Raw genomic sequence first — 56,922 nt, 5'->3', positions numbered from 1 at the left:
AAGTTGAGCGCGCCGGACACCCGGTCGTATCCGTCGTCGTCCGGCTCGTCGGTGAAGCAGCCGCCGGTATTGGCCGCGCCCGAGCGGCAGGAATCGAAGCCGTGGGTCTGGTAACCGCTCACGCTGATATTGTAGTGGCTGCGGGCATCGCTTCCCGACAGCCCGGCCTGGGCCTGGTAGCTGTCGTAGCTGCCCGCGCCGATGCTGGCATAGGGGCGCGTGCCGCGCGTGCCACTGCCGTCACGGGTGAAGATCTGGATCACACCGCCGATCGCTTCCGAGCCGTACAGCGACGAGCGCGGCCCGCGCACGATCTCGATACGTTCGATCTGGTCGACCGGCAGATCCTGGATCGCCGGCTGGCCGGTGGTCGCCGAGCCGTACTCCACCCCGTCGACCAGCACCAGTACATGATCGGATTCGGTGCCGCGCATGAAGATCGATTCGGCCTTGCCCGGCCCGCCGCTGTTGGTCACCGTGATGCCCGGCGAGCGCCGCAGCAGATCGGAGACCGAGCGCGCCTGCAGGCGCTCGATCTCGGCGCGGTCGATGACGGTGGTCGCGGCCAAGCTGCGCGAGGGTGCTTCGGACGTGCGGTTGGCAGTGACCTGGATGCCGGCCAGGCTGTTGGCGGGGACCGGTTGCGCGGCATGGCCGCTCAGGCCGACGCCGATCAGACCGGCGCCGACAAGAAAACGCGAATTCATGATGTGACCTATCTCGATGGACGCGCTCACCCGCGCGCCGGACATGACGGTCCGCATCGAGAGGGACCCATCGAGTGGACAGAGCACACCCGCGGTGTGCCCGAATCTGGACATGCCCCGGCCGATTCCCCCTGCCAGTCGATCAACGCCCGCCGCGATGCCAGACCTGCGTACTACGGGCCGGTCTCCGGACTTGCAAGCGGGCCGTTCAGGGCCTGTCCCGTGCGCCTTCCCGGACACCGTCCAGTGGCTCGTGCACGCGACTCGCGCTCGCCTACCGTTGCGGGGGCAGTGCCGGCCTTGTCGATCACTCGACGCACCGGCTTCCCGTTTAATCCGACAGCCCGCGCATGCGCACGCCGACCGTCGGCCACCTGTAGCGCGTTTAAGCCTAGGCGCGCGCCGAGACCCCGTCAACTGCCGCTACCGCCCGGCACGACAGGCGACACGGCCGCGACGCCGGCCGTGACAGGGCGGATGGCGAACACGCTCGGCGCGGGCGTTTTCTGCCTATCCGGATAAGCGGATATACTGGTGCGCTGAATTCGAAGGTGATGCCGATGACCGATCTGACCGACGCGCTCGACGACCGTATTCTCGTGCTCGATGGCGCCATGGGCACGATGATCCAGAATCACGACCCGGATGAGGCCGAGTATCGCGGCGAACGCTTCGCCGACTGGGATTCCGATCTCAAGGGCAACAACGACCTGTTGACGCTGTCCAACCCGGACCTGATCCGCGAGATCACCGCCCAGTACGCCGAGGCCGGCTCCGACATCCTCACCACGAACACGTTCTCGGCCACCAGCATCGCGCAGGCCGATTACGGCATGGAAGATCTGGCCGACGAGATGAATCGGGCCGCAGCCCGGCTGGCCCGCGACGTCGCCGAGCAGTACGCCAGCGCCGACAAACCGCGCTTCGTCGCCGGCGTGATCGGGCCGACCAACCGAACGGCCTCGATCTCGCCGGACGTCAACGACCCCGGCAAGCGCAACACCAGCTTCACGGAGCTGGCCGCGGCCTACGGCGCCTCGGCCGCGGCCCTGCTGGACGGCGGCGTGGATATCATCCTGCTGGAGACGATCTTCGACACGCTCAACGCCAAGGCCGGCATCTATGCCGTACGCAAGCTCATGCGCGAACGCGGCGTGGATATTCCGCTGATGATCTCGGGCACGATCACCGACGCCTCCGGGCGTACGCTCTCCGGCCAGACCACCGAAGCGTTCTACAACTCGGTGGCCCATGCCCGGCCACTGACCGTGGGTCTGAACTGTGCGCTGGGCCCGGATCTGCTGCGCGAATACGTCGCCGAGATGTCGCGGATCGCGCCCTGCTATACCCACGCCTATCCCAACGCCGGGCTGCCCAACGAATTCGGCGAGTACGATCTGACCCCGGACGAGATGGCCGACCATATCGGCGAATGGGCCCAGGCCGGCCTGCTCAACATGGCCGGCGGCTGCTGCGGGTCCACGCCGGAACATATCGGCGCCATCGCCCAAGCCGTGGCCGGCAAGACGCCGCGCCGCCGCCCCGATATCCAACGCGCGATGCGCCTGTCGGGCCTGGAACCGTTCACCGCGTCGGCATGAACCTATCGCCCATCGTCGGTGGGTCGGGCGCATGCCGCACGCCGATACCGGAACGCCCGATCTGAGCAACGGCCATCGGACGACCGGGTTCGAGCCCGATCGGCGTATCGACGGCCTGATACGGTCGCACACGACCGCGCCGCTTTTTCTTGATATCTGCGAAATCCGCGTCACCCGCGGATCACATCTGACATGAGCTCTACCGCGAACTTCATCAACATCGGCGAACGGACCAACGTGACGGGCAGTGCCCGCTTCCGGCGCCTGATCAAGGACGAAAACTACGACGCCGCGCTGGACGTGGCGCGTGACCAGGTCGACAACGGGGCCCAGATCATCGATGTCAACATGGACGAGGGCATGCTCGACTCGGGCGCTGCCATGCGCCAGTTCCTCAACCTGATCGCCGGTGAGCCGGATATCGCCCGCGTGCCGGTGATGGTCGACTCCTCCAAATGGGAAGTCATCGAGATCGGCCTGCAGTGCATCCAGGGCAAGGGGATGGTCAATTCCATCTCGCTCAAGGAAGGCGAGGACAAGTTTCTGGAGCAGGCCCAGGCCTGTCTCGATTACGGGGCCGCCGTGGTGGTGATGGCCTTCGACGAGGACGGCCAGGCCGACACCGAAGACCGCAAGGTCGAGATCGCCGAACGCGCCTACACGCTGCTGCGCGAGCGCCTCGACTTCCCGGCCGAGGATATCGTCTTCGATCTGAATATCTTCGCCATCGCCACCGGGATCGAAGAACACAACAACTACGCGGTGGATTTCATCAACGCCACCCGACGCGTGCGTGAATCCTGCCCCGGCTGTCATGTGTCGGGCGGACTGTCGAACGTGTCGTTCTCGTTCCGCGGCAACGAAGGCGTACGCCGGGCGATGCATTCGGTATTTCTCTATCACGCGGTGCCGGCCGGGCTGGACATGGCGATCGTTAACGCCGGCCAGCTGGAGGTCTACGACCAGATCGATGCCCAGCTGCGCGAAGCGGTCGAGGACGTCATCCTCAACCGTCGCGACGATGCCACCGAACGCCTGCTGGACATGGCCGAGCAATACCGCGGCGACGGCAAGGCCAAGGAATCCAAGCAGGACCTGGCCTGGCGCGAGTTCGAGGTCAACAAGCGCCTGGAGCACGCGCTGGTCAAGGGCATCGACAGCTACGTCACCGAGGACACCGAAGCCGCACGCCAGGCCGCCGACAAGCCGCTGGAGGTGATCGAAGGCCCGCTCATGGACGGCATGAACGTCGTCGGCGATCTGTTCGGCGCCGGCAAGATGTTCCTGCCGCAGGTGGTCAAGTCCGCACGCGTGATGAAAAAGGCGGTGGCCTATCTGCTGCCCTATATCGAGGAAGAGAAGGCCGAGGCCGACCGCGGCGGCAACAACGGCACCATCATCATGGCGACGGTCAAGGGCGACGTACACGATATCGGCAAGAACATCGTCGGCGTGGTCCTGCAGTGCAACAACTTCGAGGTGATCGATCTCGGCGTGATGGTGCCCCTGGCCAAGATTCTGGACGCCGCCGACGAGCACGATGCCGATGTGATCGGCCTGTCCGGGCTGATCACGCCGTCGCTGGACGAGATGGTCAACGTGGCCGCCGAGATGCAGCGCCGCGGCATGACCACCCCGCTACTGATCGGCGGCGCAACCACCTCCAGGGCGCATACGGCGGTCAAGATCGATCCCGCGTACGACGGCCCGGTGATGTGGGTCAAGGATGCCAGCCGCTCCGTACCGGTGGCCGCCCGGATGACCGGCAAGGACACCCGTGCCGCGTTGCAGAAGGAACTCAAGGACGAATACGAGCAGGTGCGCCAGCGGCATGCGTCCAAGCGCAAGGAGACGTTCCTCACCCTCGAGGCCGCCCGCGACAACCGGGTCCGGCTCGACTGGGACAGCTACCAGCCGCCGCGCCCGGCGCTGCCTGAAGCCACCGACTACACCCGGCGTCAGCCGGTGCCTCACGCAGCCGGCGCCGAGGCCGACGCATCGACGGCCGAACCGCAGTCAGGCCTGTATGTGTTCGAGGATTTCCCGATCGCCGAGCTGATACCCACGATCGACTGGACCCCGTTCTTCCAATCCTGGGAGATGCGCGGCCGCTACCCGGATATTCTCAACGACCCGGTCAAGGGTCCGGAAGCGAAGAAGCTGTTCAACGACGCCCAGGCCATGCTGGAGACCATCGTCGAGGAGAAATGGCTGACCGCACGCGGCGTCGCCGGGTTGTTCCCAGCGGTCACGATCGGCGACGATATCCACGTGCTGACCGACGATCGCAGCGAAACAGTCGAGGTCATCCATAACCTGCGCCAGCAGAGCGAGCACAGAAAAGGCGTGCCCAACCGCTCGCTGGCCGATTTCATCGCGCCCGAACAGGCCGGCAAGCCGGACTGGGTGGGCGGTTTCGCAGTGACCACCGGGCTAGGCGCCAAGGAACGCGTCGAGGCCTTCAAGGCCGATCACGACGACTACAACGCGATCCTGGTGGAAGCCCTGGCCGACCGGCTGGCCGAATCCTTTGCCGAATGGCTGCATCGTCACGTGCGTCGCCAGCTCTGGGCCCATTCGCCGGAGGAGTCGCTCGACAACGCCGCACTCATCGGCGAGAAGTATCACGGCATCCGGCCGGCGCCCGGCTATCCCGCCTGTCCCGAACATACCGGCAAGGACACGCTCTGGTCGCTGCTCGATGTGACGGCCAAGACCGGCATCGAGTTGACCGAATCCCGTGCCATGTGGCCGGGCGCTGCGGTTTCGGGCTGGTATTTCAGCCACCCCGAGTCGCGCTATTTCGTCGTCGGCCGGATCGCCCGCGACCAGGTCGCCGACTATGCCCGTCGCAAGGGCTGGGATATGGCCACCGCCGAGAAATGGATCGGCCCGAATCTCGGCTACGAACCCGAGCGCTGAGTCCGCGCCAGCGCGCGGCGACACGGCTCAGCCGGTCGGCGGCCGAGCCCGGGCCAGATTGGCCGGGTCGTAGTCGCGACACAGGACCCGGCGCCTGTTCACCGAGGCATGGATATCGGCATCCGCTGCGATACGCCGCACGTGCCGGCCGAGCAGGCGCCATAGCCCTCGATAGGATTGGTGCAGAGCGCCCGCCGGATCGCCGGCCGGGCCCGTTCGACTCTCGGGGTTCAGCCGCAGCCCGGCGGCCACCGCCTGTTCGAGCATCCAGTCCAGCGTAATACGCGCCAGCCCACGATCGACATAGCCGCCACCCACGTCCGCATGGACACCGGCGAACCAGACCTGGCGCACGCACTGTTCCGACCCCAGCGCGGATTCGTCCCAGCGTGTCGGGGCAAAACAACGTCGCTGTTCGTCGACTGCCAGCGCCTGAGCCGCGCGCGCCACGCCCGGACTCAACCGGTTGTGCTTGAAACGTCGCAGCCGCAGCAGCAGGCCGAGCGCGCCCACGGTCTCCCAGACCCCGACGAAATGCGGCGCACAGCGGCCGACCGGCGCACGGCAGCCGGCCCGAACGGGCGGCGCATCGGCGAGATAGGCCGCCACCTGTTCGGGTACGCGATCGCCATCGCGCCGATCGAGCACCCCGTACTGATCGACCAGCGAGGCCAGCGAGCGTGCAGTGAACGCGCCGCGACTGAAGCCGAAGATAAACAGCCGATCGCCCGGTGCGTAGCAATCGACGACATAGCGGTAGGCGTTGTCCAGATTCTGCTTGAGGCCATATCCGAAGGCCGCGCCCAGCAACTTGCCCAGCGTACGTCCGACATTCACCGAAAATATGTTGGCCCCGAAGGTGCCCACGCCGGGCTCGTAGCGTTTGCGCTGCTCGCTGCTGTCGGCCGCAAGCCGGTGGAACAGATGCGCGACGTTGGTCTCGACGCCGCCGAACTGGCTGTTGGTGCCGTCACAACAGATGACGATGTTCTTGCCCAAGCGATCTCCCGTGGCCGCTGCCGGCCATCCACCGGCGGCGAGCACCATGCCAAGCCCTTGCCGAGCCGGCCATCCGGAGTTCTCGCGAGCCGCGGTCTCAGGCCCCGGCCACGGTCCAGGCACTCGAACGGGTACGCCAGACCACGGCGACCATACGGGTGACGAGAAACATGGTCAGCCCGATCCAGATGCCGGCCAAGCCCCAGCCGAACGCCCACGACAACCAGATCAGCGGCAGGAACGCACCCAGCGCACAGGCGAGTGTGGTCGTGCGCAGATACGCGGTATCGCCGGCGCCGAGCAGTACGCCGTCGAGTGCGAATACCACGCCGGCCACGGGTTGCTGGACGACGAAGAACCACCAGGCCGCCGGGATCTGGGCCAGTACCGCGGGGTCGCTGGTGAACACGCGCGGCAGCACGCCGGCCAGCAGGGCGAACAGCACGCACAGCACCAGCCCGAGCGCCAGCGAATAGCGCATGATCCGCCAGGCCACGCGACGTGCGCGTTCGAGCCGCGCCGCGCCCAGTTCGGCGCCGATCAGCGCCTGCGCGGCGATGGCCAGCGAATCGAGGATCAGCGACAGGAACACCCATAGCTGGTAGACGATCTGGTGCGCCCCCACGGCGGCCGCCGACGATCGGGCCGCAACCGCGGCCGCGGACAGAAAACAGATCTGAAACGACAGACTGCGCAGGATCAGATCCCGACCGAGCACCATCTGTGCACGCATCACCGACACATCCGGCGCACGGAGCGCGCCGTCGGCCAGCAGAGCCCGCAGGAACAGCACGGCCGCTGTGTACTGGGCCAGCACGTTGGCGATCGCCGAGCCCTCGAGACCCAGCCCCATGGGATAGACCAGCACCGGGCACAGGACTGCCGACAACAGATTGGCCGCCAGCACGTAGTGAAAGGGTCGGACCGTATCCTGGACGCCGCGCATCCAGCCGTTGCCGGCCAGGGTGATCAGGATCGCCGGCGCGCCCAGCAGCGCGATTCGCAGCCAGCGGGCTGCAGCGTCGGCAGCGGCGGTGTCGCCGGCCAGCAACCGGGCGATCGAATCGGCGAACACTTCGCCGCCGACCAGCACCACCAGCCCCACCACGATCGCAAGCCAGGTCGCCTGCATGCCCTCGCCCAGCGCTTCGGCGCGCCGGCCCGCGCCAAACAACCGGGCCGTGCGGGCGGTTGTGCCATACGACAGAAACGTCAGCTGGCTGGTCAGCACCGACAGCACCGTGCCGCCAAGCGCCAGCCCGGCCAGCGGCAGCGCACCGAGATGGCCGACGACCGCGGTATCGACCAGCACATACAGCGGCTCGGCCGCGAGCACACCGAGCGCCGGCAGCGCCAACGCGAGAATCCGCCGCGCGGTAACCTCGGTTTCAGTGTCGTTGTCGGCCGTCGCGCTCACAGCGTCCACGCTCTCGTCCTGTTGGTCGTCGCCGCATCCGGCCGGGCACGCCAGGCATCGAGCGCGGTGGCGTCACCGTGGCGACGCCAGCCCTGATACCGCGGCGGCCGGAAAAGGCCGCGAAGTGTGCCACAGTAACCGCATCATCCGCCGTGTCGAACGCATGTCAGCCCTGTTCGCCCGTTACGTTCGTGTTTCGCTGATCTCCAAGATCAGCATGGCGCTCGTGCTCGGCGTCGTCGCCGGCCTGTGGCTGCCCGAGGCGATCGCCGACGGACTGGCGCCGATCGGCGATGTGGTGCTGCGCCTGCTGCGGTTTCTGATCCTGCCCATCGTGGTCACGACCGTCATCGTGGGCATCAATCAGAGCGGCCTGGCGCGTCTGGGACGCACTGGCGCGCTGCTGGCGCTCTATTATCTCGCCACGACCGCCATCGCCATGATCGTGGGCCTGAGCGTGGCCCAGCTCTTCCAGCCCGGCCGTGGGCTGTCCCCGGACAGTGCCGGCCCGGTAGAGGTGCCATCGCACCCCGGGGCCGCGGACGTACTGACCTCCATCGTGCCCGACAACATCGTGGCGGCCTTCGCCCAGCTCGACATGCTGGCGGTTCTGTTCACCGCCATTGTCTTCGGCGTTGCGATCGCGTTCACGCGCGCCGCGGAAAACGACCCGTCCGGGCCGGGCGAAACACTCTACCGGGCGGTCGCCGGGCTGGAAAGCGCCACCCTGCGCATCATGGGCTGGGTGCTCGAAATCCTGCCGCTGGGCATTCTGGCCATCGTCGCGCACACGGTCGCCGAACAGGGCGGCGAAGCCTTGACCTCGCTGGCCTCCATGGTCGGGGTACTCTATCTTGGCCTGGCCGGGCAGCTGGTCTTCTATACCGTGCTGCTGCTGGCCGCCGGACTCGCGCCGCTGCGGTTTTACTCGGCTGCACGCAGTGCGATGGCCACGGCATTCGCCACCCAGAGCAGCAGCGGCACGCTGCCGGTCACGCTGGCCGCGGCCGAGCGCATGGGGGTCCGGCGGTCCATACGGGGCGTGGCGCTGCCGTTGGGCGCGACCGTGAACATGGACGGCGCCGCCGTGCGTATTGCGGTATCAGCGGTGTTCGCGGCCAACGTGGTCGGCCTGTCGCTCGGCTGGAGCCAGGCCGCCGAGATCGTGCTCGTCGGCACGCTGATCTCGGTGGGCACGGCCGGCGTGCCCGGTGCCGGTATCGTGATGATCGCGACCGTGTTCGAACAGGTGGGCCTGCCGATCGAAACCGTCGCGCTGCTGGCCTCGATCGACGCGCTGGTCGGCATGGGCGCAACCGCGCTCAACGTGACCGGCGATCTGGTCGGCGCCCGGCTTGTCGAACGATTGACCCCCGAGCCGCCGCGCTGACCGACCCGCCGGCGGCACGGTCGCGGGACTTGAATCCGCCCCGGTCGCGGCCATTTCATGGGACATACCCCGGGAGCGAGTGGCGCCATGGCTTCAGATCAACTGCAACGATTCCTGTTCGACGATACGGCCGTGCGCGGCGAGATCGCCCAGCTGGACCGGACCTATCAGGACGTGCTCTCGCGCCAGTCCTACCCGCCGGCCATCGAACGGCTGCTGGGCGAACTGCTGGCCGCGTGCGCGCTGCTGACCGCGACCATCAAGCTCGACGGCATTGTCAGTATCGAACTGCGGGGCACCGGCGCGCTGCGATTGCTGATGGCCGAATCCAACCCCGGCCGGGGTGAACATGCCCAGCGGCTGCGCGGCATCGCGCGCTTCGACGAGGACAGCCTGGCCGGGCTCGACCACGATTCCCTGACCGCGCTGACGGGTGAAGGCCGTGTGGTGATTACCCTGGATCCGGCCGAAGGCCAGCGCTATCAGGGCATCGTCGAGCTCGACAAACCGACCATCGCCGGCTGTCTGGAGCAATACTTCGAGCGCTCCGAACAGTTGCCGACACGGCTATGGCTGGCCGCTGGCGCCGAACGGGCTTCCGGCCTGCTACTGCAGAAACTGCCCGGCGAAAGCGACGCCGCCGATCCCGACGCCTGGGACCGGATCAATCACCTGGCCGATACCATCACCGCCGCCGAACTGACCGAGCTCGATGCGCCGACTGTGCTGCACCGACTCTTTCACGAAGAGCAGGCGCGTGTGTTCGAGCCGGCGCCGGTGGTGTTCTCCTGCACCTGTACCCGCGAGCGCTTCGGCGCGGCGCTGCATCAGCTGGGCGCGGCCGAACTGCGCGACATCGTCGCCGAGCAGGGTCAGATCGAGACCCAGTGTCATTTCTGCAACACGCAGTATGTCTTCAGTGCCGCCGACGTGGAGAAGCTCATCGACGACCCGGATGCGCCGCCGGCGACCATGCACTGACCGGCCCTCGGGCACCGGTCGCGCGGCTCAGTATTCGCGTGCGTTGTCCAGCCCGCCTTCATACACCGCCCGGCCGCCGGCCGCCTCGATCAGCGCCTCGGCCAAGGGCCGTGTGCTGTCGTCGTTGGTGGTATACGGCACGTCGAAGACCTGATGGCCGGTTCCGTCGGGCGCGGGGAACCGGGACGCGCTGACCAGATTGAAGGCACGAACGAACCGCGTACCTTCGAACAGGCCGGCCGAGTAAAGCGCTTCGCCCATCGCCTCGGCTTTTTCGGCCACCTCGCCGTCGCGATGGACGAACGCGTTGTCGACATCGATGAGCACTTTGCCGCGCATGGCCCGACCGTGCGCCCGGGCCAGGCCCGGCTCGGCGGCATAGGGCACTGCCAGGGTGATCACGCCTGCCTGTTCGACGGCTTCGGCCACGCTGGCTGCCTTCGCGCCGTGCCCGGTACGCTCGAGCACGGCGTCGAGTTCGTCCGGATGACGTGTCGCATAGATCACCGGGTAACCGTCGGCCGCCCAGAGCCGGCCGAGCGCCTGGCCCATACTGCCGGCACCGACGATCGCGATCGTCGGCTTGTCCGTGGCCGCCGTCGGCTCGACCGCGCTCGCCGAGCCGACGGCCAGCACGAGCAAAGCGGCAAACACCTGGGCGATCACCCCCCGGTGAACGAATGATCGCCCAGGACATTTGAGATCGCGCATGGTCGGTGCCGGCTGACGTGCTGAACCGAACATAGCACGTGGGTGTGCAGGCGCCGCTGCGAGCCGGGCCGGATTCAGCCCTGCATCTGGCTCTGCAGCCAGGCGAGCACGGTGCGGCGGCGTGTCTCCACGGCCTGCGGGTCGGCGACATAGACCGACAACCCGGTGGGCAGATCCAGACGCTGGCGCAACGGCCGCACCAGCTGTCCGGTGGCCAGCAGATGGGTCAGTCCGCGCTGCCAGCCAAGCCCGATCCCCTGGCCGAGCACCGCGGCCTGAAGCACGACCGAATAGTTGTCGAAGGTGGCCCCGGCGGGCGCGCTGACCCCCGCACCTACTGCCGCCAGCCAGTCGTCCCAGCTCAACCAGCCGTCCTGAGGATCGTCACGACAGTGCAGCAACGGATAATCGCCCAGATCGGCGGCGGTCAACGTGCCCTGTCCAGCGACCGTGGGGCTGCAGACCGGAAACACCGCATCGGGCACCGAGAACATCGCCTGAAAGACGCCGGCCGGGCGGGCGGTGCTCTGCAGTGCGATATCGAACACCGCATCGGTATGCGCCAGCGGCTGGGTGGAGGCGTTCACCCGCAGTCGGATCTCCGGATACTCGGCATGAAACGCGGGCAGCCTCGGAATCAGCCAGTGCATGGCGACATGGATTTCGGCCAGCAGCACGATATCGTCGCTCGCGCGCGCCGCGCGCAGACGTTCGGCCGCCGTGGCGATCGATTCCAGCCCGCCGCTGACCGCGCGTGCCAGCCGCCAGCCGGCGTCGGTGAGTGCGACCGCTCGGTGGCCGCGAACGAACAGCGACACCCCCAGATCGGTTTCCAGTGCGCGGATCTGGCGGCTGACCGCCGCCTGGGTCAGATGCAGCTCCGCGGCGGCGCGGGTGAAGCTTTCGTGACGGGCGGCGGCTTCGAAGGGCAGCAGGCTGGCCAGCGGTGGCAGGGCTCGGCGAAGACGGCTCATGGCTTTACATTACCTGAGATTATGCGAAACGACGCAGTCATCGTGTGACCGGGACCGCCGCTCGGTCGATCATGCACGACGATGACAAGCTCCGAGGACCTTCGCATGGCGGTCATGATCGCAACACGCCGACCATTGCTCGGTGGCGTCGGTTATATCGTGCTGGCGGCGTTTGCGCTGGCCCTGGGCGACGGCCTGATCAAGATCGTGGGCGCGCATCTCAGCGTATGGCAACTGGTGTTCCTGCGCTCGCTGATCGCCCTGCCCGTACTCGTACTGCTGATCGCGCCGAAGCGGGCCGTCGATATCCTGCCCAAGCGCTGGTCATGGGTTGCGCTCCGCAGTCTGTTGCTGATGGCAATGTGGCTGGCGGTCTATATTGCGCTGACCGGTCTGCCCATGCCGACGGTATCGGCAGCCCTGTATACCGCGCCGCTATGGATCGTGCTGGCCTCGGCACTGGTGCCGGGCAGACGCCTGGCACGCGCCCAGATCGGCGCGGTGGGTCTGGGTTTCGTCGGCACGCTCCTGCTACTCGGCCCGGGCATGTCCGGGACCTGGCAACTGCTGGCTCTGCCTCTGGCTGGGGCGCTCTGTTACGCCCTGGCGGCATGGATCACGGCAACGCGCTGCGAGGCCGAATCACCGCTGGTACTGTCGCTTGGGCTGAATACGGCGTTCCTGCTCGCCGGGATAGCCGGCCTGACCGTGTTCTCGCTCTGGCCTGCCCACGCCGCCGGCGCCAGTGCGGAATTCGTACTGGCGGCCTGGCGACCCGTGGCTGCGGCCGACTGGCCCCGGATGGGGTCGATCGTCGCCGGACTGGCCGCGCTCATGATCGTGGCCAATACGGCCATGGCACGCGCCTATCAGATCGGCCCGGCCCCGGTCGTCGCCGCGGGAGACTACAGTTATCTGGCTTTTTCCGGGCTCTGGAGCCTGCTGCTGTTCGGCACGCCGCCGTCATTCACCGGCGTGCTGGGCATCGCCCTGATCGTAGCCGGCGGGCTGTGGGCCGCGCGATCACCGGTACACGGCTGAATCAGGCGCTGCCGGGCGCGTACTGCAGCGCAACATATACGAGAACGATCGCCACCAGCAGCCCGACGCCTACGCGTTTGGAGTGGTTCTGCCACAGGTCGAGCGCACGTTGACCGAACAGCACCACAAGCAGCGCCAGGCCGAAATAGCGCACGCCACGGGCAATGCCGGAGGCCAGCACGAACAACACGAGCGGATAACCGGCGACGCCGGCCACGAGCATTGCGATCTGGAACGGCACCGGCGTCACGCCGATCGACACGATCGCCCAGAAGCCATGCGCGTCGAACTGAGCAGAGAAATGTTGATACGGCGCCTGCCAGTTGAAGGCCTCGATCAGCCACTGGCCGAGCGAATTGAACAAGAGCGCTCCGAATCCGTAGCCGACCAGCGCGCCCAGCAGACAGCCTGCGGTGGTGCTGGCGGCAATCAGCCACACCCGGCGACGATTGGCGAGCATATAGGGCACCAGCACCAACTCGATTGGAATCGGCACGATCAATGTCTCGGCGAACGACGCCACACCGATCAGCCAGAGACCGTGGCGAGAGTCGTTGAGACGGCGGGTCCACTCATTGACGCGATGCATGCCGGAAAATCCCGAAGATAAAGCCCTCGGAGGGCGGGGCCGTCAGTGTACGGTGCCCCGTGGCCGCTGACTCGCGCGAGTTCATCGGCCATTCGCATCGCGGACCGCTTGCGCCACCACCTGCAAGGCCTGCGGCATCCGGCCCATGCCGGGATGCGCGCGGCCGCAGCCGATGGCGCCTACCGTGGGCGGGCCGGCAGGCGATTTCGAACCCGAATGCGTGGCGAGCGACCGCGCGCGTCCGCTGCACCCAGCCGAACCCCGACGCCCGGCAGGAACCGAACCGACGACAAATAATCGAGCCAGTTCATAGGGCTGGCGCGCCAGCCATACCGTCGGCCCCGATCGGGATTGTGCCGATAACCCCGGCCCCCGGATCTGCGCCGGACCCTGTGCTGTCCGCGCAACTGGGCAGACCCCTGCCATTGATGGTTATATGACGGAGAAATCCGTCGCGTTCGGCGACGGTGTGTCGGTTACGCGCCGGCGCCTGGCTCGAACCCATTCGATCGCTCATGCACCACGCCGTCCGTCAGCCCACCATTTTCTATCCCGCCATGCTGATGCTCCTGGCGGCTCTCTGGCACCCCGCGGATGCCGGGGCGCGCGAACCGCGCGGCTGGCAGACCATGGAGGTCACCGCCACGTCGTTCACGCTGGCCGAAGACGAGACCAAGCGAGGCAATGTGGGGTTGACGGCCTTCGGCGACCTGCTGGAGCCAACCTCGAAAGCCATTGCCGTGTCGCGCGATTTGCTGCGCAAGGGCTTGAGTTACGGCACCAAGATTCGTGTCGAGGGGCTGCCGGGCGTCTATACCGTGCGCGACAAGATGCACCGGCGCTGGCGCGACAAGATCGATATCCTGTTCGCGCGCAAGAAACGCGCTCTCGAATGGGGGCGACAGACCGTCACCATTCGCTACCTGCCTACGCGTTAGATCCGGCCAGGCGCACCTGCCATGGCCGAATACGCCCGCCCGGTCAGTCCCGGGCGCCCATGCGGCCGAGCGTCCAGATCACCCCAGTCTGCAACAGTGCGCCGGCGGCAAGCAGAAGCCATGGCGAATCCACGCCCATCGAGGCGAGATAAAGCAGTGCACTGACCGCCGCGGGCACCATGGCATAGGGAATTTGCGTACGGACGTGGGCGATATGGTCCGAGCCGGCGAAGATCGACGACATCACCGTGGTGTCCGAGATCGGCGAGCAGTGATCGCCGAAGATCGAGCCCGAAAAGATGGCACCAATAGCCATGTGCACCAGGCCCAGATCGCCCACGTTGTAGGCCAGCGGCACAGCCACCGGGGTGAGAATGGCCATGGCGCCCCAGGAGCTGCCCGTGGCAAACGAGATCACCATGCCGATCGCGAAGATCAGCATCGGCAACAGGCCGGGCGAAAGCCAGTCTCGGGTCGCGGCGATGACGTGATCGCCCGTGTCCAGCGCGCCGGTGACCGTACCGATGGTCCACGCCAGTACCATGATCACGAGTGCGGGCAGCATGGTGCGAAAACCGGCCAGCAGGGTCTGTTCGCAATCTTCCAGGGTATGGCGCTGGGCCAGCGACAGGCCCATGGCGGTCACCACCATGGCAAACGCCGCCCAGCTCAGGGCCACGCTGACATCGGTATCGGCGAGCGCGTCCATCAACGGTTTACCCTCGGCGCCGCCGCCGGTATACCAGAGCGCCCAGCAGGCCACGCCGAGCAGTACGATCAGCGGCAGGATGAAATGCCACAACCGGCCGCGCTCGGTATCGGGTTCGCCGAGATCGTCCTCGACGCTGGATAACGGCGTATCGCCGGGCGCAACCAGGTCGCCGGTCTGTCGCGCACGTTTCTCGGCCGTGCGCATGGGCCCGAAGTCGCCGCACATGATGATCGTCGGCACCGCAAGCAGACACAGCAGGGCATAGAAATTCCAAGGAATCGACTGCAGAAACGCCAGATACGGCTTTTCCGTGGTCAGACTCAGGGTCGTGAAGGCGGCCGCGATCAGCGACACCTGGTAACCGATCCAGTCCGAGACCGGGCCGAGCGTGGCCATGGGGGCGGACGTCGAATCCAGCAGATAGGCGAGTTTCTCTCGCGATACGCGATGGCGCGCGGTCAGATCGCGCGTGGCGTTGCCCACGATCACCGAATTGACGTAATCGTTGAAGAAGATGATCAACCCCAGCAGCCAGGTCAGCAGCTGCGAGCTGCGTCCGCTGGCCACGCGCGCGGCCAGCCAGCGCGAAACCGCATGCGAGCCGCCAGTGCGATACATGAACGCAGCCCCGGCACCCAGCAGCGATACCAGCACCAGAAATCGAGCGTTCCACTCGTCGGTCATTACGTCGGCGAACCAGTCGAAGGTCTGACCGACCGCGGAGATCGGGTCGCCGGCGACGAACCAGGCACCGATCCAGATGCTGGCGAACAACGACAGGTTCACCCGGCGTGTCGCCAGGGCCAGTACCACGGCCGCCAGCGGCGGCGTCAGGGAAATGATCAGATCCATCGCACGATACGCCGCATTTCGATGCCGGCGCCCCCAAGCTCAATTGATAGGGCGAGGCTAATACGCTCGGTTGGACGATCGAAAGCCGCTGCCATGAGGCCGCGCCGTGCAGACGCCGTCGCAGCGCGGCTCGTGGCGATTTCGTCGGCGCGGGGCGATGCGTGGTGCCTGCATCGATTTGCGCAGATTGATGCGCCGGCCGAGGACTGACACGCGCGCTCAACGGGCCCCGCAAACGAAAACGGCACCGCCTTGAAGGCGATGCCGTGAAGTTTTCAGCCAACCGCGTCGCGGCTTGTGGATGCCCGATTGCGGTTTTGTATCCGCCCGGCTTTACAGCGAGGACTGTCTGCGGCGAATGCCGATGCCTGCGAGCAGCAGCGCCACGCCGAAGCCCATCATGGCCAGTTCGCTCGGCTCGGGTACCGCGGTCAACGAACCGCTGTTGATCAGGTCTGCCTGATTGACCGTACCGCTGAAAGCGCCGGTCGCCGTGTCGAACGTGGTCGTGCCCAGTGCGATCTGGGTGCTGGCGAAGATGAACGACGTGGCCGGATCGATACCGAAGTAGGCCAGCAGATCGGGGTTCTTCGTATCCGTGCCGAAGCCGTTGATGTTGATCGTCGCCGGCGGCGTGTTCGGATTGACGATGTTCTGCTTGGTCGCCGTCGGCTGACCACTGAACGTGCCGCTCAACAGCACGCCGTCGACGATCACCGTGCCCATCGAATCCACGGCCTGGCCGCTCAGCGTAAACGAACCACCGTCGCCGAACGTGTAGCTCATGTTGCTACCCGCAGGCTCGGAGAGGTTGCTGCCGGTCGTGAAGTTCAAAAGACAGCTACTGCAGACCAGCGAGCTCTCGTTAGGCGCCGTGCCCCCGTCGAACTGGATGCTGCTGAAGCCGACGTTGGTGCCGATCAGCGCACCGCCGGCACCGTCGTAGCTCACCGTGCCGCCCGTGCGGGGGCCGGTATCGTCGAAGGTCAGTGTCACCGCGGCGAATGCGGTACTGGTCAGCCCGGAAAGCGCCAGAACGGCACCGCCCAATAATGCCTGTTTGAGTTTCATGATCTTATTACCTGTAAAAGTCATCCCATACGCACACAATCCTTCCATTCACATCAGCCGAACGCGCTTTCCCAGCAAACGTTCTCGTCTATCCGGGAAGCAAGGAGCGGGCCATACATGAGCCGGCAAGGCTTTGCAAGCCTTCGGCAGGGCTGAGGCCGCGGGAACCGACACCGCGGGCGCATATGTGTAAGGTTTTCCGGCAAGACGGTCACCCATCGACGTGATGACCGGCCATGCCGCAGGCACGCTCTGTCGGCCGGAAAGCCAATACTCGTGCGGCTTCAAGCGCTTGCTGGAAGCCGACGTCTCACGCGATCGGTTGCCATCAGGGCGTCGTCGACGATTGTGTAAGCTTAGCCGACAGATGCAGCGCCCATGGACCGCTTGTGCCAGCGAGGGGGTCAGGGTCGCGCAGCCGCGGGGCGTCTCTGGCGCGTGAACAGCCTCTGCATCTCTTCCAGCACGTCCGCGCGTGCAGAGTGGCCGGCCGGCCATGCGGCACGATGAATCGGCCGGCCGAACGCGACCTGTACACGTACGTCGGCCGGCTGTCGCCGTAGCATCTGCAGCGTGGCGGCCAGCCAGGCGCGCCCGGCCGGGCGCCGCCGCAGACGGGTCAGCGGATGGGCCCGTGCGGACGGCGACACCACCCCGCTGACCGCGACCGGGACGATCGTCAACCCCGGCACCCGGCGGGCGAAGGTGTCGATACTCGCCGACCAATGCGACAAGGCCGCGTCTGCCTGGCTTCCGCAGGCCGGATCGGGTTCGATACAGCCACCGGGGTAGCACAACAACGACCCGCCGCCGCGCAGATGGCGGACTGCCTGTCGCACCACGGCCGTACGCGCGGCCGGCCGATCGTGGAGCAGCAGCAGATGCCGCGCCAGCCCCGGCAGCGCGGTCAATAGCGGCCGTGGCGCCGCGATGACCTTCAGATCATTGCGCGGCAGTTGCGCGAACAGTGCGACGGCATCGGCCAGCCCGGGGTGATTGGACACCAGCAGCAACGGGCCGTTGACCGGCAACCGATGGCGGCCGCTCACCTGCACCTGGGCGGCCAGCTCGCCGACCGCGTATGCGCCGGCACGCCTCAGACCGTCCAGCGCGGCCAGCCGATCACAGGCTTGGAGCAGCGCAGCCACGCGCTGGACGGGCTCGCGCAGCCATACGCCAAGCAGACGCCGGCGAAGGCCAAACCCGGCCCCGGCCCAGCCGAAGGCTTCGACCGCCTCGGCCAGACAGGCAGTGAGGATCTCATCGGCACCCGCGCGCTGTTCGAGTGCAATCGCCTGCGCCCGGTGCCCGTGTGCGTCGGCTGTTTCTCGGGTGTTCGGGTGCCACGGCTCGGCACGGCACTCGCCACGGTCTGGCTCCATCATTCATGGATCCAGCGGTGGCCCGGCATCATGGCCGGGATCTGCGGACCGGCCATTGATCGGCACGAACACGGCAGTGGCGGCCCGCCGGACTCACGTCGGTGGCGGTTCGGCACGGTCGAGCAGGGCATCGTCGATACGGCTGGCGCGCTGAAAGGCGTCACGAGCAGAGAGCCGGTCCGCATAGGCGGTGAAGGCCGGCTGATCGACGAGGGTGCCGGTTCGAAGCCCCCATATCACCTGCGAGCCCGCATAGACGTCGACAGCCGTGAACCGGTCGCCTGCGAGATACGACTGGCCGTTCAGCGCATCGGCGAGCACCTCCGTCGTCAGTTCGTGGGTGCCGTAGCCGAGCATGCGCGATTGCTCCTCCGAGGGCGTAAAGCCTAATGCGTGATGGGTCATGGCCTGTTCCAGCGGCCCGGCGGCAAAGAAGAGCCAGCGATAGTAGGCCGCGCGTTCGCCGGCGGAGGGCGCGAGCTCTGCCTGCGGAAAGACATCGGCCAGATACGCGCAGATCGCCGCACTTTCGGTCACCACCCGCTGACCGTGACGGATGGCTGGCACCTTGCCCATCGGGTTGATCGCCCGGTAGGGCGCGGCTTTCATCGAACCCGCATAGTCGAGCGGTTCGGTAGCGTATTCGACGCCGGTCTCCTCGAGCATCCAGCGCACGATCCGCCCGCGCGACATGGGATTGGTATAGAACGTCAGTTCGGCCATGACCTTCGTCCGCTGAACCATCAATACACCGGTTATGAGCCTGCACGGGCACGCCGTCAACCAGCCGGGCGGGCGGCTAGGGCAAGGGCCGCCGCGCGGCGCCGACGACGGCATGGCTGTCCGTGCGCTGGGCAAAGGCAACCACCGCCAGGTCTTTCCGAGCCACGCCCGGCGGCAGGTTCACGGACGCGTTGAACTGCGGCACAGCGCCGTCGACGCCCGCCCCGGGCTGCGCTCGCACGAGCGCATGCACGAGTCCATCCTCATGAAGCGTGCGGCCGGCGTTCTCGCCCGCGCCGATGACCGACACCACGTCGTTCTGGATCAGCGCCACCCAGATTTCGGCGGCGTTATCGGAAGGCGCGTGCGTAAAGCCCACATCGACGCTCAGACGCTCGCTGCCGTTTGCCACGAGTTCGATCGACACGGGCCGGTCGGCCTGGCCGGCCATAGCCTGGATCTCCTCGCGCACGGCGTCTTTCCAACTACCCACGGTCGAGCGCCGGCCGTCGATGATCAGCTGCGGGGTATAGACCTTGCCCTGGAAATTGTCCCAGCCATACATCTGCTGTCGCTCGGTATAGCGGGCACGGGCGTACCGGTCGATCCAGCCGTAGGGGTTCCAGTAGTCGACATGCTCGGACAGCAGTATCAGTTCGATGCCCGGCGGCGGCGCGCGCTGTAGCTCGCGCATGAAGTCGTTGGCCGCCGGGCACTGCGCACAACTGTTGGACGTGAACAGTTCGAGCACCACCGGCTGGCGCGTATCGGCTATCGCCGGCGTGGCGACAACGCCGAGTACCCAGAGTATCAAGCCCCATCCGCGGCTCGCGTTCATCGTACGCAGTCCGTGCCCATGGCACCGTGCTCAGGCGGCCACGAGCGGCCGCCCGGCGGGGGTTCGAGCGCGTCGAGCAACTGGGCGTCGGACACGGCCCGGCGCGGCCATGGCCAGTCGTTCGGCGTGAGCGGGACCAGCCCGTGGGCGATACGGGCCCGCTCGCACTGCGGACTCGGTCGCCCGTTCTCCCAGGCGGCGGAGACGTCGCGACAGACGCTGGGCCGGCGTTCATAGATCGTGCAGCGTGCTCGTCGGCCGATGTTCGCATCCAGCGCCGTGCAGCGACCGGGCATCGACCGGGTGCCGCGCATCACCAGTCGGTGTCGATCCAGCGGCTCGGTCAGGTGCACCGGCACGCCGTTGTCGCAATCCGCGCTCTCCAGCCAGTGAAATGCCACGCGATAGGCCGAACAACAAGCGCCACAGCTCAGACAAGGATGCATGACGAACCCCGCAAGATCCGGCGATTCACCGGCGTTTTCCAGTGTGCCTCAAGGATATCGTCGCCGTCGACGCTGGCCCGTCCGGTGTCGACCGTGTCGCCATCGGTCACGACCCCGCGCCGTATGCCGGCGAACGCGCCATGGCATTGTTTGTTAAGCTGGAGCCTCTTCGATGCGTTCCGCTGCATGCGAACCGGACTCCTGTCGGATCGAAGGCGCCTGCCCTGCCGCAAGGCACGGCCGGGTACGCGGCCGCCGTGCGCGGCCGCGCGATCGACGGCGACCGGACCGAGACGGCATTCGCCGTCCGTTCGGCAGTGGGTACGCTTCGTGTCTCAATGGCGCAGTGCCCCAGGAGATCGATCATGGCCCGTCTTCCTTATGCTGACCCCGCCGCGGTGGCAGACCAGTCCCTGGTCGGCGCCATTTCCGCGCAGCGCGGCGAGATACTGCATCTCTACCAGATGCTGTTGCACAGTCCGCCACTGACGGCGGGCTGGCTTGGGTATCTCACGGCCATACGCCAGCAATGCCAGTTGCCCGGCGCGATCCGGGAGCTGGTCATCATGCGTGTGGCGGTGCTCAATCGGGCCGCCTACGAAGCCGAGCAGCACGCGCCGATCGCCCTGGCCGAGGGCCTCGCTCAGGCCCAGCTCGACGCCCTCGACAACTGGCATAGCAGCCCCCTGTTCGACGACACGCAGCAAGCCGTGCTCGCGCTCACCGATGCCATGACCCGGACAGTCCAGGTGCCCGAGGCGGTGTTTGCCGATGCGCGCAATCATTTCGACGATGCGACCATGGTGGAGCTGGTCGGCGTGATCGCCGCCTACAACATGGTGTCGCGGTTTCTGGAGGCGCTGGCGATCGACTCACGTGATCCTCGCTGAGCCCTGCCGAGCATCCGACCAGGGAGTCGCCGGCAGCCAGCGATGAGCGGGCCGGATCACGCTGTGCCGATCGATGCCCCGCGGCCGTCGCCCCGCGACGTCTGGGCGGCGGTGGCGAGCTCGGTGATCTCGTCGTTGGCGGTGTTCCTGGTCGCCGCCCTGGCGCTGCAGATGGGCGACACACTCGGGTTCGGAGCGGCCGGGCTGGGTTTCGTGGTATCGCTCTACTACCTTGCGGCACTGGCCTCGATTCCGCTGAGCCGGCTGGTCGAGGCCATTGGCTCGCTCCGCGCCATGCGCTGGGGCTGTGCGCTGATGGGTGTTCTGCTGTTATTGGCCGGGGCGACGCCGACGTTTTCCGGCCTGGTCATCGTCATCGCCCTGGCCGGCGCGGTGAGCGCCGGTCTGCAGCCGGCAACCAATCTGTTCATCGTCCGGCGTATTCCGCCGGCCGGCCAGGGCTTTGCCTTCGGCATCAAGCAAGCCGCGGTGCCGATCGCCGTGCTGGTCGCGGGACTGTCGGTGCCGGCCATCGCCTTGACCATCGGCTGGCGCTGGAATTTCGTTCTGGCAGCCGCAATCGCCTGCACGATCAGTGCCGCACTGCCCGCCTCCAGAACATCGCTGGCCGAATATCGCGCCGCCCCGCCCCGGGTGGAGCGCCTCGGCCGTTCCGGCGTCCGGATTCTGATCTGGCTGGCCGTGGGCTTCGGCTTCGGCGTAGCCGCAGCCAGCGCGCTGTCGGCGTTTGCCGTCACGGCCGTGGTGGCCGCGGATCTCGACAACGGGCTGGCGGGCCTGATCGCCGGCCTGGGCGGCTGTGCCGCGGCCGTGGTGCGCGTGGCGATCGGCGTTCATGCCGACCGCGGCCGCTCCTCGTACCTGGCGGTTGTCGCCGCCCTGCTCGGCATCGGCTCGTTGGCCTATCTGATGCTCGCGGCCTCCACACTCACCCTGCCGATGCTGCTGATACCCGGGATCCTCGTCGCATTCGGCGCCGGCTGGGGCTGGAACGGGCTGTTCAATCTGGCGATCGTGCGGCGTTACCCCACACAGGCAGCGCGCGCCACCGGCATCACATCGGTGGGGGCGCGCACCGGCGGCGTGGTCGGGCCGGCCGTGTTCGGCATCGTGGTCACTCACGGCTCGTACACGCTGGCCTGGCTGATCGCAGCCGCCTCCGCAACGGCGGGCGCATCGATCATCCTGGTCGGCCGTCGCTGGCTGGACACCTCGGCGCAGCCGGCATGAGCCGCGGGCCGAGCCTGCCGGTACGCCCTCGAAGCGGCCTTTTGGCAGAATGACTTACCCGCGTTATTCACCCTGGGCTGTCTTGGCTGACGAAACCCTCACTGACCCGTGCGCCGGGGCCTGTCGAGCACGCCCGCATGGCCGGCTCATCGCGATCCTGATCACGACGCTGGTGTCGATGATGATTGCGGGCTGCTCCGAGCCGGCCCCGACCCGGGCCACCGAGACGGCCATGATTCCCTGGCTGGCCGCCGACGGGCGCTACGGTTTCGTCGACGCACAAGGCCAGTCGCTCGTGTCGGCGCGCTTCAGTGACGCCGTGCGCGGCGAGCACGGATATGCCGTGGCCGCCATCGACGAGACGCACTACGGCGTGCTCGATGCGGCCGGCGACACGGTGCTGGCCTTCGACTATCCGGTGGTCGAGCTCGTCGAGACAGGGCGCGCGCCGCTGGCCATCACCAAGCAGGAATACAACGCCTGGTGGCGTATCTGGGATTGGCGGCTGATGCCCGAGTTCAACATCCTCAGCACCCGGCATTCCGGCCCGATGCTGGTCACCCGCGTGCCGCGAGCCGTATGGGCGGTGCGTAACCTGGCCACGGGGCGCGTGCTCTATCGCACCGATACGCGTGATGACTGGGGCCCGGACGGCCGCCAGTACTGGCACGACCGATGGGTGCCCGACCGAACCGTACCCGAGGATGTCGCGGTCACAGCCTGGCCGGATGGCGATGTCGGCATCCGGCACACGCTATACAAGCCGGGCGCCGACGGCCGCCTGGAAAAACGCGTCGACCATATCGTCGGCCGGCTGGGCGAACGCGGCTATCTGCAGCGGTCTGGCAGCGTTTATTTCCATGTGAATGACGACGGACGCCGGCTCGATGCACGACGTTTCACCCGCGCCGAGGCCATCGAGTTCACCAACGCCGACGGCGCGACGGTGCACATCGGTGCCGGTCGCGTACGCCCGCCCGCCGACGCCCCGACCGACGTGCCGGTGCTTCGGGACGACGCCGGGCGCTTCTACCTGTTTCCCGAGCTTTCGCAGCCCTTGCCCACTACGCTGACCGACTACACTACGCCCGACGGCCAGGTGATCGGCGCCGCCGAAATCGCCGAACAGGCGTGGTTCGTGCAGTGGCTCGAGCATTCGTCGAGGGTTCTGATCGCCGCCGCCCTCGATCGGTCGCCCGACGATGCACCGAGCGATCTGTATACGCTGCTTCTGACACCGGACAGCGGCTGGGATGCGCACTTTACGTTGCGCAAGGGCATTCGTGCGGTGACCGACCGTGGTGAGGTGATCTTCGATCGAAGCCCGCCGCGAGGCGTACTGGACCCGGACCTGGTGTTTCATCGGGTACCAATGCAGCGGATCTCGACGCTGCCCGATGTCGATCACCTGTATATCGGCACAGACCACCAGGGCCGAAGCGGCGTTTACGACGCTGCCGCGGGCCGATGGCGTTTTCGCTCGGCCGATCGAGTCGTCGAACGCCGACTCGATACCGGGCCGTTGGTGTATTCGCAGCGGCGCGACGGGCACGACAGCAAGCGGCTGGGCCTGCTCGACTTCGACACCGGCGAGCCAATCACACCGGCCCTGTACAGCCGGATCGAGCCGGATGGACGAATCGTGCGTTACGGCCACGACCGTGCCCGCATGTTCTATATCGATACCCGGACCGGGCGCGAGTTTCGCGAACGCTGAACCGGGCCGCTGCGCTCAGGCGGTACGTCGGTCCGCTGCCACCAACGCCCAGCGGTCGCCGTCGCGACGCGCCCGGCCTTCGGCTTCGAGCTTGAGCAGGTGGGCGAGCACGTTGCGGCGGGCGGCTTTCTTGAGCAGCGGGTCGGTCTTGGCATACAGCGATTCGGCGATCGCCGGTATCTCCGAGTAACCGGCCTCGAGCTGATCCAGAATGGACGCCTCGCGCTTCTGGCGATAGGCCAGCAGCGACGCCGCGAGCTCCTGTGGCCGCTCCAGCAGCGGGCCATGGCCGGGCAGATACAGCACGTCCTGTGTCCGCGCCAGGACACGCTCGAGCGAACGGTAATAGGCGAGCATGTCGCCGTCGGGCGGGTTGACGATCGACGACGACCAACTCATCACGTGATCGCCCGAGAACAGGACCGGCCCGGTGCCTTCGACCGCGTAGCTGAAACACAGGTGATCCGAGGCATGCCCGGGCGTATGCAGCGCCTGAAAACCGGCCACCGTGTCGCCGTCCGCCAACGCCTGATCGCAGACGAAATCCTCGATACAGGCCTGGGCAAATCCCAGGCACGGCGCGCCCGTGCGCTGCCTGAGCCCGGCCACCGCGCCGGAGTGGTCGCTGTGTGCGTGGGTCAGCAGGATCCGCGCCAGCGGACGCCCGGCCAGTGCGGCGACGATATCCTCGACATGGGTATCGTCCTCAGGGCCCGGATCGATGACCGTCATCCCGTGCACCGGATGTTCCACCAACCATGTGTTGGTGCCGTGATAGGTCATCACGCTGGGATTGGCCGCGACCACGCGGGCAATGCCCGGCAGCGCAGGATGCAGCACGCCACGCTGCGGTTCGGGCTCTTTGAGAAAAGACATAGGCCAAGTCTGGCGCGCTATTTGCCTGTCTGCAAACCGTCGACGGTCAACCAAGGCATTTTTCTTCGATCGCCACCGGAGCGGGCGCTGGTCTTGTCGGCCGAGTGGACGCCCGGGGTGACCCGCGGCTAGGCGCGGGTATCGTCGTCCGGCGGGTGGCGCTGCAGTTCCTCACTGAACGCCAACCGGGTCATGTCGGTCATGCGTTCGGGGTACAGAATGCCCTGCAGATGATCGTATTCATGCTGGACCACCCGGGCATGAAAGCCGCCGGCCTCGCGCTCGATCCGCTGGCCGCTGGCGCCGAGCCCGCGATAGCGGATACGCGCCCAGCGCGGAACATAGCCCTGAAGCCCCGGAATCGACAGACAGCCTTCCCAGCCGCCGACCTCGTCGCAGTCGAGCGGCTCGATTTCGGGGTTGATCAGCACCGTCAGGGGGACGTCGTCCCCGGCGCCGTCTTCGACACGGCTCGCCGGTACGAAGAACATCATCACCGCGCGACTGACAAAGACCTGGGGTGCGGCCAGCCCCACGCCCTGGGCATCGGCCAGGGTATCGGCCATGTCTGCAAGCAGGCGCTGTATCTCCGGTGCGCTCGGGTCTTCGACCGGTTCGGCGATACGGCGCAGTACCGGGTGCCCCATGCGTGCGATCTTGAGTATTGCCATGATCGACCTGTCGAGACTCGAAGCGCCGAGGATACCGCCGCGAACGTATCGTGTCAGCGCCGGCGCAGCGGCTCCAACAGCGGCTTGAGACCGTTGTGATCGATATGCTGCATGAGCGCCAGCAGACGGCCAATTTCGCCGCTTGGGAATCCTTCGCGTGCGAACCAGTTCAGATAGTGCCCTGGCAGATCGGCCAGCACACGACCTTCGTACTTGCCGAACGGCATGGTTCGTGTCACCAGCCGCTCCAGATCCTGCGAATTCATGGCGCGATACACCAATCCATCCCGGCCGCGGTGCGCGGGCGACTCACAGCTGCTGCAGATACGACCACAGTTCCTCGGCCCGCTCGTAGACGAGCGCGTTGCGGGCACCGCCGACCGTGAGTACCACCGAGGTGCCGTGCGACTCGCGGGTGAAGACATCGTTGAGGAACGCGAATTCGGCATCCCGATAAGCCAGCCAGTGCCGCTGAGCGGTGCGCAGCGCCGATTGCTGTTCCGGCGAGAGCTCGGCCATGAGCCGTTTGTAGGCCGTATTGAGCTCGTCGTCGAGTGCACTGGCCATATCGGTGGAAGCCTGGCTCATGTCGGCCGTGGTCTGTGCAGCGCGGATACGCTGCTCGTAGGGCGTCATGCGTTCATGGAACGCGCCGAGGTGATCCGGCCGATCAGGGTTGTCCACGGCCTGGGCGACCGAGGCAAAACACAACAGGGCGACGAACAGGTACTTCATGGGCTGTCTTCTCTCAGGCCATTTACAAGCGCTCTGCAGCGGCTGCGATACGTTGAACACGGTGTCATTCTAGCGTGCCGCCCGGTCCGCCAGAACTCGGCCGGGCCGGGCCGGAGCCCAGCCATCGACCATGACGGATCGGGCGACGTCTGATCTACTGGCCGGCGACCATCGACCCTGTCTTCCAAGACGGTCTTCGCATCACCGGAGCCGTCACCTGCGTAAGGCCATGCCATGGAATCACCGCATCACGCCAGACTTCGCCGGCTGCGTCTCATTGCGATGCCGCTGCTGCTGGTCGTCGGGCTGGCGAGCGCCCTCAGCGGTTGCGCCACGCTGGCCGGGCAAGACCGCTCGAACACCGGCCGTGCCCAGGCCGGCGTCGAGTCTCCACGCGATCAGCTCAACGATGGATATAGCGATCTCTACTCGAGTGCGAGCGCGCTGGCAGAAGTCGACAAGCTGTTCTATGTGAAAGTCGAATCCGACGACGTGCAGCGAGTGGTCGAGGACGTGACGGGATACAGCGCACAGCTCGCCGAGCGCCTGAAAAGCCTCACCGCCGACTTCCCGGCGCTGGCGCTCGACCGGACGGTCGATCCGCCCATCATCAAGGCCGCACGCGATGCCCAGAAGAAGGCCACGCTCAAGCGCTTCGCCCCCGTGGTCGGCGACACCGGCAAGGCTTTCGAGCGCGGCCTGCTCATCCGGCTGCTCGGCGCCGTCGACCAGCAGCACTACATGGCCGCCACCCTGGCCGAACGCGAACCCGTACCCGCGCTGTCCAGGATCATGGCAAGCGCTGCCCAGCGGTATGCGGGCTTCTATGACGAGATCGACACGCTGCTCAACGAGCGGTTCTATCGCTGACACGCGCCGGCCGTTCGTCTCGGGCAAGACGCACCCGCTGATCGCCTGCGTTCATGGCATCGATGCGCGCATCGGACGGGCGCCGGATTTGCGCCGATCGATCTGAAAGGATAGATTTTCGCTTAGAACAAGAAAACGCATGCAATGGGGAGATCGTCCATGCGCCGCTCTATTCTGTCTGTTCTGACGGCCGTCCTGGCGATCGGCCTCATCCCGACGCCCTCGCGCACGGCCGCGGCTGAGACCGTACCGGCCTTCCCCGACGAGCCGCCGTTGCACATTCGAGGCGCCGCACTGGACGAGTCGCTGTCCTGCACTCCGTTCGTGCATGAGGACCGCCCGCCGGTACTGCTCGTTCACGGCACCACGGTGACCGGCACCGAAGAGTTCTCGATCTTCTACGCACCACAGCTCGCACGGCGCGGCTTCGATGTCTGTGTGGTGACCTATCCGGATCGTGGTCTGGGCGATCAACAGATTTCGGCGGAATATATCGTGCACGCGCTGCGCACGATCCATGCGCAGACCGGCCGGCGCGTGGCGATGATCGGCCATAGCCAGGGCGCGTCCATGCCCCGTTGGGCCTTGAAATACTGGCCGTCAGCCCGCGATGCCGTGGCTGATTTCGTCCTGCTGGCCGGGCCCAATCACGGCACCAGCGCGCCGGTGACGGCGGTACTGCCGGTGACTCAGGGGCTGGGTCTGTTCACCTCGGCGCTGGGCCTGTTCGACGGGCTGACCCCGGCCGGGCTGCTCCAGTTCGAGCGGGACGCGAATTTCACCACCGCTGTGAACGCCGGTGACGAAACGCCGGGCGATATCGACTACACCAGCCTGTACACGCGCTACGACGAACTCGTACAGCCGGTCAGCCCGGTGCCGACCGCCGCGCTGGATTTCGGTCAGGACAATCCGCGGGTGGCCAACATCCTGCTGCAGGATGTCTGTCCCGGCCATCTCGCCGAACATTTTTCAATCGGTACGACCGATGCGCTGGCCTTCGCTCTGGCACTGGATGCCATCAGCCATCCCGGGCCTGCCGACGTCGCGCGCGCCGGCGGCCCGTCCGGCCTGTGCGGCCGCTTGCCGATTGCGCTGGGCGAATACCTGAACGCGGACACCGTCACCGGACTGATCGATATCCTGACAAGCACCCTGTCAGACCCCATGCTGGATCTGCACCTGACCGCCGATGAGCCACGCTTGATGGACTACGCCCGCACCGACGGCCCGAGCCGGACAAGCGCTGACGCCGGGCGGTCAGATCAAGCCATGTGAGCCGAGCTGCCATAGCAGCCAGGCGCTCATCAGCGCCAGCACGCCGTTGGCGATATACAACGTACGCCGCCGGCCGCGGAAGGCAGGGTAACTGGCACAGATCACGGCGAGGATGATGCCGTAAGCCATGAGCATGCCAATGAGCACGTCCAGCCCGCCCGAGCCTTCGAACCGATTCTGGGGCCCTGACGACATCCCCATGCCGAAAAGCGTCGTTACGGCCGCTGCGGCCGGAAACGCGAGCAGGAAATAACACCACTTGGCCCCCACCAAGGAGTCGGATTGCTGCGGCTCGGTCGTCATGGGCGTGTCAACTGGTCACGTATTGCGCCGAATAATTTATCACGTGCTGTCAGGGCGTTGCTGGCCCATACGCGCGGCGACGGCGGTTCAGCGGCGCGGCGCTCGATCCGGTGTCGGCTCATCTAACACGCTTTGGGTCGCGGGCGAAATCGAGGCGAGGCGGGCGTCGATTCATCTAACACCCTGCCCCGAGCCGACCACTGCGCATCTGCAAGCGAGATAGATATTGATCATCATAAACAAATACTTGGCACCCATTCTCCTGTCTCATCCACGATCGGAACGATTCTTGCCCTACGAGGCGCCGAGTCGGACGGCCGCAACCATTCGTGGCCGGCTGATGAGTCAATGATATTCAAGGAGAATTAATGCAGTTCAAGACAATCGCCGTGACCTCGGCCGCCGCCCTCGCCTTTGGCGCGAGCCTTTCCGCTTCGGCGGCCGTGGTCAATTTCGACCAGTCCGAGGCCCAGTCGCCGGAAGGTTCGGTCAGCTATGACGGCAACGGCGGCGCGCTCGTGGGTTCCGGTATTTCCTTCGGCGAGATCAGCCTCAACGGGGCCACCGCCCCGCAAGGCAACCAAGGCACCCTGACCTGCTCGGGCTGCATGATCGATTTCCAGACCGGCAACAACCTCAGCGAAGGCACGGAAAACAACATCTGGACCTTCGCCGGCGGCGGCAACCTGACGCTCAGCGGTTCGGCCATCGACAGCAACGGCAACGAAGTGGCCAGTGGCAACCTGTTCAGCGGCAGCTTCGACGGCGGCGCCGATGCAGCCCCGCAGCTGGTCACCGGCAATGGCCAGGACAGTCTGACCGCCACGCTTTCGGGCAGCGACGAGTTCAACGCCGACCTGGCGCGCTACTTCGGCCTATCCGAAGACACCAGCTTCGATTTCACCAACACCGTGATCGCGCTGGGTAACGCCAGCTTCGGCGCCGATGGCAGCTTCGACAGCGGCCAGCTGCAGAACGCCGACGTCACCGTGGAATCCAGCCAGGCCGTACCGGAACCCTCCGAGATGGGCATGTTCGCGGCCGGCCTCGCGCTGGTGATCGGCGCCCTGGGCTTCCGTCGTCGTCAGAACGCCGACGCGGTCTAAACCATCGGACCACAGGCCGGCTGCTCGACGCCGGCCCGACCGATACGGGCGGCTCCGCACGCGGAGCCGCCTTTCCAATGCGCAGCGATCCCGAGCTGCCCCATCATGAATCCGCCTGGCGCGGGCATGCCTTACCCCGTGGCAATCGGGCCCGTATCCAGAACACGGCCGAGTTGCGTACGGAGATAGTCGACAAACACACGAACCTTCGGCGCCGGATGTCGCCCGGCCGGCCTGAGCGCATGCAGCATGGCGGTACGTCCGGCCCGGCCGGGCAGCATCGGTCGCAAGCTGCCGCGGTCGAGCGATTCGCGCACCACGAAATCCGGCAGGCAGGCGATGCCCAGCCCGTCGAGCGCCAACCGCGGATGCGTCTCGATATTGTTGCAGGTCATCGTGACCGGCACGGCCGCCGGCTCGGCCAGCGGCCAAGGCTCGAGCTTGCCGGAATGCGGGTAGCGATAGTGCAGACAGCGGTGATCCGCCAGATCGCTCGGCTGCCGAGGCTTACCGTACCGTTCGATATAGCCCGGCGAAGCCACCAGCCGGATCGCGAACTCGCCCAGCGGGCGGCTCGCCAGCCGCGAATCCACCGGTCGGCCGACCCGCAGAACCACATCGAAGCCCTCGTCGATGACGTCGACCATGCGATCCGAGAAATCCAGATCGAGCTGGATATCCGGGTAGGCCTGCATGAAATCCGACAGGACCGGCAGCACGAGCGAGCCCATCAACGGCAGACTCACCCGCAGCCGGCCGCGTGGCGCGTCCCGCACCTGCGCGAGTTCGATTTCCGCGGCCTCGGCTTCGGCCAGTATGCGGCGGCTGCGCGCTAGAAGCAGCCTGCCTTCGGCGGTGAGGGTCATGCTGCGAGTACTGCGATGGAACAACCGCACGCCGAGCCGCTTTTCCAGTCGCGCCACGCTCTTGCCCACAGCGGATGCCGACAGTGCCAGGTGACGGCCGGCGGCAACGAAGCTGCGTGTGTCGGCAACCTGCACGAACAGGGCGAGTGAGTTGATGCGGTCCATGCCGGTCCCGATTGCGGACATATATGTCCGGAGTACGCGGACGCTAACCCCGGTTTTTCCGTGCGGCAACCCTCATTAGGGTGCGCGCTTTCCTAATCGCGCCCCTGCCATGGGCCTCTGTACCCCCAGGATGCCCATGACGCCGGGACGCCCTTTGTCGTTCATCGCACTCGGACTGTTCGGACTCTATGTCGTGGAGTTCGGTGTCGTGGGAGTATTGCCCTCCATCGTCGACCGCTACGACGTCAGCGTCGACCAGGCCGACCGCGTGGTGGGTTTCTTCGCGCTGATCGTGGCCGCCGCCGGACCTGTCATGGTGGTTTGGCTGGCTTGTCTTGATCGGCGTCGGGTGCTCACTGGCACCCTCCTGGTGTTCAGCCTCTGCAGTCTGCTGAGCGCATGGGCACCGAACTATGCCGTTCTCATGGCGCTGCGCGTGCCGTCGGCGCTGCTGCATCCGGTGTTCTTTTCGGTCGCGTTTGCCACGGCCGCTTCGCTGTACCCGCCCGAGCGCGCGACCCACGCAACGACCATGGCCTATATCGGCACCAGCATGGGCCTGGTGCTGGGGGTACCCTTGTCGACCTGGATCGATGCACGGATTTCCTATGCCGCGGCGTTCTATTTCGCCGCCGCGGTGAACCTGGTCGCTGCACTGGGCCTTTGGTTCATGCTGCCAGCTGCCCCCGGGCCCGGCCCCACCGAACGCGCCGGCGCGCTGCATGTCTTGCGCAGCAACCGTGTCTGGCTATCGATCGGCGCCACCGTGGCGGTGTTTGCAGCGATGTTCTCCGTATACAGCTACGCGGCCGCCTACCTGAGCGAAAAGACCGGGCTGGACGGTGAACTGATCAGCCTGCTGCTAGTAGTCTTCGGCATCGGCGGCGTCGCCGGCAATCTTCTGGCCGGGCGCTGGCTGAGCCGGCGGTTGGTCCCGACCGTGCTCACGTATCCGGTCATGCTCGCCTTCGCATACGCAGTGCTCGCGTGGTTCACCTCGAGTTCGCTGTGGGACATGCTGCCGATCTGCCTGCTGTGGGGCGCGGTTCATACCAGCGGGCTGATTGTCTGCCAGGTCTGGTTGATCTCGGCCGCCCCGGATGCGCCCGCGTTCGCCACCAGCCTGTTCGTGTCCTCGGCAAATTTCGGCACGGTCTGCGGCACTACCCTCAGCGGCCGCTTGATCGAATGGCACGGCCTGGATGGCACGCTTTGGAGCGGCTGGCTGTTCGCCGCGATCGCTGTCGGCCTGGTACTCGCCCGTAGCATCCTGCCCGCGCGCTACAACACCGCCTAGGCTCGACCGGGCCGACACGCCCGGGCGGGACAACCTGATCGTCGCCGCTGTCTTCCCAGGAATCACACGACGAGGGCGCCACGAGGGCGCCGGCGCGCGTGCTCTTGAGCGGGGTCGTGCACAATAGCCGGCCCGGCGCGCGACCGAGCGGCTGCCGAGCGCGTTTTTAGGGTCTCTTCCAGCCACCGGCGATTCGATACCATGGGCTCCAAGCAGAAATCCCAGCAGAAGCTGCCCCGGCAGACTCTCAAGGCCATCAAGTACACCGCCTACGGCAAGGCGCGGCCCAATCGTGGCGACAAGGGACCTTTCAAGGGTCATCGTTGACACGGGCGCTCGCTTTGGGCGCGCAGGCCATACGGTGTACGAATCGACGCGCAGCGCATTTGCGGGGCCGCGGATCGAAAAAGGTGATCGGGCGGTGGCCGCCCGGCCTATCCTAGGCCGGCGTTTCATCATCACCCAGCCAGTGGAGCCGACCCGATGCGCTATCCCGTGCCGGCCGCGAGCATCGATCACCCCCATGTAGCAACGCTCGAGGTCCAGAAAAGCCGCTTCATCGGCTGGTGTGCGAGCGTCGACGACGCCGAGCAGGCACAACAGCTCCTGACCCGGGCGCGCCGACGATACCCCGACGCATCCCACCACTGCTCGGCGTTTATCGCCGGCGCACCGGGCGAGGATCAGGCCATCGGCTTTGCCGACGACGGCGAACCCGGTGGTACTGCCGGTCGCCCGATGTACCAGGTACTTCACGGCAGCGGTATCGGGCGTATCGCCTGCGTGGTCATTCGCTACTTCGGCGGCATCAAACTCGGCACCGGCGGCCTGGCCCGTGCCTACGGCCAGACGGTCAGCGAGATGCTCGCCACCCTGCCGAGACGGCAATACATCCCCCGCGCGCGCCGATCGCTGGCGCTGACCTTCGCCGATGAGCAGCCGGCCCGAGCCTGGCTGGCGGCCCACGACGGCACGATCGTGGACGCGGCTTACCACGCACGCGGCGTCACGCTGGCCGTCGACTGGCCGCTGGACGCCGGCGTCGAGCTGGCCGAACTCAACACGCGCCTTGAGGGCCGCATAAGGATCGTCGGCGACGATATGCATCGGCCCATGTCCGACGGCGAGGCTAGCTAACGCTCACCGCGTGGCCCGCGGGTGGGTGCGTTGTGCCGGGCAGGCGGCCCGATCGGCTGGCGCGCAACGAAAAGACCCAGGTCGAAGTTCGTCTGCGTGGTCGATTCAAGACGCCTGGGTTCAAGCCGCGCGTCTTCCGGCGCTCACGAGTTAGACGCCACTTTGGTTTCGCGCTGCAGCGCGAGCTACTTCTCTTTGCTTGTCCAAAGAGAAGTAACCAAGAGAAAAGACACCCGGGTTGCGCGCCGGCTAACGCCGGTGCACTGCGATGCTCGCCCACAAGGGATGCGGCCAGAACTCACGTCGCTTGGGCGATGCTCAGACAGGCTGGGCGCACCGGCGCAGTGCGCCGGACACCCTTGGGCGCTGTGCGTCTCGTCGCTCCACACGGGGCCCAAATACAGACGCCGGTCGGTGGTGTCAGATGCTGTATTCGTCCCCTTGGGCGTAGCGCCGAGCAGCGGAGCCCGGCCGGGGATGAAGCAGCCGGGTGTCTGAGGCGCGCGCAGCGCGGCGAGTTCCGGCTGCGCCCCGGAGGGGCGAGTAGCGCAGGGCATCGATGCGAAGCATCGGCGCAAGACAGGGTGTCCTTCGCTTGGGTGACTTACCTGGACAAGCAAATGAAAGTCACTCGCACATCGGTGCGAAATCCCAAGCGAGAATTCGCCTGCGTGGTCGATTCAAGACGCTGGGTTTAAGTCGCCCGTGTTGCGGCGCTCAGGAGTTCGACGGCGCGACGACTTCGCGTCGCAGCGCGAGAACTCCATTTTCAATTCGCCTGTCTCGCTGATTCGAGACTCGGGCGGACCAGGCCGCGCGTGGCCCGGTCCGCCGGCAATCACGGTGCGGACGCCTCGTCATCAAGCACGTCGGCGATACCGATGGGAAAACGCCGGATGCGCTTGCCTGTGGCATGCCAGACGGCGTTGGCGATGGCTCCGGCCGTGCCGGTCACACCGATCTCGCCCACACCCTTGATACCGAGCACGTTCACGTGGGGATCGTCCTCTTCGACGATCATTGCCTCGAGCGACCGGATATCGGCATTGACCGGTACATGATATTCGGCCAGGTCGGCATTCATGATGCGCCCCGTACGGGTATCGACATCGGCTTTTTCGTGCAGCGCGAAACCCAGCCCCCAGATCATGGCACCAAAGAACTGGCTTTCGACCATACGCGGATTGATGACCCGCCCGGCTGCGAACGCACCCACCAGGCGCGTGACCCGGATCTGGCCCAGGTCGGGATCGATCTTGACCTCGGCGAACACCGCGCCGTGTGCGTGCATGGCGTAGCGCTCGGCCACATCGGCATCGGCTCGCCCACGGCCATGGCCAACGATCTCGCGCAGGCCGGCACGCCGGAGAATATCGGCATAGCGCTCGCCCCGGGCCCCGTCATCGATCATCTGCAACCGGCCCCAGCGTGCGACCACCTGTTCGGCGGCCGCGCCGTACAGAGGCGACTGGTCGTCGGCCACGGCGCGCTCGATCAGTTGGGCGATCGCATCGCGACCGGCGGCGTCGATGGCGTTGCCGACCGTGGCGGTATGCCCCGAGCCGCCGGCAACGCCGCCGTCGGGCAGGTCGGAGGTCCCGGCCCGAAACACGGTTTCGTCCAGCGCCAGATGCAGGCTATCGGCCGCGATCTGGGCCAGGGCCGTCCATGCGCCCTGCCCCATGTCCTGGGCGCCGGTCTCGACCACCCCGGTGCCATCGGCACGAATGGTCGCGCGCGCCTCGGCTTCGAACATCACGACGGGGAAAGTGGCCGTGCCCACGCCCCAGCCAACACGCAGGCCGTCGTCGTCGCGCATCGAACCGGCCTCCAGCGAGCGCGCCGCCCAGCCGAAGCGTTCGGCGGCCTGGGCATAGCAGGCGTACAACCGTTTGGACGAGAACGGCTTGCCGGATATCGGCTCCAGGTCGGCATGATTGGCCAACCGGAAGGCGAGCGGGTCCATGCCGCAGGCATGCGCAGCCTCGTCGATCGCCGACTCCAGTGCGATCGAACCACTGGCCTCGCCGGGGGCGCGCATGAACATCGGCGTGCCCGTATGCACCCGTACTGCGTCATGGGTGGTCGAAATCGCCGGACTCGCGTACAGCGTATGCGAGATGTTCGAGGCCGGCTCGAAGAATTCGTCGAACACGCTCGAACTCGTGCGCGTGTGATGCGCCAGGGCGGTGAGCTTGCCGGCCGCGTCCATGCCCAGGCGCAGCGTCTGGCGCGTGGGCGCGCGGTGGCCGAGCGGACCGTACATCTGGGGCCGCGTGGGCACCAGCTTGACGGGGCGATCGACCAGTCTTGCCGCCAGGATCCCCAGCACCTGCGGGCTCATCATCGCCCCCTTGCAGCCGAAGCCGCCGCCCAGGAATGGGCTGCGAATGAGGATGTCGTCGGCGTCGATGCCGAACAGCCCGGCCAGACGCCCGCGCGCGATGGTCATGGCCTGGCTCGGAGTATCGACGACGAGCCGCTGTCCTTCCCAGCGCGCCACGATGGCATGCGGCTCCATGGGGTTGTGATACTGGGCCGGCGTCTCGTAGGTGGCCTCGATCTGGCGTTGCGCAGCCGTCAGACCCGCCTCGATATCGCCGACCACGGTTTCCGACGGCGCGCCCGGGCCGACGGATTCAGGCACGAACGCCTCTCCTGCGTCCAGACCGACGCGCGGCGGCTCTTTTTCGTACTTGGGTGCAAGCAGCGCGGCGCCCTCGGTCGCGGCCTCGAACGTCTCGGCGATGACCACCGCGATCGGCTGATGCACATAGCGCACGCGATCGTTCTGCAGCACGTCCAGGCGAAACATGAACGGGTTGTCGCGATCGTCCGGATCCTTGGCCAGCGACGGCCGATTGGCGGGCGTCATGACCTCGACTACGCCGGGATGTGCCTTTGCCGCATCGATATCGAGGCCAGTGACGCGGCCGTTGGCGATGGTCGAGACAGCCATCACGGCATGCAGCATGCCGCCCGGATGGTGGTCGGCCGCGTAGGTGGCGCTGCCGGTGACCTTGGCGACGCCGTCGCGCCGCGTGATCGGCTGGCCGATGCTGGCCTGGCGGCGCTGACGCGCCGGTGCAGTGACTGGGGCGAACTCAGACATGGGCGAGCTCTCCGGCTTGAATGGCAAACGGCGAAGCCGGCAGCGCCGGCAGCTCCCTGGGCGTGCCGGCGGCCGCACGCGCAAGCACTCGGGCCACGACGCGCGCGCCCAGCGTGATCTTGTGGGCGTTGTCGCCCGAAGGCCTGGCAGCGGCCATTGCCGTCCGGCCGGCTGCAGCGAATGCGTCGGCGTCGGCCTTGCAGCCGATCAGCCCTTGTTCGGCCGTCCGCGCCCGCCATGGCTTGGGCGCCACACCGCCGAGCGCGATCCGGGCATCGGTGATCGTGCCGTCGTCGTCGATGGCCAATGCGGCCGCGGCGGAGACCAGCGCGAACGCATAGGAGGTGCGCTCACGCACCTTCAGATAGCGCGCATGGGCTCGCAGGCCCGCGGCCTCGGCCGGCAGACGCACGGCCACGATCAGTTCGCCCGGGGCGAGCACGGTTTCCTGGTCGGGCGTGTCACCGGGCAGTCGGTGGAACTCGTCGAGAGCGACATCGCGCCGACCGTTTTCGCCGGCGATCTCGACCACCGCATCGAGTGCGACCAACGGTACGCAGAAATCCGACGGATGAGTCGCGATACAGGCATCGCTCCAGCCGAACACGGCATGGCCATCGTTGTGGCCACCGAGCGCATCACAGCCAGTACCGGCCGTGCGCTTGTTGCAGGCGCTGGCCGTGTCATAGAAATAACGACAGCGCGTGCGCTGCATCAGGTTGCCGGCCACCGTGGCGGCGTTGCGCAACTGGGCCGACGCACCGGAAAGCAGCGCTTCGGCCACGGCGGGAAAATCGTCGGCAAACGCCTCGTCGTGGGCGAGGTCCGCGTTGGTCACCAGCGCACCGATACGCACACCGCCGTCCGGGTCGCGCTCGATCGCATTCAGCCCCGGCAGATAACTGATGTCCACCACCCGCGCAGGGCGCGTCACGCCGGCCTTCATCAGATCCAGAAGGTTGGTGCCGGCCGCCAGATACACGGCATCCGGCGCACGGGCAGCGGCCACGGCCTCCTCGATGGACGTCGGACGAACATAATCGAACGGCTTCATGCGGCACCCCGCTTGCGCTCGCCGAGCGTGGCACGCTCGGCGTCCAGCACCGCCTCGACGATGCCGGCATACGCCCCGCAGCGGCAGAGATTTCCGCTCATCTGTTCGCGCACGCGCTCCGGGTCGCCGTGCACGCGCGCTTCGCGCAACAAGCCGATCGCGCTCATGATCTGTCCCGGCGTGCAGTAGCCGCACTGAAAGCCGTCGTGATCGATGAACGCCTGCTGGACCGGGTGCAGGTTCGCACCGTCGGCCACGCCTTCGATGGTCTCCACGCTCGCCCCGTCGAGGCTGGCCGCCAGCGCCAGACAGGCATTGATACGGCGCCCGTCGACAAGCACCGTACAGGCACCGCACTGGCCACGATCGCAGCCTTTCTTCGTGCCGGTCAGTTCGAGCCGCTCTCGCAGCAGATCCAGCAGCGTGACGCGTACATCGTCGAGCTCGACGGCCACGCGTTTGCCGTTGAGAGTAATTTGGATCGACAAGGCCATGCACTGCCTCCGGTAGAATGACGCAGGAAAAACCGGGCTCGCAGAGCAACGCATACAGGCGGCTCCGCGGCTGATGTCGAATATACGGAGGGATCCTCCGCTTTGTAAAGAGCACGTCTCCGATGGCTATTGACCAGGGAACACCGCGCAGGCGAGCGCAACGTGTCGATGCCCGACGCAACCGCGAGCGATTGCTGCACGCCGCGCGTGCGGTGTTTGCCGCCGATGGCGCGCATGCCAGTCTGCAAGGCATCGCCCGCGAGGCAGGGGTGGGGATCGGCACGCTCTACCGCCACTTCCCGTCGCGCGAGACTCTCTACACGGCCGTTTACGAGCAGGAAGTCGACCATCTCGTCGCCATGGCCGCAGAACTCGCTGAACGCCACGAACCGATCGCCGCGCTTCGCGCGTGGCTGCATGCGCTGGTGGCGCTGGTTGCCACCAAGACCGGAATGGCGTCCGCGCTGGCGATCACGGCCGAGACCAAGTCAGCGGTCTCGCAGGCGACCTCGGAACGGCTGGTCACGGCGATTGGGGCATTGCTGGCACGGGGTCGGGATACGCACAGCATTCGTCAGACGCTCGCCCCGCGCGAGCTGCTCCATGCGGTCGTCGGCATGTGCCTCATCCAGGACTCGCCGGACTGGCAGGACCGTGTAGCCGCCCTCATCGATATCCTGATCGACGGGCTGCAGATGCCGGCATCGTCCTGAATGTGCCCGGCCCCGGCGTGCGGCCGCAGCCGCGCGACCGGGCTGTGCCGCATCCGGTGGACAGAACGGGGCCGGCACGCCAGGTGCACGGCCCCGCCCGCGTCATCCGCGCTCGGTGACTTCCAGCAGGTGGTAACCGAACTGGGTCTTTACCGGACCCTGTACTTCGTTGACGGGTGCGCTGAACACCACCTCGTCGAACTCCGGCACCATCTGGCCACGGCCGAACGTGCCGAGATCGCCGCCCTTGCGGCCGGACGGGCAGGTGGAATGTTCACGGGCGAGCTCGGCGAAATCGCGGCCGCCTTCGATCTGATGCTTGAGTTCGATGCACTTGTCTTCGCTGTCGACAAGGATATGACGGGCACTGGCTTTGGCCATGGGACAGGTCCTGATTGGAAATGACGGCTGGCCATATTACGGCAATCCAGCCGTAGGCACTTGCAGCGTTGCCGCCCTCGCCACACCGTCGCAGACATCGCCTGCAGCGCCCGCCCGGGTGGTGCGGGTTGACGATCAGTCGCCGCCGCCGGCCACGGGCAGCACGTCGCGCCGCAGCGCCAGATAATCGGGTCGTATCTCGCTGCGCGCCGGCAGCGCCAGACGGGCGCGGGTGACGGTCTCGTCCTGATCGCCGGCACGCGCGTTGAGTTCGCCATCGACCGACACGGCCATGGAGCCGCCGGTGAACACGAACTGTTCGCCCTTGCCCACCTGGTTCACATAGATATGCGGCAACCCGTTCTCCACGGCGCGGGCGGTCGCGAACAGGTGGTGATCGAAGCCGAACGGCGTCATGTTTGCCGATATCGTGACAAGCGCCTCGGCGCCGGCCCGGGCCAGCGCGCGGGCGACTTCGGGAAACTCGATATCGAAACAGATCATCACGCCCAGCCGGTGGCCGGCCACGGTTATCAGACGCAGTTCATCCCCGGGCACGAAGGCCGCGCTCTCGTCGCCGAACAGCTGGGCCTTGCGATAGGTGCCGCCCGGCCGCCCCTCCTGATCGATGAAGAACGCCGAATTGGCAAAGCCGTCTTCCACCGCCTCGGCGCCGCCGAACAGCACCGCCGTGCCATGGCGGGCCGCACATGCCGCCAGCTCGGCGAACGCGCCGCCGTGCGGATCGCAGGCCAGCGGCTCGAGCCCGGTCGTCGTATAACCGCCCCAGAACAGCTCGGGAAACACGACCAGGTCGGTCTCGGCGTGTGTAGCAATGACATCCTGCATACGGGCGAGATTGGCCGCCGGATCGCGCAGGGCGGGTGTCAGCTGGGCCAATGCGACCGTCAATTCGTGTTGGGCCATGATCGAACTCTCTACGATGAGGACACGTGGGCGCCCGGCATCGCGCCCGGGCGGATTGTCTGGCCGTGCGGCATCAGTTCAGCGTCTCGCTGTCCAGCGACAGCTTGGGCGGCGGCTGGCGGAACCCGCGCGTGAGCACGGCCAGCCACAGTACGCCCAGCGCAAGCCAGACCACACCGATGATGCGGGCATCCGCGCCCAGGCTCAGCAACAGGTAGCCGTCGATCAGCACGCCGGCCAACGGCACGACGATCCAGCCGACGACCGCCCCGATGCCCCGGCTCGGCCGGTGCCGCCCGTAGTGCACGATGGCACTCAGGTTGACGAGCGTGAAGGCGCTGAACGCGCCGAAGTTGATGAACGATGCCGAGGTGGTGACATCCACGAACAGTCCGGCGAGCCCGGTCAGGCCGATCAGCACGATGCTGACCACGGGTGTGCGTCGGGTCGGCGATACATAAGCCAGCGCTTTGGGCAGCGTGCCGTCACGGCCCATGGTGAACAGCAGACGCGACGCACCCGCCTGAATGGCCAGACCACAGGCGAACTGGCCGACGATCAGCCCCGCCAGCACCACGGCGTTGAACAGATTGCCGCCCACCATGCGGGCCAGCTCGAGCGCGGCCGAATCGACGTTGGCGAATTCGACGCCGGGATGGATCAGCTGCGCCGTCCACGACACGCCTACGAAAAGCACGCCGAAGAACACCACCACGATCAGCATCGCCCGCGGTATGGTGCGTTTCGGGTCGATCGTCTCCTCGGTGAGCAACGTCAGCCCGTCGAAGCCGATGAAGGAATAGGCCGCCACGGCCGCCGCGGTCGCCAGGGCAGCGATCGTGGTCGTATCGTTGGCGAACGGCGAAAGCAGCGTGCTGCCGGTGTCGTGGCCGGCGAAATAACCCAGGCTCAACGCCACGAAAATGGCGATCACCAGCAGCTGGAACGCCACGAGCAAATAGTTCGCCCGTGCGGTCACCTGAATTCCGATGACGTTGAGCAGCGTGGTCGGCACGATGAAGGCCACGATCCAGACCCCCATCGGGATGATCGGAAACTGGGCGGCCAGGTAGGCGGCGCCGATCAGCCATACCACCAAAGGTATGAAGAAATAATCCAGCAGGATCAGCCACCCGGTGAGAAAACCCAGGCGCGGGCCCATCTCCTCGCCGACATAGGTATAGGCCGAACCCGCGCTCTGATAATGGACCGACGCCATGCGCCCGTAGCTCCACGCCGTGCACACCATCGCCAGCAGCGTGATCAGATACGCCGTGGGTGCGGTGCCGTTGGACATCTGGATGATGATGCCGATGGTGGCCAGTGCGATCAGCGGCGTGACCCAGGCCACCCCCAGAATCACCACCGACGAGAGCGTCAGCGTGCGCTTGAGCGCGGGATTGGAATCCGATTCATTCGTCATGACACTCCCCTGCAACCACGGCGCCGGCACCCGGCACAATGCAACAATCGCGGTCGGCCGGATTCCGGAACTCCACCGGCCGGTGGTAACGCAATACGGCCAACTCTTGCGAACGAACAACCCGACCAGACGGCTCGGCAGCCGATCTGCGGTAACTATATCTACCACGCAACATAGGGTGCCGTTGGGACGTATGTCAACGCACGCCCAGCTCGCAACGGCTTGCGCCGAAATAGCGAACCCCAAGTTGAAATTGGCCCGCGTGGTCGGTTCCAGACGCTGGGTTTAAGCCACCCGTTTTCCGCACTCACGAGTTAACGGCACTCTCGTTTCGCGCTGCCGTGCGCCGAACCACTCCGATGCTCATACCGAAGGGATGCGACCAGAACTCGCATCGCTTGGGCGACGCTCAGACAGGCTGGCCGCACCGGCGCAGTGCGCCGGACACCCCTCGGCACTGCGCTTCTCGTTCGCTCCACACGGGGCCTAATACAGACGCGCGTCGGTGGGGTCAGATGCTGTATTCGTCCCCTCGGGCTTAGCGCCGAGCAGCGGAGCACGGCCGGGGATAAAGCAGACGGGTGTCTGAGTCGTGCGCAGCGCGGCGAGTTCCGTCTGCGCCCCGGACGGGCGAGCAGCGCAGGGGATCGATGCGAAGCATCGACGCCAGACAGGGTGTCGTTTGCTTGGGTGACTTACCTGGACAAGCTAATGAAAGTGCCTCGCACAGCCGTGCGAAAGCTCAAGTGAGAATCCGCCTGCGTGGTCGACTCAAGACGCGGGGTTTAAGCGGCCCGTCTTACGGCTTTGACGAGTTCGGCGGCGCGACTACTTCGCGCTGCATCTCACGCCAGAGCACCAGGACATTCGAACAGATCCGCTCTACACGCCCGCGCCGACCAGCAACAGGGTCACGGCAAACACTAGGCCCGAGGCGATCAGGGTCACCATCGTATAGCCGAGAATATCCCGCATGTTCAGCCCCGCGATCGCCAGCACGGGCAACGCCCAGAACGGCTGGATCATGTTGGTCCACTGATCGCCATACGCGAGCGCCATGATCGTGACCGACGGGTCGACGCCCAACGCCTTGCCCGCCTCGAGCATGATCGGACCCTGCACCGCGAACTGGCCGCCGCCCGAGGGCACGAAGAAATTCACGATGCCGGCCGAGAGGAATTCCAGCAGGCCGAACGTGGCCGGCGTTGCAATGCTCACCATGGCGTTGGAGAACACCGTGATCAGCCCGGTGGTCGTCATGATGCCCATGATTCCGGCATACAGCGGGAACTGCAGCAGAATCTCGCCCACGTTGGAGGCGGCGTTCTTGATCAGCGCGGTCAGCTCGAACGGGCTGCGCACCAGCAGGAAGATCAGCGCGAGAAACGTCCAGTTGACGATATTCAGGCTCGCCGTTCCGCCGCCGGCATAGTGGATGACGAGATAGGCCACCAGGGCAAGCCCCAGCAGCGTGGTCACGATACGACTGGCATCCACGCGATCGGCCGGGGTGGCCGTGCCATGCGCCCGGGCGCCCGGCGTCGAGTCATCGGCTCGAGCACCGGGGTCGAGTTCTATGACCGGGTCGTCGCCGCGCGGTGCGACCAGGGCCAGCGCGGCGCCCACGACGATGATCGTGGCCACGATGGCCACCAGGTTCCACCACACGAAGATCGTGTCGCTGATCGGTATGGTATAGCCGAGCTGTTCGGCGATGAACGAGCCCTCGGTAGCGGCAGCCAGCGTACCGGAGCCTGAGTACCCCATATGCCAGATTACGTAACCGGAATATCCGGCAGCGATCAGCATGGGGAAATGCAGTTTCAGCCCTTTCTGGCGGCCCTGGGCCGCCACCTCGGTCGCCAGCAGCGCACCCACGACCAGCCCCAGACCCCAGGTGATCAGCGACGCCACCGCCGCGATAACGAACACGAACAGATACGCCTGCAACACGGTTGCCGGCACGCCGCCAAGCGCGGCCAGCAGCCGTCGCACCGGGCCGGTGTTGGCCAGCGTATGCCCAAGCAGCAGGATGAGCGACATCTGCGTCATGAACGCCAGCAGGCCGCTCAGCCCCTCGCCCCAGCCGGTCACGATCGCCAGCCCGCTCGAATCGGTCAGCAGCCAGGCCAGCAGGGCGACCACGAAGGTCAGCACGATCGCAAAAACCAGCGCGCTGGGGATATAGCGTTCGACGAACGTGTTCACCGGCCGCATCACCGCGGCCACGCCCGAACGTGACCGGGATCTTTCATTGGACATGTCGGCTCCCCTGACGACGCCGAAGCGTCTTGATGATGAGCTATTTATAGCACTCGCCGCCCATTGAACCGATACGACGTTCTGCGAGTGTCGACACCGCGAACAGCGCGCATCTGGCGCGACGTGAACAGGCCGGCGCGCACGCTACGCGTTCCAGGCTCGACCGCGCATGGCGTCGAGCCGGGCCCTATTCCGACCGAACGGCTAACCGCGGCGTTGGTTATCCGCCGAAGTGGGAGCCGGCTCTCTCGTCGGTTGACGGGCCGCTGTCGACGGGTGTCGCAGCCGCGATCACTGTCCGGTGGACGCACGCCGACGCAGACTCGGCGGGAGTTGGTTCACCGGACAACGCCGATATGCATGCGCTGCCGTATCCGAGCCAATGACGAAATGATCGGCATCCACGAACGTCAGTGTCAGCGGCCGCGTCGATACAGCGGTTGGCCAGTATGACCCGGTCTTCGTCTTCAAAGATCACACGCGCCCGGCACGCATGCGAATGGGCGCCGTCGAATCCGTTCCCGTTGTAGACCCGCAGTGCGGCAAACGGCGGGGCGGCGCAGGACGCCTTGGCACCAACGAAGGTGCCCGGGTGCAATGGGCGTGTGGTCGCCACCGGGTCCGAGGCACTGGTCGATGCCTTTGCGATCGATCCACCGTCATGCACCGATGAACACGCCGCTAGCAGGCCGGTCACGGCGACCCAGACATCCCTGCGTCGTCGATACTGCCGCTGTCTGGAAAGGACACCCGAGGCCGGGCAACGCCTTGGGCGCTCGGCGTTGGCGATTCGGTCGGCGACCTGGCCCTCATATTCGGGCAAGCGCGATGACGAAGATCACAAACGCGACAATGCTGGCTCCAATACGCAATGCATGAAGACCAGACCACCTGCCGAGCAATCTGTTCGCTTCTTCGGACGAGCCATCCAGGCCGGGATCTTTCAGTCGGTCGTTGGTGGGTTTGATAACCACAAGCGTGAACGGCACGACGGCGACCAGGCAAACGGCACCGATCAACCAGAGCCAGCCATTGCCCAAAGAACACGAAACCAGGGCGGATAGCGTGCCGATGAGTGCCAGCGAAGCCTGAAAGGGCGCGGCTCTGGCGTACATGGGGCCGAAGAATCTGACTGCCCCGGCCGTACCGAGCGTTCGCGCGGCTGGCTGCTGCACGAGGCTTATATAGGCTGCGGCCCCGGCGAAAAAACCAGCGCAGAGGACTGCGAGAATGCCAAAGAACATATTGAATGCCTGGTGGATACCGACCGCCCATTAGACGCCATATATCCAGAACTATATAGCGACCTGAATCCGGCAATTCTCCCGATTCCGGCAATCCGGTCGTCATGGCCAGGTGCCCGTCGGCGCGGGCATCCGCCGATCACCACTCCGGAATCGCCCGCTCGCTCAGCACCACCCGGCCCCCGTCCGAGTCGAACCGCGTCAACTCCTGGCGGCCGTGGCGGCAACGAACATAGGTCGAATTGATCACCCCGTGGGATTCGCTCAGGCAGTCCGCCTTGGTTCGAGGCTCGATGGTGACCCATCGCGCCTGGTTGTCACGGACGCTTTGTATCGCGGCTTCCCCCACGCCGCCGCCGAAATCGCCAAAGACGCGGCCAATCGTATGGGCAAGACCATCCGCATAGGCGACGCCGGTCGTACCCAGAACGATGGCGACTGCCAAACCGGCTCGAGTCATCAATTGAATACGCCTCTCATGCATCGTCGTCGCAGCCGGCCGTCTATTCGCCCCGGCCGGTTCGGCATGCCGAACCGGCCGGGGCGATGGTAGGGTTTTCAGCGTTGCAGCACGCGCATGCGCACGTCTGTTGTGTACATGTTGTCGGCCTCACGCACGGGCGCTGAAGCCCAGCCCGCCGGCGATGGCCGCAATCGCGAAGCGGGTATGACACACCGATGGGCGCGCCGGCGTGGGAGGCACCCGGCCCGCAAGAGACAACATCGCGGACGCGTCAGCGCCCGCGTATCCATACCGGTTCGGTAATCGGCCTGTCCGTTGCTAGATTGACTGCCTGTTCGTTTTCATCGCCCGCGCTGTTGCGCGGCGCGCGGACCGCCACCGGAGAATCGTCATGCTCGACCAGATCAAGGGCGTCCACCACATCACCTCGCTGGCAGCCGATGCCCGCCGGAACAACCGCTTTTTTACCGATACGCTCGGGCTACGGCGGGTCAAGATGACGGTGAATTTCGATGCCCCCGAGGTATATCACCTGTACTACGGCGACGAAGTGGGCACGCCGGGTTCGGTGATGACCTATTTCCCCTTTCCCGACGCCGCACGCGGACAGGCGGGCGTGGGCGAGGTAGCCGATGTCCGGTTTGCGGTGCCCGAGGGCGCGCTGGATTACTGGCACGAACGCCTGGCCGGGTGCGGCGTAACGGCACTGGCGCGCGAGGCGCTGTTCGGCGTCGGGCGCCTGCGCTTCGAAGGCCCGGACGGCGATCGTTTTTCGCTGGTCGAAGCACCCGGCGATACACGCACCGGCTGGACCGGCGACGTCGTACCGGCGGAGGCGGCCATCCGCGGCTTTGCCGGCGCACAGTTGTGCCTGCGCGATATCGGCGCCGAGCGTGAACTGCTCGAGTTCATGGGCTATGAAAAAACCGAGTCCGCCGGCCATACCACCCGCCTCGTGCTGCCGGGCGGCAACGGCGCCGATACGATCGACCTGGCCGCGCAGCCGCAAACAGCGGCCGCGCGCCAGGGCGCGGGCTCGGTACACCATATCGCCTTTGCCGTGGCCGACCGGTCGGCCCAGGCGGACGTGCGTGCCGCCCTGCTGGATACCGGCTACCAGGTGACGCCGGTGATCGACCGCGATTATTTCTGGGCGATCTACTTCCGTACGCCCGGCGGCGTGCTGTTCGAAGTGGCCACGCATGAGCCGGGCTTCGACCGCGACGAAGACACCGCGCATCTCGGACAGTCGCTCAAACTGCCCGCGCGCTACGAGCCGATGCGCGAGCGGATCGCCGCCGGCCTCGCGCCGATCGATGATGACGACCACGGCGCCGGAGCGCCCGAATAAGACCTGCGCCAAACGATAGGCGCCGGTTAGACACGCCGGACAGTCGACACGGTTACGACAAACGGCGACGCGGTGTCTTGTACGCTCCGCACGGTCGACGCCCGGCCCCGGTGGATGTGCGACACGAACCTCACGCGGCCGTGCTCGCAGGTCGCCGGTTGGTGCCGCCGGGCCGCTGGATCGAGTGATGCACAGCGGGCTGGCAACGACCTGATAGGCTGTCGAGGCTATTCAATCACGCACAATCGACGTTTTTCATCATGGCTATCTCCGACACCGCTGCAACGCCGCCGGCGGACATGAGCCTCGATCTGGCGCTGGTCCGGGTCGAGCACTGGATAACGGGTGCGATCCGTCTGTTGCCCAATATTCTGGTGGCTGTGGTCATCATGCTGTTGTTCTGGGGCCTGTCGCTCCTGGCGCGGCGGCTGATCATCCGGCAGCTCGGCCGGGCCGATCGCGAGAATCTGGGCGACGTGCTCGGCGGCTTCATCCGTTGGGTGGTGTTGATCGCCGGTTTTCTGCTCGCCGCGACGGTGGTCATTCCCACCTTGCACCCCGGCGACCTGATCGCCGGCCTTGGCGTGAGTTCGATCGCGATCGGTTTCGCCTTCAAGGACATCCTGCAGAACTGGCTGGCCGGACTCCTGCTGCTGCTGCGCCAGCCCTTCCAGACCAACGACCAGATCGAGGTCAACGGGTTCGAAGGCACGGTACAACGCATCGAGACGCGTGCCACGATCATTCGTACCTACGACGGGCAGCGAGTCGTCATTCCCAACAGCGATATCTATACCAACGCGGTCCTGGTCAAGACCGCCCACGAAAAACGCCGCAGCCAGTACGATATCGGCATCGGCTACGGCGACGACCTCGACGCGGCCTGTGACGTCATCCGGCGAGCGCTCGCCACCGTCGACGAGATCGAAGCCGACCCCGCGCCCGAAGCGTTGCCCTGGGAGCTGGCCGCCAGTTCGGTGAATATCCGGGCCCGCTGGTGGACGGACAGCCGTCGCGCGGATGTGGTGAAAGTCCGAGCGCAGGTGATTCCGGCAGTCAAGAAAGCGCTCGACGCGGCCGGGATCGATATGCCCTACGATACCGAGGTCCAACTCGTGCACGACCAGACCGAAGTGCACGACGGCAACCGCGCCGCGCAGCGCGAGGGCTGGCCCGCCGCGACCAGCGGCCCGACCGAGCCGCGCTGGCAAGCACAGCGATCGGCCGATACGCCGGCCACGCCCGACACTTGAGGCCGCGTTTGTCGGGCTGCCGTTGGCGAGTTGCGGGCGTCGATGTCTACACGACACCATCCGCCGCCGCTTGACGCTCAACGTCCCGGGCGCATTCGCCCGGCAGCGTGTCGCCCCGGCTAAACGCAGCCGAACGATCGGCACGATGGCCGGCCGGCAACGCTCTTAGCAGGCGGCGGCCGGCTCTTGGACGCAGTCGACCGGCCAGGTTCGCAGGTGACATCGGCCGCATTGTCGCTGGACCGGCCCGCGATCAACACAGCCAGCAGGCACGGCTGAGCCAGCCTCGCTCAGAGCCGGTCGAGCAACGCCTGCTTCTTGGCCGCGAACTCGGCCTCGGTGAGCACGCCCTGGCGCTGGAGTTCGCCCAGCCGTTCGAGCGCGCTGAGTATCTCGTCGGTGGACTGGCCGGTGGCGGAGCCGGCGCGCGGGGCCGCGCTGGCCTGGCTGGTGTCTTCGTTGCCACTGTCGCACCGGGCGAGCGAACCCAACGAGACTTCCCCCAGTTGGCTGGTGAACACCGTCTCCGCCCGTATGTCGGCATCGGCTTGCGCGACGCCTGTGATGCGGTGGTCGCCGGTATCGTAAACGGCGATCCGCTCGCCGCGGCGGATCGCCAGCCGACGCGCGGCATCGAAATACGCATACGCCAGGTCATTCTGGCGACCGCTGACCGAGGGCTCGCCCAGCTCAGACGGCCACCAGTGATCGTGCACGGCCGGGCCGGTATCCCAGGCGCGCGCATCCGGCTCGATACGGCGGTGTCGGCGAGTGGCGCCGGCATGGGTACGGCGCAGCTGTTCGGACAGCGCGTTGCACAGGGCATCGATCCGGTTCTTGAGCACGTGGTTCGCCGGGTCGGTGATCATGATCAGCCCGCCACGCATCCACTGCCCGGGCCCGGCGAACTCAGTGTGATCGAACATCGCCATATCGCCGCCGCCATCGGAGACCGCGTCGGACAGATGACGAACCGCCGCCTGACTGAACCCGAACCGTTCGGCGAAGTCCGCCAGCTGCGCGTCGTGTTCCGGATCGGTATCGGCCATGATCGTATTGCTCGGCAGGACGTTCGGCCGATTCTACGACAGCTCGACGGCGGTCATGGGCGTGGGGCTGCAGCTCATGGCCCCCTTCGGTATCGTGCATGCAATATGCATCCGGCGCGACGCGCGTCGTATCGTCGACGGCGGGCCGCCAACCCCATAGGCGCGTCGGCTTGCCGCGGCGCGATCGCGCGATATCGAACCATGTATCGGGCCGTCGGCCTGTGCCCAACCGGCGATACGCGCGTATGCCCATGCCTGAATGCACGCACGATCGTGCTGATTCGACAGAATATTAATGCCGCGGGATACGGCTCGGCCGGGCTTGCCGAAACCGGTCGCATACGGGCTCAATAGGACTTGGGCAGGCCCAGTACTCGCTCGGCGATATAGCACATGATCAGTTGTGTACTGATCGGCGCGATACGCAGCAGCATCGCTTCGCGAAAGAACCGTTCGACGTGGTATTCCTTGGCGTAGCCAAACCCGCCATGGGTAAGCACGGACGCTTCACAGGCCTTGAAGCCAGCCTCACCCGCCAGGTACTTGGCGGCATTGGCCTCCGCCCCGCATTCCAGGCCCTGGTCATAGCGCGATGCCGCCTTCATGACCATCAGATCGGCCGCTTCCAGGCCCATCCAGCACGCGGCCAGCGGATGCTGGATGCCCTGATTCTTGCCGATCGGCCGATCGAACACCTCGCGCTCGTTGGCATAGGTGGCCGCGCGATCCAGCGCGACGCGGCCGAGGCCCACCGCGGCCGATGCCGCCAGCACACGTTCCGGGTTCATGCCGTGGAGGATGTTTCGAAACCCCTCGCCTTCCGCGCCGATCAGATCGGCGGCCGGCACGGGCAGCGCATCGATGAACAGCTCGTTCGAATCGACCGCCTTGCGGCCCATCTTGTCGATTTCCCGTACGTCGATATAGCGACGGTCCAGGTCGGTATAGAACAGGCTCAGGCCATCCGTCGGCCGCGCCACCTGGTCGATGGGCGTGGTGCGTGCCAGCAGCAGCATCTTCTCGGTGACCTGCGCGGTGGTGATCCAGACCTTGTGGCCCGTCAGGTAATACGTATCGCCTTCGCGACGCGCAAACGTCTTGAGCCGGGTCGTGTTGAGCCCGGTATTCGGCTCGGTCACCGCAAAGCAGGCCTTCTCGTCGCCGGCAATGAGCGGCGGCAGAATACGGCGCTTCTGTTCGTCCGTGCCGAACTTGACCACCGGATTCAAGCCGAAAATATTCATATGGATAGCCGATACGCCACTCATCCCGGCGCCTGACGCGCTGATGGCCTGCACCATGAGCGCGGCCTCCATGACACCCAGCCCCGCGCCGCCATATTCTTCGGGCATGCAGATACCCAGCCAGCCGTCCCCGGCGAGCGCCGCATGGAAATCGTGCGGGAAGCCGCCGTGCCGGTCTTTTTCCAGCCAGTAGTCGAGACTGAACTCAGCGCATAGGCGGGCCACCGCGTCGCGTATCGCTTCCTGCTCGGTGGTGAGATTGAAATCCATGGATCACGCTCCGGCGGGTCGGCGTTGGCCAGCATCCCTGAACGGATTCTAGCGCCGCCGGCCGAGTCCTGGATCCTACCCCGTGCAGGCTACGGCAGGAAATTGGTCGCGCTCGCCCGACGGCGGCCAGCAAGCATTTCCTACAGCCTTCAATATCGCGAGCACGTCTGAACCGTACGCCTGCGTCGGCAACGATGTGTGACCGGCTCGCCAGGCGTCGGGTCAGCCGATCTTCTGGGCCACCGCTTCGAGCAGCGATCCATCGGGGTCGAGGCCGGCCGTGATCCCCAGGCCCATGGATTCGTGGTCGCTCTTGTGCTGAATGAAGCGCGCGCGATAGGCGATCAACGCGCCCACACGGTTCGCGCTCGCGCAGTGCAAGAGCGCCGGCAGCGCGCCGGGTACCAGCGCTTCATCAAGCAGGCGCGCGTTCGCGTCGTTGATGTCGTCCGGCCCGGCGACCGGAATATGCACATAGTTCATGCCGGTTTTGCCGACGAGTGCGGCCTCGTCGAAATCCTTCATCTCGCGGTCCGGACGCAGATTGATCACGGTCTTTACGCCCTGCGCCTGGGCGGCCTCGAGCTGTGCCGCGGTCGGCTGACCGGCGGTGATGATGCCGCGCTCGAAGCGGCACGCGTTCACAAGACCTTCGGTGTAGTCGGACATCGAGTTTACTCCTGCCGCGTCGTCGGATAGCTGAAAGCGCCGACCCCAAGTCCGCGCCGATACGGCACCCGTCGATCAACGGCTAGTGAATCGATGCCTCGACATGATACTTATCATTGAGCGATGTGAAAGTCTTTGCCGATGGAAGAGTGCCCCGGCTAGCAGACGCACAACGCAAGACCTGACCCCGAACGCCTGTTCCAGACGACGAGCAGGAACAGGTCGAACAGCACCTACGTACCGGGCGACCATTGGGCGACGATGCGTTTATCGATATAGCAGAGCGGCGACTCGGACGAACGCTGCGTCCGCAAGCTCCGGGGCCGAAGCCTAAGGATCAAAGCTGAGATAAGTATACTGTCCCCGGATATCCTACTTTCTGCTACGTAAGCGGATCTATCAAAGGCTGAGCTATCGAACGTCGCTAGAAGTGGAACAAACGCATCAAGCTGTGGCTTGGTTTACTTGTCCGTGAGAGCTGGGCTAGCTCAGACCGCCCCCAGATGCCTTGCGAACCTGAATCCATTCCATGCGAATTCTGGCCTTGCGTGCGAACCTCCAATACGCTATAAGGAATTTGCGCGATGGAGATATTGGGTGCATAGTACGCGCGCAATTTTTCAGAGCTATAGTCTCTAGCTCTTTACTTAATTATAGAAAAAGATCATTGAACCAATCTCCAGTTCGCTTCTCTAAGTAGAACCGAGCAACAGAGCGCTAGGAGGTAGCAATGCGGGGATGCGAGCCTACAACCCTTTGGAACACTCAAACTGGTATCGAAAATAAGCGTAATCTTGGCTTTGAATCGACTCAAGCAGTGCGCGATGAACTATATCGCTACGCAATTGAGGCATCGCAGAAGTCGTTAGATGATCGGCTAAAGCCCTATGAGACGCCTGTCATGAACGAGGCTCTTCGCTACACAGTTAAATAGAATGGTTTCTTAATTAACGGCGCAACTGAGGCGCCGTTTTTTTATGCCTAATACGCCCAAAAAAATAGTGTTGCGAGAATTCTCAAGCTCAAGCTGCCCATTGGAAGCTCTGCCTGAGACGCGCCAGAAACAGTACTTAAAACGCTATCTGACCGATCTCGGCGCAAAAACAGTTTTGGAAGAGCCGCGATACTTCGATCGCGATTATCTATCTGAGTTCGCAGCCTTCTACAGTAAAAGTGCAGCTGGCTATCCAAACTATTGCAAACGTTTGCATTTTTTCTCTGAAATAGATGTATCTCGGAATAACATACGAGCAGCGGCGGGCGGTAGTCCGGTAATTCAGAAACGCCTACAGCAGCATTACCTAGGTTTCGTAGTCATTCGTCCTATCCCCGCTACTCCTTTCGGACGGACTGTTCTCGTTTGGTATCCAGACAATAGCCCCAACACGCCGCGAGTTACTTCGCCCGCTCGATCTTATTCAGTTCACGTAGCCGGAATTAAACTGTCAGTACATGGTTTAGCGTGGCAACAACAGGATTCCGGCGTCGGAGCGTGCGCGACCGTTGGATTGTGGTCAATGCTTCATACATCCGCTTTAGACGATCATCACGCAATTCCGACCACAGCGGATATAACAAGAGCAGCGCATAAAACTGCTTCTCTAGGCTCACGAGTATTTCCATCCGAAGGTTTACGCATTGAGCAGATTTGCGAGGCAATAAAAGAAAACGACCTGTCACCTATACTTTTAAGTGGAGATATAAATAATTCTCAAGAACATGGTTTCAGTGCGGAACGATTCAATAATTCTTGTGCATCCTTCATAAGATCCGGTTACCCAGTTCTTATTGTGGGGCGTTTAGGCAGCGTTGGTTTGCATGCCATATGCGCCGTAGGCTTTCGCTCCTGTGCTCCGCCTCCAGTCTCGGTTTCAGAATTTAGTCTTCAAGACACATTGATACCAAATTTATATATACATGACGATAATTTAGGACCGAATGTAAGATTTAAAGTTCATGATAACGGTCCAAATAGAGCGGTTGAGTTAATTCCTGATAGCCCAGTATCGACTTCCACGCCTCCTCAGGCCGATCCTCTTTCTGGGTATCCGAGCTTTACTCCCGAATTATTGCTAGTAGCAGCACATAACGACTTACGAGCGTCACCGGATACGCTGAACCGGGCTGGGATAAGGGTGGCTAGCGACCTAGCCCAAATTGTCGGCAATTTTTACGCCCAATACCCGGGGAATGCTTATGGCATCACGTTGAGCACTCGCCATATGATCCTTGCTGAATACATGACTCGAGAGCTTGGCCACTTGTTGCGAGCGCAGCGTAAGACTTTAGGTCGAGTACGTTTGGCTCTCCATGAACAGGTGCAGCCGATGAGTCTACATCTAGGCATCGTTCGAGTTGGGCTTACTAATGGTACGCCTTTAGCTGATGTGCTCTACGACACTACCGATAGCGATCGCAATCATTCAGCGTTCGCCTTCGTGTTTTATCAAAAAGATGTGGGTGCGTTTCTCAACGCCATGGCGCAAGTCGGTCAGTTACACATAGGTATACCAATTGACGCTTGCTGACGCATCAAACTTGGCGCGGACTTGGGGTCAGGTCTTGTCTCGTGCGTCAATGTGACAAGAGCAAGCCCGCTTTCGTGGTTTCGGTCCTAACGTTTCCACGTCGCCGCGCCACAAAGCTGGGTAGCTCGTTCAAACGTTCGATCAAACCCATAGCAAGTCCCCCGACTGCCCTGTTTTATTCACACTACAACGAAGGGTCGTTTTGCGGAACTGTTTGTTGACCCTGCAGCCTAGGAAAATCGTCGAACTTTCTTGCCGCTCAGTCGGCTTTGCGTATCGGTCAATCAACGCCAATCGATCGATTTAATACACATATCGGTTTGAGCGGATTCGAAACAACTGCGCACCTGTTCAGCCTGATGCGAAAACCGCGGGTAATTGAACCCTGCGTCTTTCAAATCGAGGTTTCTGCCGGACTGGTCGAGCCGGGCGAACAGCTTTTGCAGGTAGCCGCGTTGGCTACCGTTGAGCACGTCGTACTCCTGGCCGACGAATACGGTCGACATCATGAATTGATACTTCACGAACCGAATCGTCATTTCGGCAGAATGGGAATGGCCTTTCGAATCTATCAATAGCGATGCGAATAGGGCGACGTCGGCCGTTCGAGCATCTGCAATCATGCCGCGGTCTCTTTCGTACACCAGGTAGGCGAATACGTAGCCAGAGACGGCGACGACGATCAGTACCAGTACAAGCAAGCGCTTTGCTGCCAATTCCATGCTCCCCGTGGATATGGCAAGACTGCCTCAGACCTGCGGTCAGATCTTGCGGTGTGCCTCGACCTCATCATCGAAGCTATTCTGAAACTCCACCCAAAACGAAACCGAGGTTCCGAAATAATTCGCAAAGCGGCGAGCATCGTCCAAGCTCAGGTTCGGCTGACCGGCAATAAGCTGATTGACGCTATCCAACGCCAATCCGGCCTCATCAGCAAACCGAGACACCCTGAGCCCCATCGGCTTGAGAAATTCCTCAAGCAACACGTCACCCGGATGAGTGTTGGCAAGCTCGGTCAAGATTCCCCCCTCGGCATACGATCACTCGATGCCTCATACAGACGTTATGCAATCCCGCCCCGGCTGTAAATAACGCCGCCCACAAAAAAGGCCGGCAAAAAGCCGGCCTTTAGTCCTTAGTAAAAGCAGCCTCGCTACTTTTTCTTCTTCGGAATATACAGATCCGTCAACGTGCCCGCCTCGGCTTCAGCCGCCATGCCGACCGTTTCAGCGAGCGTCGGGTGCGGATGGATGGTGAGGCCTGGATATCCGGGGACAGTATACTTATCTTTCTTGATCAGGCGACTTGGGCTCGTTGTACCTCTTCGAGATAATAATCCGCCTGCAACCCCAACCAGAACTGAACCGACGTGCCAGAAAACTGGCTCAGCCGGCGAGCAATATCGGCATCTACCGGTCGCCGTCCTTCCATAAGCGAAGTTGAATCGTCACGCAGAAGATCACTTGCATCCGCGACATTGCGAAGGCTCAACCCCATCGGCGCGATAAACTCTTCGCGCAACACGTCGCCCGGATGAACATTCGCGAGTTCGGCCATGTCTCCCCCCTAGCAGCGTCGATAGCTACTAACTAGAACAATAGAGAAGCGAATAACCCGAGTAAATGCAAAATGCGTAAAAAAGGCCGGCGAAAAGCCGGCCTTTAGTCGTAGGCAATAACGATTACGCTATTTCTTTTTCTTAGGAATATACAAATCCGTGAGCGTTCCGGCCTCGGCCTCGGCGGCCATGCCGACCGTTTCGGCCAAGGTCGGGTGCGGGTGGATGGTCAGGCCGATGTCGTCGGCGTTCGCGCCCATTTCGATGGCGAGACAGGTTTCGGCGATGAGATCGCCGGCACCGCTACCGACCGCGCCGGCACCGATGATGCGGCCGTCGCTGCCGAATAGCAGCTTGGTGTTGCCGTCGGTGGCGTCCAGGCCGATGGCGCGGCCGTTGGCGGCCCAGGGGAAGGCGCCCTTGGTGTATTCGATGCCGTCTTTCTTGGCCTGGGTTTCGGTCACGCCTGTCCAGGCGACTTCCGGATCCGTGTAGACGACGGAGGGGATGACCTTGGCGTCGAAGGCGGCTTTTTCGCCGGCACAGCATTCGGCGGCGACCTTGCCCTGATGCGTGGCCCGGTGGGCGAGCTGGGGTTCGCCGGAGACGTCGCCGATGGCGAAGATGTTGTCGACGTTGGTACGACACTGTTTGTCGATGCCGATGAAGCCACGCTCGTCGACTTCGACCCCGGCCTTGTCGGCGCCGATCTTGGCGCCGTTGGGCTTGCGGCCGATGGCGACCAGCACGCGATCGTAGTCCTTGGACTTGGGCGCGTCGTCGCCTTCGAAGCTCGCCGTGAGCTTGTCGCCGGCTTCCAGGCCGGTGACTTTGGTGGACACCCAGATATTGCCGCAGCGCTTCTTCATGCGCTTGGTGAGCGGCTTGATGAGGTCCTTGTCGGCGCCAGGGATGAGGCTATCGGTCATTTCGACCACATCCACTTCGGTGCCGTGGGCGGCATAGACGTTGGCGATCTCGCAGCCGATGATGCCGCCACCGACGACCAGCAGGGAGCCGGGAATTTCGTCGGGCGAGAGGGCTTCTTCCGAGGTCCAGATGCGCTCGTCCTCGGGCCAGCCGGGCAGCATGACCGGCTCGGAGCCCACGGCGATGATGGCGTTGTTGAAGGTGAGCTGGTCGGTATCGTCGCTGCCTTCGATCTTGAGCGTGTGGGCATCGGCAAAGGTGCCGGTGCCGTTGACGATATTCACCTTGCGCTTGGAGGCCATGGATTTCAGGCCGCCGGTGAGCTGGTCGATGACGGACTGCTTGTAGTCCAACAGCTTGGCGAGATCGATCTCCGGCTTGCCGAAGGTCACGCCGTGGCTGGCCATGTTGGCGGCTTCTTCGATGACCTTGGCCGAATGCAGCAACGCCTTGGACGGAATACAGCCCACGTTGAGGCAGACGCCGCCAAGCACGCTGTGGCGCTCGACCATGGTGACGCTCAGGCCCATATCGGCCGCAC

The 56,922-nt window shown here is 65.1% G+C and carries 52 protein-coding genes, 1 pseudogene and 1 riboswitch (2 of these 54 running past the window's edge); of the genes and pseudogenes, 19 read left to right on the top strand and 34 right to left on the bottom strand.

Going from position 1 to position 56,922, the window contains the following annotated elements; translation table 11 throughout:
• Positions 1-707, bottom strand: partial view of a TonB-dependent vitamin B12 receptor gene (gene btuB, locus T31B1_RS02840; protein ID WP_353247944.1) — the 5' portion only. It extends 1,147 nt beyond the left edge of the window; the window shows 707 of its 1,854 coding nt (coding positions 1-707); the start codon lies at positions 705-707; its stop codon lies beyond the left edge, outside the window.
• Positions 708-868: 161 nt separating this feature from the next.
• A riboswitch (cobalamin riboswitch) is annotated at positions 869-1,100 on the bottom strand.
• Between the two features lie 146 nt (positions 1,101-1,246).
• Between btuB and metH the strand changes: the two are divergent.
• Positions 1,247-5,230, top strand: a pseudogene (metH, locus tag T31B1_RS02830) (methionine synthase); the annotation flags it as partial.
• Between the two features lie 27 nt (positions 5,231-5,257).
• Here metH and T31B1_RS02825 read toward each other — a convergent pair.
• Positions 5,258-6,229, bottom strand: a complete 972-nt coding sequence (locus tag T31B1_RS02825) for a T6SS phospholipase effector Tle1-like catalytic domain-containing protein (RefSeq protein WP_353247943.1) — start codon at positions 6,227-6,229, stop codon at positions 5,258-5,260.
• Between the two features lie 97 nt (positions 6,230-6,326).
• Complete coding sequence (locus T31B1_RS02820; protein WP_502950906.1) at positions 6,327-7,655, bottom strand: MATE family efflux transporter; 1,329 nt, start codon at positions 7,653-7,655, stop codon at positions 6,327-6,329.
• 154 nt (positions 7,656-7,809) lie between these two features.
• On the opposite strand from T31B1_RS02820, the gene T31B1_RS02815 reads away from it, so the two are divergent.
• Positions 7,810-9,036 (top strand): dicarboxylate/amino acid:cation symporter, encoded by a 1,227-nt coding sequence (locus T31B1_RS02815; protein WP_353247942.1) that lies wholly within the window; start codon positions 7,810-7,812, stop codon positions 9,034-9,036.
• A gap of 87 nt (positions 9,037-9,123) precedes the next feature.
• Positions 9,124-10,017 (top strand): Hsp33 family molecular chaperone HslO, encoded by an 894-nt coding sequence (gene hslO, locus T31B1_RS02810; protein ID WP_353247941.1) that lies wholly within the window; start codon positions 9,124-9,126, stop codon positions 10,015-10,017.
• A 27-nt stretch (positions 10,018-10,044) separates the two neighbouring features.
• On the opposite strand, the gene T31B1_RS02805 is transcribed toward hslO, so the two are convergent.
• The gene (locus T31B1_RS02805) at positions 10,045-10,728 is read right to left on the bottom strand and encodes an NADPH-dependent F420 reductase (RefSeq protein WP_353247940.1); all 684 of its coding nucleotides are present in this window, start codon (positions 10,726-10,728) and stop codon (positions 10,045-10,047) included.
• Positions 10,729-10,802: 74 nt separating this feature from the next.
• On the bottom strand, positions 10,803-11,702 hold the full coding sequence (locus T31B1_RS02800; RefSeq protein WP_353247939.1) for a LysR family transcriptional regulator: 900 nt from the start codon (positions 11,700-11,702) through the stop codon (positions 10,803-10,805).
• Positions 11,703-11,807: 105 nt separating this feature from the next.
• Between T31B1_RS02800 and T31B1_RS02795 the strand changes: the two genes are divergently transcribed.
• Complete coding sequence (locus tag T31B1_RS02795) at positions 11,808-12,743, top strand: DMT family transporter (protein ID WP_353247938.1); 936 nt, start codon at positions 11,808-11,810, stop codon at positions 12,741-12,743.
• Between the two features lies 1 nt (position 12,744).
• Here the strand turns inward: T31B1_RS02795 and T31B1_RS02790 are convergent, their stop codons facing one another.
• Complete coding sequence (locus T31B1_RS02790; protein WP_353247937.1) at positions 12,745-13,332, bottom strand: YqaA family protein; 588 nt, start codon at positions 13,330-13,332, stop codon at positions 12,745-12,747.
• A 515-nt stretch (positions 13,333-13,847) separates the two neighbouring features.
• Here T31B1_RS02790 and T31B1_RS02785 point away from each other — a divergent pair.
• On the top strand, positions 13,848-14,270 hold the full coding sequence (locus T31B1_RS02785) for a 3D domain-containing protein (protein ID WP_353247936.1): 423 nt from the start codon (positions 13,848-13,850) through the stop codon (positions 14,268-14,270).
• A gap of 43 nt (positions 14,271-14,313) precedes the next feature.
• Here the strand turns inward: T31B1_RS02785 and T31B1_RS02780 are convergent, their stop codons facing one another.
• From T31B1_RS02780 to T31B1_RS02755, 6 genes are all read right to left on the bottom strand, one after another.
• Positions 14,314-15,834, bottom strand: coding sequence for a Na+/H+ antiporter NhaC family protein (locus T31B1_RS02780; RefSeq protein ID WP_353247935.1), 1,521 nt, complete (start codon positions 15,832-15,834; stop codon positions 14,314-14,316).
• Positions 15,835-16,167: 333 nt separating this feature from the next.
• Entirely contained in the window at positions 16,168-16,905 is a 738-nt protein-coding gene (locus tag T31B1_RS02775) for a PEP-CTERM sorting domain-containing protein (protein WP_353247934.1), read from the bottom strand.
• Positions 16,906-17,309: 404 nt separating this feature from the next.
• Positions 17,310-18,290 carry a 1-acyl-sn-glycerol-3-phosphate acyltransferase gene (locus tag T31B1_RS02770; protein WP_353247933.1) on the bottom strand — a complete coding sequence of 327 codons (981 nt, stop codon included), beginning with the start codon at positions 18,288-18,290 and terminating at the stop codon, positions 17,310-17,312.
• Positions 18,291-18,380: 90 nt separating this feature from the next.
• Positions 18,381-19,010, bottom strand: a complete 630-nt coding sequence (locus T31B1_RS02765; protein ID WP_353247932.1) for a glutathione S-transferase family protein — start codon at positions 19,008-19,010, stop codon at positions 18,381-18,383.
• 76 nt (positions 19,011-19,086) lie between these two features.
• The gene (locus T31B1_RS02760) at positions 19,087-19,848 is read right to left on the bottom strand and encodes a DUF1223 domain-containing protein (protein WP_353247931.1); all 762 of its coding nucleotides are present in this window, start codon (positions 19,846-19,848) and stop codon (positions 19,087-19,089) included.
• Positions 19,845-20,294, bottom strand: coding sequence for a YkgJ family cysteine cluster protein (locus tag T31B1_RS02755; protein ID WP_353247930.1), 450 nt, complete (start codon positions 20,292-20,294; stop codon positions 19,845-19,847). The genes T31B1_RS02760 and T31B1_RS02755 overlap by 4 nt, the downstream gene beginning before the upstream one ends.
• Before the next feature lie 365 nt (positions 20,295-20,659).
• Between T31B1_RS02755 and T31B1_RS02750 the strand changes: the two genes are divergently transcribed.
• From T31B1_RS02750 to T31B1_RS02740, 3 genes are all read left to right on the top strand, one after another.
• Complete coding sequence (locus T31B1_RS02750; RefSeq protein ID WP_353248729.1) at positions 20,660-21,184, top strand: carboxymuconolactone decarboxylase family protein; 525 nt, start codon at positions 20,660-20,662, stop codon at positions 21,182-21,184.
• 63 nt (positions 21,185-21,247) lie between these two features.
• Positions 21,248-22,435, top strand: coding sequence for an MFS transporter (locus tag T31B1_RS02745; RefSeq protein WP_353247929.1), 1,188 nt, complete (start codon positions 21,248-21,250; stop codon positions 22,433-22,435).
• Between the two features lie 82 nt (positions 22,436-22,517).
• Positions 22,518-24,152 carry a hypothetical protein gene (locus T31B1_RS02740; protein ID WP_353247928.1) on the top strand — a complete coding sequence of 545 codons (1,635 nt, stop codon included), beginning with the start codon at positions 22,518-22,520 and terminating at the stop codon, positions 24,150-24,152.
• A 15-nt stretch (positions 24,153-24,167) separates the two neighbouring features.
• Here the strand turns inward: T31B1_RS02740 and T31B1_RS02735 are convergent, their stop codons facing one another.
• The 4 genes from T31B1_RS02735 to T31B1_RS02720 all read right to left on the bottom strand — a co-directional run bounded on the left by T31B1_RS02735 (position 24,168) and on the right by T31B1_RS02720 (position 26,434).
• Positions 24,168-25,028, bottom strand: coding sequence for an MBL fold metallo-hydrolase (locus tag T31B1_RS02735; protein ID WP_353247927.1), 861 nt, complete (start codon positions 25,026-25,028; stop codon positions 24,168-24,170).
• A gap of 128 nt (positions 25,029-25,156) precedes the next feature.
• Entirely contained in the window at positions 25,157-25,699 is a 543-nt protein-coding gene (gene def / locus T31B1_RS02730; protein ID WP_353247926.1) for a peptide deformylase, read from the bottom strand.
• A gap of 53 nt (positions 25,700-25,752) precedes the next feature.
• Entirely contained in the window at positions 25,753-25,965 is a 213-nt protein-coding gene (locus T31B1_RS02725; protein WP_353247925.1) for a DUF3820 family protein, read from the bottom strand.
• Between the two features lie 43 nt (positions 25,966-26,008).
• Positions 26,009-26,434, bottom strand: a complete 426-nt coding sequence (locus T31B1_RS02720; RefSeq protein ID WP_353247924.1) for a lysozyme inhibitor LprI family protein — start codon at positions 26,432-26,434, stop codon at positions 26,009-26,011.
• A 234-nt stretch (positions 26,435-26,668) separates the two neighbouring features.
• Here T31B1_RS02720 and T31B1_RS02715 point away from each other — a divergent pair, with 234 nt between their 5' ends.
• Both T31B1_RS02715 and T31B1_RS02710 read left to right on the top strand, forming a co-directional pair.
• Complete coding sequence (locus T31B1_RS02715) at positions 26,669-27,304, top strand: hypothetical protein (RefSeq protein WP_353247923.1); 636 nt, start codon at positions 26,669-26,671, stop codon at positions 27,302-27,304.
• 159 nt (positions 27,305-27,463) lie between these two features.
• Positions 27,464-28,582, top strand: coding sequence for an esterase/lipase family protein (locus T31B1_RS02710; RefSeq protein WP_353247922.1), 1,119 nt, complete (start codon positions 27,464-27,466; stop codon positions 28,580-28,582).
• Here the strand turns inward: T31B1_RS02710 and T31B1_RS02705 are convergent.
• On the bottom strand, positions 28,565-28,885 hold the full coding sequence (locus T31B1_RS02705) for a hypothetical protein (RefSeq protein ID WP_353247921.1): 321 nt from the start codon (positions 28,883-28,885) through the stop codon (positions 28,565-28,567). The two genes, T31B1_RS02710 and T31B1_RS02705, sit on opposite strands and share 18 nt — an antisense overlap.
• A gap of 368 nt (positions 28,886-29,253) precedes the next feature.
• On the opposite strand from T31B1_RS02705, the gene T31B1_RS02700 reads away from it, so the two are divergent.
• Positions 29,254-29,991 (top strand): PEP-CTERM sorting domain-containing protein, encoded by a 738-nt coding sequence (locus T31B1_RS02700; protein WP_353247920.1) that lies wholly within the window; start codon positions 29,254-29,256, stop codon positions 29,989-29,991.
• 131 nt (positions 29,992-30,122) lie between these two features.
• Here the strand turns inward: T31B1_RS02700 and T31B1_RS02695 are convergent, their stop codons facing one another.
• On the bottom strand, positions 30,123-31,022 hold the full coding sequence (locus T31B1_RS02695; protein WP_353248728.1) for a LysR family transcriptional regulator: 900 nt from the start codon (positions 31,020-31,022) through the stop codon (positions 30,123-30,125).
• 136 nt (positions 31,023-31,158) lie between these two features.
• Here T31B1_RS02695 and T31B1_RS02690 point away from each other — a divergent pair, with 136 nt between their 5' ends.
• The 3 genes from T31B1_RS02690 (at position 31,159) to T31B1_RS02680 (ending at position 33,456) form a co-directional block, all read left to right on the top strand.
• On the top strand, positions 31,159-32,319 hold the full coding sequence (locus tag T31B1_RS02690; protein WP_353247919.1) for an MFS transporter: 1,161 nt from the start codon (positions 31,159-31,161) through the stop codon (positions 32,317-32,319).
• Positions 32,320-32,520: 201 nt separating this feature from the next.
• Positions 32,521-32,646, top strand: a complete 126-nt coding sequence (locus T31B1_RS02685; RefSeq protein ID WP_353247918.1) for a hypothetical protein — start codon at positions 32,521-32,523, stop codon at positions 32,644-32,646.
• Positions 32,647-32,802: 156 nt separating this feature from the next.
• Positions 32,803-33,456, top strand: a complete 654-nt coding sequence (locus T31B1_RS02680; RefSeq protein ID WP_353247917.1) for an IMPACT family protein — start codon at positions 32,803-32,805, stop codon at positions 33,454-33,456.
• 838 nt (positions 33,457-34,294) lie between these two features.
• On the opposite strand, the gene T31B1_RS02675 is transcribed toward T31B1_RS02680, so the two are convergent.
• From T31B1_RS02675 to T31B1_RS02665, 3 genes are read right to left on the bottom strand one after another with little or no spacing between them, the layout of a single operon-like run.
• Positions 34,295-36,568 (bottom strand): xanthine dehydrogenase family protein molybdopterin-binding subunit, encoded by a 2,274-nt coding sequence (locus tag T31B1_RS02675; protein WP_353247916.1) that lies wholly within the window; start codon positions 36,566-36,568, stop codon positions 34,295-34,297.
• Positions 36,561-37,622 (bottom strand): FAD binding domain-containing protein, encoded by a 1,062-nt coding sequence (locus T31B1_RS02670; RefSeq protein ID WP_353247915.1) that lies wholly within the window; start codon positions 37,620-37,622, stop codon positions 36,561-36,563. The genes T31B1_RS02675 and T31B1_RS02670 overlap by 8 nt, the downstream gene beginning before the upstream one ends.
• Positions 37,619-38,116, bottom strand: a complete 498-nt coding sequence (locus T31B1_RS02665; protein WP_353247914.1) for a (2Fe-2S)-binding protein — start codon at positions 38,114-38,116, stop codon at positions 37,619-37,621. The genes T31B1_RS02670 and T31B1_RS02665 overlap by 4 nt, the downstream gene beginning before the upstream one ends.
• Before the next feature lie 122 nt (positions 38,117-38,238).
• Between T31B1_RS02665 and T31B1_RS02660 the strand changes: the two genes are divergently transcribed.
• Entirely contained in the window at positions 38,239-38,829 is a 591-nt protein-coding gene (locus T31B1_RS02660) for a TetR/AcrR family transcriptional regulator (RefSeq protein WP_353247913.1), read from the top strand.
• Between the two features lie 102 nt (positions 38,830-38,931).
• On the opposite strand, the gene T31B1_RS02655 is transcribed toward T31B1_RS02660, so the two are convergent.
• From T31B1_RS02655 to T31B1_RS02630, 6 genes are all read right to left on the bottom strand, one after another.
• Entirely contained in the window at positions 38,932-39,210 is a 279-nt protein-coding gene (locus T31B1_RS02655) for a peptidylprolyl isomerase (protein WP_353247912.1), read from the bottom strand.
• A gap of 135 nt (positions 39,211-39,345) precedes the next feature.
• Positions 39,346-40,137, bottom strand: coding sequence for a nitrilase-related carbon-nitrogen hydrolase (locus tag T31B1_RS02650; RefSeq protein ID WP_353247911.1), 792 nt, complete (start codon positions 40,135-40,137; stop codon positions 39,346-39,348).
• A gap of 73 nt (positions 40,138-40,210) precedes the next feature.
• Positions 40,211-41,560, bottom strand: coding sequence for an APC family permease (locus tag T31B1_RS02645; RefSeq protein WP_353247910.1), 1,350 nt, complete (start codon positions 41,558-41,560; stop codon positions 40,211-40,213).
• A gap of 882 nt (positions 41,561-42,442) precedes the next feature.
• Positions 42,443-43,822, bottom strand: a complete 1,380-nt coding sequence (locus T31B1_RS02640; protein WP_353247909.1) for a short-chain fatty acid transporter — start codon at positions 43,820-43,822, stop codon at positions 42,443-42,445.
• Positions 43,823-44,631: 809 nt separating this feature from the next.
• The gene (locus tag T31B1_RS02635; RefSeq protein WP_353247908.1) at positions 44,632-45,066 is read right to left on the bottom strand and encodes an anthrone oxygenase family protein; all 435 of its coding nucleotides are present in this window, start codon (positions 45,064-45,066) and stop codon (positions 44,632-44,634) included.
• A 139-nt stretch (positions 45,067-45,205) separates the two neighbouring features.
• Complete coding sequence (locus tag T31B1_RS02630) at positions 45,206-45,511, bottom strand: hypothetical protein (protein ID WP_353247907.1); 306 nt, start codon at positions 45,509-45,511, stop codon at positions 45,206-45,208.
• Positions 45,512-45,920: 409 nt separating this feature from the next.
• Between T31B1_RS02630 and T31B1_RS02625 the strand changes: the two genes are divergently transcribed.
• Together T31B1_RS02625 and T31B1_RS02620 are read left to right on the top strand one after the other, a co-directional pair.
• Positions 45,921-46,880 carry a VOC family protein gene (locus tag T31B1_RS02625; protein ID WP_353247906.1) on the top strand — a complete coding sequence of 320 codons (960 nt, stop codon included), beginning with the start codon at positions 45,921-45,923 and terminating at the stop codon, positions 46,878-46,880.
• 260 nt (positions 46,881-47,140) lie between these two features.
• Complete coding sequence (locus T31B1_RS02620; protein WP_353247905.1) at positions 47,141-48,133, top strand: mechanosensitive ion channel family protein; 993 nt, start codon at positions 47,141-47,143, stop codon at positions 48,131-48,133.
• A gap of 290 nt (positions 48,134-48,423) precedes the next feature.
• On the opposite strand, the gene T31B1_RS02615 is transcribed toward T31B1_RS02620, so the two are convergent.
• Entirely contained in the window at positions 48,424-49,182 is a 759-nt protein-coding gene (locus tag T31B1_RS02615; RefSeq protein ID WP_353247904.1) for an SHOCT domain-containing protein, read from the bottom strand.
• Between T31B1_RS02615 and T31B1_RS02610 the strand changes: the two genes are divergently transcribed.
• A complete protein-coding gene (locus tag T31B1_RS02610) occupies positions 49,181-49,342 on the top strand; it encodes a hypothetical protein (protein ID WP_353247903.1) in 162 nt (53 codons plus the stop codon). The two genes, T31B1_RS02615 and T31B1_RS02610, sit on opposite strands and share 2 nt — an antisense overlap.
• A 187-nt stretch (positions 49,343-49,529) precedes the next feature.
• Here T31B1_RS02610 and T31B1_RS02605 read toward each other — a convergent pair whose 3' ends face one another.
• Both T31B1_RS02605 and T31B1_RS02600 read right to left on the bottom strand, forming a co-directional pair.
• Positions 49,530-50,696 carry an acyl-CoA dehydrogenase family protein gene (locus T31B1_RS02605; RefSeq protein ID WP_353247902.1) on the bottom strand — a complete coding sequence of 389 codons (1,167 nt, stop codon included), beginning with the start codon at positions 50,694-50,696 and terminating at the stop codon, positions 49,530-49,532.
• Positions 50,697-50,918: 222 nt separating this feature from the next.
• Positions 50,919-51,365 carry a beta-lactamase hydrolase domain-containing protein gene (locus tag T31B1_RS02600; RefSeq protein ID WP_353247901.1) on the bottom strand — a complete coding sequence of 149 codons (447 nt, stop codon included), beginning with the start codon at positions 51,363-51,365 and terminating at the stop codon, positions 50,919-50,921.
• A 977-nt stretch (positions 51,366-52,342) separates the two neighbouring features.
• Between T31B1_RS02600 and T31B1_RS02595 the strand changes: the two genes are divergently transcribed.
• A complete protein-coding gene (locus T31B1_RS02595; RefSeq protein WP_353247900.1) occupies positions 52,343-53,893 on the top strand; it encodes a hypothetical protein in 1,551 nt (516 codons plus the stop codon).
• Positions 53,894-54,177: 284 nt separating this feature from the next.
• Here the strand turns inward: T31B1_RS02595 and T31B1_RS02590 are convergent, their stop codons facing one another.
• The 4 genes from T31B1_RS02590 to lpdA all read right to left on the bottom strand — a co-directional run.
• Complete coding sequence (locus tag T31B1_RS02590; RefSeq protein WP_353247899.1) at positions 54,178-54,615, bottom strand: hypothetical protein; 438 nt, start codon at positions 54,613-54,615, stop codon at positions 54,178-54,180.
• A gap of 39 nt (positions 54,616-54,654) precedes the next feature.
• Positions 54,655-54,912 (bottom strand): HigA family addiction module antitoxin, encoded by a 258-nt coding sequence (locus tag T31B1_RS02585; RefSeq protein ID WP_353247898.1) that lies wholly within the window; start codon positions 54,910-54,912, stop codon positions 54,655-54,657.
• Positions 54,913-55,189: 277 nt separating this feature from the next.
• Positions 55,190-55,450, bottom strand: coding sequence for a HigA family addiction module antitoxin (locus T31B1_RS02580; RefSeq protein ID WP_353247897.1), 261 nt, complete (start codon positions 55,448-55,450; stop codon positions 55,190-55,192).
• Between the two features lie 129 nt (positions 55,451-55,579).
• On the bottom strand, positions 55,580-56,922 hold the 3' portion of the coding sequence (lpdA, locus tag T31B1_RS02575) for a dihydrolipoyl dehydrogenase (protein WP_353247896.1). Its footprint extends 565 nt past the window's final position; the window shows 1,343 of its 1,908 coding nt (coding positions 566-1,908); its start codon lies beyond the right edge, outside the window; it ends in the stop codon at positions 55,580-55,582.

Source organism: Salinisphaera sp. T31B1, assembly GCF_040361275.1.
Taxonomy (GTDB): Bacteria; Pseudomonadota; Gammaproteobacteria; order Nevskiales; family Salinisphaeraceae; genus Salinisphaera.
Note: the sequence above shows the minus strand (reverse complement) of the source record. Positions and strands in the feature narration are given on the sequence as shown.

Excerpts from the sequence above, each read along its gene's own strand:
- T31B1_RS02815 (WP_353247942.1), top strand. The coding sequence starts at position 7,810 with ATGTCAGCCCTGTTCGCCCGTTACGTTCGTGTTTCGCTGATCTCCAAG.
- hslO (WP_353247941.1), top strand. The coding sequence starts at position 9,124 with ATGGCTTCAGATCAACTGCAACGATTCCTGTTCGACGATACGGCCGTG.
- T31B1_RS02805 (WP_353247940.1), bottom strand. The coding sequence starts at position 10,728 with ATGCGCGATCTCAAATGTCCTGGGCGATCATTCGTTCACCGGGGGGTG.
- T31B1_RS02800 (WP_353247939.1), bottom strand. The coding sequence starts at position 11,702 with ATGAGCCGTCTTCGCCGAGCCCTGCCACCGCTGGCCAGCCTGCTGCCC.
- T31B1_RS02795 (WP_353247938.1), top strand. The coding sequence starts at position 11,808 with ATGGCGGTCATGATCGCAACACGCCGACCATTGCTCGGTGGCGTCGGT.
- T31B1_RS02790 (WP_353247937.1), bottom strand. The coding sequence starts at position 13,332 with ATGCATCGCGTCAATGAGTGGACCCGCCGTCTCAACGACTCTCGCCAC.
- T31B1_RS02785 (WP_353247936.1), top strand. The coding sequence starts at position 13,848 with ATGCACCACGCCGTCCGTCAGCCCACCATTTTCTATCCCGCCATGCTG.
- T31B1_RS02780 (WP_353247935.1), bottom strand. The coding sequence starts at position 15,834 with ATGGATCTGATCATTTCCCTGACGCCGCCGCTGGCGGCCGTGGTACTG.
- T31B1_RS02775 (WP_353247934.1), bottom strand. The coding sequence starts at position 16,905 with ATGAAACTCAAACAGGCATTATTGGGCGGTGCCGTTCTGGCGCTTTCC.
- T31B1_RS02770 (WP_353247933.1), bottom strand. The coding sequence starts at position 18,290 with ATGATGGAGCCAGACCGTGGCGAGTGCCGTGCCGAGCCGTGGCACCCG.
- T31B1_RS02765 (WP_353247932.1), bottom strand. The coding sequence starts at position 19,010 with ATGGCCGAACTGACGTTCTATACCAATCCCATGTCGCGCGGGCGGATC.
- T31B1_RS02760 (WP_353247931.1), bottom strand. The coding sequence starts at position 19,848 with ATGAACGCGAGCCGCGGATGGGGCTTGATACTCTGGGTACTCGGCGTT.
- T31B1_RS02755 (WP_353247930.1), bottom strand. The coding sequence starts at position 20,294 with ATGCATCCTTGTCTGAGCTGTGGCGCTTGTTGTTCGGCCTATCGCGTG.
- T31B1_RS02750 (WP_353248729.1), top strand. The coding sequence starts at position 20,660 with ATGGCCCGTCTTCCTTATGCTGACCCCGCCGCGGTGGCAGACCAGTCC.
- T31B1_RS02735 (WP_353247927.1), bottom strand. The coding sequence starts at position 25,028 with ATGTCTTTTCTCAAAGAGCCCGAACCGCAGCGTGGCGTGCTGCATCCT.
- def (WP_353247926.1), bottom strand. The coding sequence starts at position 25,699 with ATGGCAATACTCAAGATCGCACGCATGGGGCACCCGGTACTGCGCCGT.
- T31B1_RS02725 (WP_353247925.1), bottom strand. The coding sequence starts at position 25,965 with ATGAATTCGCAGGATCTGGAGCGGCTGGTGACACGAACCATGCCGTTC.
- T31B1_RS02720 (WP_353247924.1), bottom strand. The coding sequence starts at position 26,434 with ATGAAGTACCTGTTCGTCGCCCTGTTGTGTTTTGCCTCGGTCGCCCAG.
- T31B1_RS02715 (WP_353247923.1), top strand. The coding sequence starts at position 26,669 with ATGGAATCACCGCATCACGCCAGACTTCGCCGGCTGCGTCTCATTGCG.
- T31B1_RS02710 (WP_353247922.1), top strand. The coding sequence starts at position 27,464 with ATGCGCCGCTCTATTCTGTCTGTTCTGACGGCCGTCCTGGCGATCGGC.
- T31B1_RS02705 (WP_353247921.1), bottom strand. The coding sequence starts at position 28,885 with ATGACGACCGAGCCGCAGCAATCCGACTCCTTGGTGGGGGCCAAGTGG.
- T31B1_RS02700 (WP_353247920.1), top strand. The coding sequence starts at position 29,254 with ATGCAGTTCAAGACAATCGCCGTGACCTCGGCCGCCGCCCTCGCCTTT.
- T31B1_RS02695 (WP_353248728.1), bottom strand. The coding sequence starts at position 31,022 with ATGGACCGCATCAACTCACTCGCCCTGTTCGTGCAGGTTGCCGACACA.
- T31B1_RS02690 (WP_353247919.1), top strand. The coding sequence starts at position 31,159 with ATGACGCCGGGACGCCCTTTGTCGTTCATCGCACTCGGACTGTTCGGA.
- T31B1_RS02685 (WP_353247918.1), top strand. The coding sequence starts at position 32,521 with ATGGGCTCCAAGCAGAAATCCCAGCAGAAGCTGCCCCGGCAGACTCTC.
- T31B1_RS02680 (WP_353247917.1), top strand. The coding sequence starts at position 32,803 with ATGCGCTATCCCGTGCCGGCCGCGAGCATCGATCACCCCCATGTAGCA.
- T31B1_RS02675 (WP_353247916.1), bottom strand. The coding sequence starts at position 36,568 with ATGTCTGAGTTCGCCCCAGTCACTGCACCGGCGCGTCAGCGCCGCCAG.
- T31B1_RS02670 (WP_353247915.1), bottom strand. The coding sequence starts at position 37,622 with ATGAAGCCGTTCGATTATGTTCGTCCGACGTCCATCGAGGAGGCCGTG.
- T31B1_RS02665 (WP_353247914.1), bottom strand. The coding sequence starts at position 38,116 with ATGGCCTTGTCGATCCAAATTACTCTCAACGGCAAACGCGTGGCCGTC.
- T31B1_RS02660 (WP_353247913.1), top strand. The coding sequence starts at position 38,239 with ATGGCTATTGACCAGGGAACACCGCGCAGGCGAGCGCAACGTGTCGAT.
- T31B1_RS02655 (WP_353247912.1), bottom strand. The coding sequence starts at position 39,210 with ATGGCCAAAGCCAGTGCCCGTCATATCCTTGTCGACAGCGAAGACAAG.
- T31B1_RS02650 (WP_353247911.1), bottom strand. The coding sequence starts at position 40,137 with ATGGCCCAACACGAATTGACGGTCGCATTGGCCCAGCTGACACCCGCC.
- T31B1_RS02645 (WP_353247910.1), bottom strand. The coding sequence starts at position 41,560 with ATGACGAATGAATCGGATTCCAATCCCGCGCTCAAGCGCACGCTGACG.
- T31B1_RS02640 (WP_353247909.1), bottom strand. The coding sequence starts at position 43,822 with ATGTCCAATGAAAGATCCCGGTCACGTTCGGGCGTGGCCGCGGTGATG.
- T31B1_RS02635 (WP_353247908.1), bottom strand. The coding sequence starts at position 45,066 with ATGTTCTTTGGCATTCTCGCAGTCCTCTGCGCTGGTTTTTTCGCCGGG.
- T31B1_RS02625 (WP_353247906.1), top strand. The coding sequence starts at position 45,921 with ATGCTCGACCAGATCAAGGGCGTCCACCACATCACCTCGCTGGCAGCC.
- T31B1_RS02620 (WP_353247905.1), top strand. The coding sequence starts at position 47,141 with ATGGCTATCTCCGACACCGCTGCAACGCCGCCGGCGGACATGAGCCTC.
- T31B1_RS02610 (WP_353247903.1), top strand. The coding sequence starts at position 49,181 with ATGATCGTATTGCTCGGCAGGACGTTCGGCCGATTCTACGACAGCTCG.
- T31B1_RS02615 (WP_353247904.1), bottom strand. The coding sequence starts at position 49,182 with ATGGCCGATACCGATCCGGAACACGACGCGCAGCTGGCGGACTTCGCC.
- T31B1_RS02605 (WP_353247902.1), bottom strand. The coding sequence starts at position 50,696 with ATGGATTTCAATCTCACCACCGAGCAGGAAGCGATACGCGACGCGGTG.
- T31B1_RS02600 (WP_353247901.1), bottom strand. The coding sequence starts at position 51,365 with ATGTCCGACTACACCGAAGGTCTTGTGAACGCGTGCCGCTTCGAGCGC.
- T31B1_RS02595 (WP_353247900.1), top strand. The coding sequence starts at position 52,343 with ATGCCTAATACGCCCAAAAAAATAGTGTTGCGAGAATTCTCAAGCTCA.
- T31B1_RS02590 (WP_353247899.1), bottom strand. The coding sequence starts at position 54,615 with ATGGAATTGGCAGCAAAGCGCTTGCTTGTACTGGTACTGATCGTCGTC.
- T31B1_RS02580 (WP_353247897.1), bottom strand. The coding sequence starts at position 55,450 with ATGGCCGAACTCGCGAATGTTCATCCGGGCGACGTGTTGCGCGAAGAG.